Origin of the sequence: Corynebacterium sp. KPL2830 (genome assembly GCF_040225635.1) — a bacterium.
GTDB lineage: Bacteria > Actinomycetota > Actinomycetes > Mycobacteriales > Mycobacteriaceae > Corynebacterium.
Genome location: NZ_JBEHFR010000001.1, coordinates 1 through 57,671, shown reverse-complemented (window position 1 = coordinate 57,671; position 57,671 = coordinate 1). Strand labels below are relative to the sequence as shown.

General features: G+C 59.9%; 54 protein-coding genes (1 of these 54 running past the window's edge). 9 read left to right on the top strand and 45 right to left on the bottom strand.

What is annotated here, in order from left to right:
• The 3 genes in view from zwf to pgl are tightly spaced (at most 47 nt apart) and all read left to right on the top strand, a layout consistent with a single transcriptional unit that may run on beyond the window.
• On the top strand, nucleotides 1-218 hold the 3' end of the coding sequence (zwf, locus tag ABRP87_RS00270; RefSeq protein ID WP_349867004.1) for a glucose-6-phosphate dehydrogenase. 1,315 nt of this gene lie to the left of the window's left edge; only the last 218 of its 1,533 coding nucleotides appear in the window; its start codon lies off the left edge, out of view; the stop codon is at nucleotides 216-218.
• A gap of 14 nt (nucleotides 219-232) precedes the next feature.
• Nucleotides 233-1,168 (top strand): glucose-6-phosphate dehydrogenase assembly protein OpcA, encoded by a 936-nt coding sequence (locus ABRP87_RS00265; protein WP_349867003.1) that lies wholly within the window; start codon nucleotides 233-235, stop codon nucleotides 1,166-1,168.
• A 47-nt stretch (nucleotides 1,169-1,215) separates the two neighbouring features.
• Nucleotides 1,216-1,977 (top strand): 6-phosphogluconolactonase, encoded by a 762-nt coding sequence (gene pgl, locus ABRP87_RS00260; RefSeq protein WP_349867001.1) that lies wholly within the window; start codon nucleotides 1,216-1,218, stop codon nucleotides 1,975-1,977.
• Nucleotides 1,978-2,129: 152 nt separating this feature from the next.
• Here pgl and secG read toward each other — a convergent pair whose 3' ends face one another.
• The 4 genes from secG to gap form a co-directional block, all read right to left on the bottom strand.
• On the bottom strand, nucleotides 2,130-2,366 hold the full coding sequence (gene secG, locus ABRP87_RS00255; RefSeq protein WP_005279116.1) for a preprotein translocase subunit SecG: 237 nt from the start codon (nucleotides 2,364-2,366) through the stop codon (nucleotides 2,130-2,132).
• A 198-nt stretch (nucleotides 2,367-2,564) separates the two neighbouring features.
• Entirely contained in the window at nucleotides 2,565-3,347 is a 783-nt protein-coding gene (gene tpiA / locus ABRP87_RS00250) for a triose-phosphate isomerase (RefSeq protein WP_349866999.1), read from the bottom strand.
• 46 nt (nucleotides 3,348-3,393) lie between these two features.
• Nucleotides 3,394-4,611: a phosphoglycerate kinase gene (locus tag ABRP87_RS00245; protein ID WP_349866998.1), complete on the bottom strand. Its 1,218-nt coding sequence runs from the start codon at nucleotides 4,609-4,611 to the stop codon at nucleotides 3,394-3,396.
• A 128-nt stretch (nucleotides 4,612-4,739) separates the two neighbouring features.
• Nucleotides 4,740-5,747, bottom strand: a complete 1,008-nt coding sequence (gene gap / locus ABRP87_RS00240; RefSeq protein WP_349866996.1) for a type I glyceraldehyde-3-phosphate dehydrogenase — start codon at nucleotides 5,745-5,747, stop codon at nucleotides 4,740-4,742.
• A gap of 545 nt (nucleotides 5,748-6,292) precedes the next feature.
• On the opposite strand from gap, the gene ABRP87_RS00235 reads away from it, so the two are divergent.
• The gene (locus ABRP87_RS00235; RefSeq protein WP_349866994.1) at nucleotides 6,293-7,939 is read left to right on the top strand and encodes an L-lactate permease; all 1,647 of its coding nucleotides are present in this window, start codon (nucleotides 6,293-6,295) and stop codon (nucleotides 7,937-7,939) included.
• Between the two features lie 177 nt (nucleotides 7,940-8,116).
• Here ABRP87_RS00235 and whiA read toward each other — a convergent pair whose 3' ends face one another.
• From whiA to pyrR, 25 genes are all read right to left on the bottom strand, one after another.
• A complete protein-coding gene (gene whiA, locus ABRP87_RS00230) occupies nucleotides 8,117-9,094 on the bottom strand; it encodes a DNA-binding protein WhiA (RefSeq protein ID WP_502879267.1) in 978 nt (325 codons plus the stop codon).
• 155 nt (nucleotides 9,095-9,249) lie between these two features.
• The gene (locus ABRP87_RS00225; protein ID WP_349866989.1) at nucleotides 9,250-10,227 is read right to left on the bottom strand and encodes a gluconeogenesis factor YvcK family protein; all 978 of its coding nucleotides are present in this window, start codon (nucleotides 10,225-10,227) and stop codon (nucleotides 9,250-9,252) included.
• 23 nt (nucleotides 10,228-10,250) lie between these two features.
• A complete protein-coding gene (gene rapZ, locus ABRP87_RS00220; RefSeq protein WP_284611009.1) occupies nucleotides 10,251-11,132 on the bottom strand; it encodes an RNase adapter RapZ in 882 nt (293 codons plus the stop codon).
• 44 nt (nucleotides 11,133-11,176) lie between these two features.
• Nucleotides 11,177-13,246 carry an excinuclease ABC subunit UvrC gene (gene uvrC, locus ABRP87_RS00215; protein WP_349866986.1) on the bottom strand — a complete coding sequence of 690 codons (2,070 nt, stop codon included), beginning with the start codon at nucleotides 13,244-13,246 and terminating at the stop codon, nucleotides 11,177-11,179.
• A 3-nt stretch (nucleotides 13,247-13,249) separates the two neighbouring features.
• Nucleotides 13,250-13,798: a PH domain-containing protein gene (locus ABRP87_RS00210; protein WP_349866983.1), complete on the bottom strand. Its 549-nt coding sequence runs from the start codon at nucleotides 13,796-13,798 to the stop codon at nucleotides 13,250-13,252.
• 32 nt (nucleotides 13,799-13,830) lie between these two features.
• On the bottom strand, nucleotides 13,831-14,304 hold the full coding sequence (ribH, locus tag ABRP87_RS00205) for a 6,7-dimethyl-8-ribityllumazine synthase (RefSeq protein WP_284609441.1): 474 nt from the start codon (nucleotides 14,302-14,304) through the stop codon (nucleotides 13,831-13,833).
• Nucleotides 14,301-15,578, bottom strand: a complete 1,278-nt coding sequence (locus ABRP87_RS00200; RefSeq protein ID WP_349866981.1) for a bifunctional 3,4-dihydroxy-2-butanone-4-phosphate synthase/GTP cyclohydrolase II — start codon at nucleotides 15,576-15,578, stop codon at nucleotides 14,301-14,303. Before ABRP87_RS00200 ends, ribH begins: the two co-directional genes overlap by 4 nt.
• A gap of 11 nt (nucleotides 15,579-15,589) precedes the next feature.
• The gene (locus tag ABRP87_RS00195) at nucleotides 15,590-16,204 is read right to left on the bottom strand and encodes a riboflavin synthase (protein ID WP_349866979.1); all 615 of its coding nucleotides are present in this window, start codon (nucleotides 16,202-16,204) and stop codon (nucleotides 15,590-15,592) included.
• 38 nt (nucleotides 16,205-16,242) lie between these two features.
• The gene (gene ribD / locus ABRP87_RS00190) at nucleotides 16,243-17,265 is read right to left on the bottom strand and encodes a bifunctional diaminohydroxyphosphoribosylaminopyrimidine deaminase/5-amino-6-(5-phosphoribosylamino)uracil reductase RibD (RefSeq protein ID WP_502879266.1); all 1,023 of its coding nucleotides are present in this window, start codon (nucleotides 17,263-17,265) and stop codon (nucleotides 16,243-16,245) included.
• 11 nt (nucleotides 17,266-17,276) lie between these two features.
• A complete protein-coding gene (rpe, locus tag ABRP87_RS00185; protein ID WP_349866974.1) occupies nucleotides 17,277-17,945 on the bottom strand; it encodes a ribulose-phosphate 3-epimerase in 669 nt (222 codons plus the stop codon).
• A 10-nt stretch (nucleotides 17,946-17,955) separates the two neighbouring features.
• Nucleotides 17,956-19,545: an RsmB/NOP family class I SAM-dependent RNA methyltransferase gene (locus tag ABRP87_RS00180; protein ID WP_349866972.1), complete on the bottom strand. Its 1,590-nt coding sequence runs from the start codon at nucleotides 19,543-19,545 to the stop codon at nucleotides 17,956-17,958.
• A complete protein-coding gene (gene fmt / locus ABRP87_RS00175; RefSeq protein ID WP_349866971.1) occupies nucleotides 19,542-20,483 on the bottom strand; it encodes a methionyl-tRNA formyltransferase in 942 nt (313 codons plus the stop codon). The genes ABRP87_RS00180 and fmt overlap by 4 nt, the downstream gene beginning before the upstream one ends.
• A gap of 75 nt (nucleotides 20,484-20,558) precedes the next feature.
• On the bottom strand, nucleotides 20,559-21,074 hold the full coding sequence (def, locus tag ABRP87_RS00170) for a peptide deformylase (RefSeq protein ID WP_349866968.1): 516 nt from the start codon (nucleotides 21,072-21,074) through the stop codon (nucleotides 20,559-20,561).
• Between the two features lie 52 nt (nucleotides 21,075-21,126).
• Nucleotides 21,127-23,157: a primosomal protein N' gene (locus tag ABRP87_RS00165; protein WP_349866966.1), complete on the bottom strand. Its 2,031-nt coding sequence runs from the start codon at nucleotides 23,155-23,157 to the stop codon at nucleotides 21,127-21,129.
• A gap of 11 nt (nucleotides 23,158-23,168) precedes the next feature.
• Entirely contained in the window at nucleotides 23,169-24,401 is a 1,233-nt protein-coding gene (gene metK / locus ABRP87_RS00160) for a methionine adenosyltransferase (RefSeq protein ID WP_023022480.1), read from the bottom strand.
• Between the two features lie 97 nt (nucleotides 24,402-24,498).
• Nucleotides 24,499-25,752: a bifunctional phosphopantothenoylcysteine decarboxylase/phosphopantothenate--cysteine ligase CoaBC gene (gene coaBC, locus ABRP87_RS00155; protein WP_349866964.1), complete on the bottom strand. Its 1,254-nt coding sequence runs from the start codon at nucleotides 25,750-25,752 to the stop codon at nucleotides 24,499-24,501.
• 138 nt (nucleotides 25,753-25,890) lie between these two features.
• On the bottom strand, nucleotides 25,891-26,193 hold the full coding sequence (rpoZ, locus tag ABRP87_RS00150; RefSeq protein ID WP_005279075.1) for a DNA-directed RNA polymerase subunit omega: 303 nt from the start codon (nucleotides 26,191-26,193) through the stop codon (nucleotides 25,891-25,893).
• 40 nt (nucleotides 26,194-26,233) lie between these two features.
• Nucleotides 26,234-26,803 carry a guanylate kinase gene (gmk, locus tag ABRP87_RS00145; RefSeq protein ID WP_023022483.1) on the bottom strand — a complete coding sequence of 190 codons (570 nt, stop codon included), beginning with the start codon at nucleotides 26,801-26,803 and terminating at the stop codon, nucleotides 26,234-26,236.
• 8 nt (nucleotides 26,804-26,811) lie between these two features.
• Complete coding sequence (mihF, locus tag ABRP87_RS00140) at nucleotides 26,812-27,135, bottom strand: integration host factor, actinobacterial type (protein ID WP_023017443.1); 324 nt, start codon at nucleotides 27,133-27,135, stop codon at nucleotides 26,812-26,814.
• 259 nt (nucleotides 27,136-27,394) lie between these two features.
• Complete coding sequence (pyrF, locus tag ABRP87_RS00135) at nucleotides 27,395-28,234, bottom strand: orotidine-5'-phosphate decarboxylase (RefSeq protein WP_349862191.1); 840 nt, start codon at nucleotides 28,232-28,234, stop codon at nucleotides 27,395-27,397.
• Nucleotides 28,218-31,559: a carbamoyl-phosphate synthase large subunit gene (carB, locus tag ABRP87_RS00130; RefSeq protein ID WP_349866962.1), complete on the bottom strand. Its 3,342-nt coding sequence runs from the start codon at nucleotides 31,557-31,559 to the stop codon at nucleotides 28,218-28,220. Before carB ends, pyrF begins: the two co-directional genes overlap by 17 nt.
• Nucleotides 31,560-31,584: 25 nt before the next feature.
• A complete protein-coding gene (carA, locus tag ABRP87_RS00125; RefSeq protein WP_349866960.1) occupies nucleotides 31,585-32,745 on the bottom strand; it encodes a glutamine-hydrolyzing carbamoyl-phosphate synthase small subunit in 1,161 nt (386 codons plus the stop codon).
• 42 nt (nucleotides 32,746-32,787) lie between these two features.
• Nucleotides 32,788-34,125: a dihydroorotase gene (locus ABRP87_RS00120; protein WP_349866958.1), complete on the bottom strand. Its 1,338-nt coding sequence runs from the start codon at nucleotides 34,123-34,125 to the stop codon at nucleotides 32,788-32,790.
• A gap of 37 nt (nucleotides 34,126-34,162) precedes the next feature.
• Nucleotides 34,163-35,119, bottom strand: coding sequence for an aspartate carbamoyltransferase catalytic subunit (locus ABRP87_RS00115; protein WP_005283152.1), 957 nt, complete (start codon nucleotides 35,117-35,119; stop codon nucleotides 34,163-34,165).
• Nucleotides 35,116-35,724, bottom strand: a complete 609-nt coding sequence (pyrR, locus tag ABRP87_RS00110; RefSeq protein ID WP_023022496.1) for a bifunctional pyr operon transcriptional regulator/uracil phosphoribosyltransferase PyrR — start codon at nucleotides 35,722-35,724, stop codon at nucleotides 35,116-35,118. Before pyrR ends, ABRP87_RS00115 begins: the two co-directional genes overlap by 4 nt.
• A 145-nt stretch (nucleotides 35,725-35,869) precedes the next feature.
• On the opposite strand from pyrR, the gene ABRP87_RS00105 reads away from it, so the two are divergent.
• From ABRP87_RS00105 to ABRP87_RS00095, 3 genes are all read left to right on the top strand, one after another.
• Nucleotides 35,870-37,222 (top strand): TIGR01777 family oxidoreductase, encoded by a 1,353-nt coding sequence (locus tag ABRP87_RS00105; RefSeq protein WP_349866955.1) that lies wholly within the window; start codon nucleotides 35,870-35,872, stop codon nucleotides 37,220-37,222.
• Nucleotides 37,223-37,296: 74 nt separating this feature from the next.
• Complete coding sequence (locus ABRP87_RS00100; protein ID WP_005283185.1) at nucleotides 37,297-37,788, top strand: YbjN domain-containing protein; 492 nt, start codon at nucleotides 37,297-37,299, stop codon at nucleotides 37,786-37,788.
• Nucleotides 37,781-38,302, top strand: coding sequence for a YbjN domain-containing protein (locus tag ABRP87_RS00095; protein ID WP_005283188.1), 522 nt, complete (start codon nucleotides 37,781-37,783; stop codon nucleotides 38,300-38,302). Before ABRP87_RS00100 ends, ABRP87_RS00095 begins: the two co-directional genes overlap by 8 nt.
• Before the next feature lie 102 nt (nucleotides 38,303-38,404).
• On the opposite strand, the gene ABRP87_RS00090 is transcribed toward ABRP87_RS00095, so the two are convergent.
• From ABRP87_RS00090 to aspS, 16 genes are all read right to left on the bottom strand, one after another.
• Nucleotides 38,405-39,259, bottom strand: coding sequence for a PPK2 family polyphosphate kinase (locus ABRP87_RS00090; RefSeq protein ID WP_349866952.1), 855 nt, complete (start codon nucleotides 39,257-39,259; stop codon nucleotides 38,405-38,407).
• Between the two features lie 90 nt (nucleotides 39,260-39,349).
• Nucleotides 39,350-39,988: a transcription antitermination factor NusB gene (gene nusB, locus ABRP87_RS00085; protein WP_349866951.1), complete on the bottom strand. Its 639-nt coding sequence runs from the start codon at nucleotides 39,986-39,988 to the stop codon at nucleotides 39,350-39,352.
• Between the two features lie 9 nt (nucleotides 39,989-39,997).
• The gene (efp, locus tag ABRP87_RS00080) at nucleotides 39,998-40,561 is read right to left on the bottom strand and encodes an elongation factor P (RefSeq protein WP_023017433.1); all 564 of its coding nucleotides are present in this window, start codon (nucleotides 40,559-40,561) and stop codon (nucleotides 39,998-40,000) included.
• A gap of 141 nt (nucleotides 40,562-40,702) precedes the next feature.
• Nucleotides 40,703-41,809, bottom strand: coding sequence for a M24 family metallopeptidase (locus ABRP87_RS00075; RefSeq protein ID WP_349866949.1), 1,107 nt, complete (start codon nucleotides 41,807-41,809; stop codon nucleotides 40,703-40,705).
• A 135-nt stretch (nucleotides 41,810-41,944) separates the two neighbouring features.
• Nucleotides 41,945-42,373, bottom strand: a complete 429-nt coding sequence (gene aroQ, locus ABRP87_RS00070) for a type II 3-dehydroquinate dehydratase (protein WP_005283201.1) — start codon at nucleotides 42,371-42,373, stop codon at nucleotides 41,945-41,947.
• A gap of 2 nt (nucleotides 42,374-42,375) precedes the next feature.
• Nucleotides 42,376-43,446, bottom strand: a complete 1,071-nt coding sequence (gene aroB / locus ABRP87_RS00065; protein WP_349866947.1) for a 3-dehydroquinate synthase — start codon at nucleotides 43,444-43,446, stop codon at nucleotides 42,376-42,378.
• A 55-nt stretch (nucleotides 43,447-43,501) separates the two neighbouring features.
• Entirely contained in the window at nucleotides 43,502-44,041 is a 540-nt protein-coding gene (locus ABRP87_RS00060; RefSeq protein ID WP_349866945.1) for a shikimate kinase, read from the bottom strand.
• Nucleotides 44,042-45,253 carry a chorismate synthase gene (gene aroC / locus ABRP87_RS00055; RefSeq protein WP_349866943.1) on the bottom strand — a complete coding sequence of 404 codons (1,212 nt, stop codon included), beginning with the start codon at nucleotides 45,251-45,253 and terminating at the stop codon, nucleotides 44,042-44,044. It lies immediately after the preceding gene.
• 61 nt (nucleotides 45,254-45,314) lie between these two features.
• Entirely contained in the window at nucleotides 45,315-45,716 is a 402-nt protein-coding gene (locus ABRP87_RS00050) for a prepilin peptidase (RefSeq protein WP_349866941.1), read from the bottom strand.
• 71 nt (nucleotides 45,717-45,787) lie between these two features.
• Nucleotides 45,788-46,606: a shikimate dehydrogenase gene (locus ABRP87_RS00045; RefSeq protein WP_349866939.1), complete on the bottom strand. Its 819-nt coding sequence runs from the start codon at nucleotides 46,604-46,606 to the stop codon at nucleotides 45,788-45,790.
• Between the two features lie 35 nt (nucleotides 46,607-46,641).
• Nucleotides 46,642-47,835: an endolytic transglycosylase MltG gene (mltG, locus tag ABRP87_RS00040; protein WP_349867123.1), complete on the bottom strand. Its 1,194-nt coding sequence runs from the start codon at nucleotides 47,833-47,835 to the stop codon at nucleotides 46,642-46,644.
• 37 nt (nucleotides 47,836-47,872) lie between these two features.
• Nucleotides 47,873-48,424 (bottom strand): Holliday junction resolvase RuvX, encoded by a 552-nt coding sequence (gene ruvX, locus ABRP87_RS00035; protein WP_349866937.1) that lies wholly within the window; start codon nucleotides 48,422-48,424, stop codon nucleotides 47,873-47,875.
• Between the two features lie 9 nt (nucleotides 48,425-48,433).
• On the bottom strand, nucleotides 48,434-51,118 hold the full coding sequence (alaS, locus tag ABRP87_RS00030) for an alanine--tRNA ligase (protein WP_349866935.1): 2,685 nt from the start codon (nucleotides 51,116-51,118) through the stop codon (nucleotides 48,434-48,436).
• A gap of 127 nt (nucleotides 51,119-51,245) precedes the next feature.
• Nucleotides 51,246-52,631, bottom strand: a complete 1,386-nt coding sequence (locus ABRP87_RS00025) for a replication-associated recombination protein A (RefSeq protein ID WP_349866933.1) — start codon at nucleotides 52,629-52,631, stop codon at nucleotides 51,246-51,248.
• Between the two features lie 31 nt (nucleotides 52,632-52,662).
• Nucleotides 52,663-53,877: a phosphotransferase family protein gene (locus tag ABRP87_RS00020; RefSeq protein ID WP_349866932.1), complete on the bottom strand. Its 1,215-nt coding sequence runs from the start codon at nucleotides 53,875-53,877 to the stop codon at nucleotides 52,663-52,665.
• A 124-nt stretch (nucleotides 53,878-54,001) separates the two neighbouring features.
• Entirely contained in the window at nucleotides 54,002-55,828 is a 1,827-nt protein-coding gene (gene aspS, locus ABRP87_RS00015; RefSeq protein WP_349866930.1) for an aspartate--tRNA ligase, read from the bottom strand.
• Nucleotides 55,829-56,069: 241 nt separating this feature from the next.
• Between aspS and ypfJ the strand changes: the two genes are divergently transcribed.
• Nucleotides 56,070-56,951, top strand: coding sequence for a KPN_02809 family neutral zinc metallopeptidase (gene ypfJ, locus ABRP87_RS00010; RefSeq protein WP_349866929.1), 882 nt, complete (start codon nucleotides 56,070-56,072; stop codon nucleotides 56,949-56,951).
• Between the two features lie 374 nt (nucleotides 56,952-57,325).
• Nucleotides 57,326-57,671, top strand: a 346-nt coding sequence (locus ABRP87_RS00005) for an IS110 family transposase (protein ID WP_349866927.1), incomplete at its 3' end; no start/stop codon positions are given.

The window sequence follows — 57,671 nt, the reverse complement described above, 5'->3', positions numbered from 1 at the left end:
CCGAGGCATATGAGCGCCTTATCCTAGATGCCCTCCTCGATGAATCATCCCTGTTCCCCACCAATGAGGAAGTCGAACTTTCGTGGTCGATTTTGGATCCGATCCTCGATTATTGGTCCAAGCATGGTGAGCCCGAAGATTATAAGGCGGGCACATGGGGGCCCACCTCAGCCGATAAGATGCTGCGCCGCCGGGGCCATTCCTGGCGCCGCCCATAGAAGGGACGTAGTCAATGATTATTCCATTGCCTAATACCACCACCGGTGAAATTGCCAAAAAGCTTGTCGATGCCCAGGAGCACTACACCCGCACCACGGGCAGGGTGCTCACCCTGATCGTGGAGGCACAAGAAGGCGACGATCTCAAGCAGATCCTTGCCTCTGTGCGCGATGCCTCTCATGAGCACCCCTCCCGCGTGCTCGTCGTGGTTCCCGGCGATCCGAATTCTGATACCCAGCTCGATGCCCAACTCCGCGTCGGTGGCGAGGCCGGTGCGTCCGAGACTGTGGTCATGCAATTGCACGGTGCGCTGGCGGATCAAGCCGAGTCCGTGCTCACTCCGCTCTTGCTGCCGGATACCCCGCTGGTCGCGTGGTGGCCCAACGTGTGCCCACAGGTGCCCTCAAAAAGCCCCGTGGGCAAATTGGCCCAGCGTCGCATCACCAATGTGGCCCATAAAGGTACCGTGGGCGAGCAGGATCTGCGGGCGCTTTCTGATGGCTACTCCCCCGGCGATTCCGATATGTCCTGGGCCTCCATCACGCTGTGGCGCGGGGTCGTCGCATCGGCGCTCGATCACCATCCCCATGAGAAGGTGCTATCGGTAGAGGTCGCCGGCCCCGCCGGGCATCCGGCACCTAACTTCGCGGCGGGTTGGTTGCTTGACCGCCTCAGCGTCCCAGTACAGCGCACGGCTGAGGAAGCTAATAGTGACTATTTCCCGGTTACCCACTTGCGCTTTAACCGGGAGACGACCCACGTGGATGTGGATGTCGTCGATGAGCGCACTGTGCGAGTGCGCGTGCCTGGCACGCCAGACTCTCTGGTCAGCTTGAGCCCGCGCACGCAAACCGAAATCCTCTCTGAGGAATTGCGACACCTCGATGCCGATAAAACTTATGCCCAGGCGCTACGTGCTCTGGGAGAAGTAGACTACAGTAAGCTTTAACAGTGCACTTGCTCATACCGATTCTTTGCAAAGGATTCTGATACCGAATGGTAACGCTTCACCGCGTCAGCGATGTAGATGACCTTATTTCCCAAGCCGCACTCAAATTTATTGAGACCATCGCCGGTATTCAAGCCGGCAACGGTGGCCTCCATGGTGACGGCGTAGCAAGAATCGTACTAACGGGTGGGGGCGCAGGAATTGGGCTGCTGCACGAGCTCGCACGCTTGGACTTCGCCGCCCAGCAGCAAGGCGAGAACTACCCTGCTCTGCGCATCGATTGGTCCCGCGTGCACATTTTCTTTGGCGATGAGCGCAATGTTCCGGTCAGCGACCCAGATTCCAACGAAGGCCAAGCGCGTTCCGCGCTGCTCGATCACGTCGATATCCCAGATCAGAATATCCACGGATTCGACCTCGGTGCGGTCTCCATGGAGGCGGCCGCCAATGCCTACGAGCCAGAGTTGAAAGACTTCGCACCCTTAGGCTTCGATCTACACCTTTTGGGCATGGGTGCAGAAGGCCACATTAACTCCATGTTCCCCCACTCTCCTGCCATCCGTGAGCAGGAAGAACTCGCGGTACCGGTACACGACTCGCCGAAGCCGCCCAGCGAGCGCATAACCCTCACGCTGCCGGCGGTCAATAGGTCTGAGCGCGTCTGGCTCTTGGTCGCCGGGGAGGAAAAGGCCACTGCCGCAAAAAGCATCGTGGACGGCGTCGACGCTGAAGAGTGCCCGGCCGCTGGTGCGCAAGGGACGAAGGAGACGATCCTCTTCCTTGCAGACGATGCCGCGCAGGAGCTGTAAAGCCAGCAGCGCCATCTCCGCCGCTTAACGCAAACAGCGCCGGTACCTCGGTCCTTTCCTTTCTCTGCGAAAGGTTATGGGACTGACGTGCCGGCGCTGTTTTTGCGCGATTGGCCGCCGCTAGTGGTTAGCGGGGAGCTGCCGCGTGCTTCCTAGGAAGCGTAGGCCTGGATGAGGTTAAGCCCAACGATGCAGGCCAACCAGATAATCACCATGACGACGGTATAGCGGTCTAGGTTCTTTTCCACTACGGTCGAACCGGACAGGTTCGATTGCACGCCACCGCCGAAAAGGCTAGACAGGCCGCCGCCTTTGCCCTTGTGTAAAAGCACAAAGATGGACATCAAAATAGCTGAAATTAGCAAAATGATTTCCAGTGCTAAGACCATGAGGTTCTTCCTTTTCTCAACGTGCGCTCAGTGGCACCCTCGGTGTACTACCAAAAGTCACGCTAGCCACCGGCGCGAAGTACTTACCGGCTTTGCCTACGCAAAGCAATCACAAGCGCCTACTGTACACCATGCCGCGGGCGGGGCTCACCCCAACCCGCGGCACAACAGTTACCTTGTGATGGTTGTTAACGCATGTTAACTAACGGCATTAGCGGCATTGGCGGCTAGCTTGGCAAAGTCCTCTCCTACCAAGGAAGCACCACCGATGAGGCCACCGTCTACGTCGGGCTTGCTGACGATATCAGCAACGGAATCGACCTTCACGGAACCGCCGTACAGGATGCGGATGCCCTCGGCGACCTCGTCGCCTGCAAGCTCCTTGACCAGGCCGCGGATTGCAGCGCAGACTTCCTGCGCGTCATCAGCGGAGGCAACCTTGCCGGTGCCGATGGCCCACACGGGCTCGTATGCGATAACCGTCTTGGATAGCTGCTCGGCGCTAAGTCCCTGCAGGGAATCGCGGGTCTGGTTCACCACGTAGTCAACGTGGGTGCCGGCTTCGCGCACATCGAGCGGCTCGCCCACGCAGACGATTGGGCTGATGCCATTCTCCAGGGCCGCTGTGGCCTTCTCAGCGACCAGCTGGTCGGTTTCGCCGTGGTATTCGCGGCGCTCGGAGTGGCCGACGACTGCCCAGCTGCAGCCCAGCTTGCTCAGCATCTGACCGGATACCTCGCCGGTGTAGGCGCCGGATTCGTGCTTGGAGATATCCTGCGCACCGTAGGTGATCTTCAGCTTATCGCCCTCAACGAGCGTCTGAATGGTGCGAATATCGGTAAATGGAACCATGTAGGCTACATCGACCTTGTCGTAGTAATCCTCCGGCAGGGAGAAAGCAAACTTTTGAACGGAACCGATGGCCTCAATGTGATCGAGGTTCATCTTCCAGTTGCCAGCGATAAGAGGTGTACGTGCCATGATTAATCCTTTCTGTGTACGCCTAAATTTAGCTGTTTCAGGCGGTTTATGCCTCGAGCACGGAAACGCCCGGCAGCTCCTTGCCCTCGAGGTATTCGAGGGATGCGCCGCCGCCGGTGGAGATGTGGCTGAATCCATCCTCATCGAGGCCCAAGGTGCGCACGGAGGCCGCGGAGTCGCCGCCGCCGACGACGGAGAAGGACCCGTTAGAGGAGGTGGCATCGATAATCGCCTGCGCCACCCCAGCGGTACCCTTGGAGAAGGCTTCCATTTCGAATACGCCCATGGGGCCATTCCAGAATACGGTTTTGGAATCTGCCAGTACGTCGGCAAATTTCTCGACGGACTTAGGTCCGATGTCCAGCGACATCCAGCCCTCAGGGATGCCATCCAGCTCAGCGACCTTGGTCTCGGCGTCTGCGGCGAACTCGCTAGCGGCGGTGAGGTCTACAGGAAGGACGATCTTGTCGCCGAAGCGCTCCAACAGGCTCTTGCAGTTTTCGATCTGGTCCTCTTGCAGCAAAGACTCCTGAACGTTGTAGCCCTTAGCGGCCAGCAGGGTGTAGCACATGCCGCCGCCGATGATGATCTTGTCGGCCTTTCCGGCAAGGGCTTCGATAACGCCGAGTTTGTCGGATACCTTTGCGCCACCCAGAACGACGACGTAAGGGTGCGCTGGATCCTTGGCCACGGTGGACAAAACGTCCAATTCCTTTTCCACCAGCTTGCCGGCGTAGGCGGGCAGGCGCTTGGCGACGTCATATACAGACGTCTGTGCGCGGTGCACAACGCCGAAGCCATCGGAAACGAATGCGCCATTATCAGCAGCCAGGGCGACGAGCTCATCGGCAAATTCGCCGCGCTCTGCCTCATCCTTGGAGGTCTCGCGCGGGTCAAAGCGGACATTTTCTACCAGCATGACATCGCCGCTGTTTAGCCCGTTTGCGCGCTCGTGGGCGTCTTCACCGGTGACGTCGTTGGCCAAGGCAACATATTGATCCAGGGCCTCGGACAGCGCCTCTGCTACTGGGGCCAAGGAGTACTTGGAATTTACCTCACCCTTGGGGCGGCCAAGGTGGGCGGAAAGGATGACCTTCGCGCCGCCATCGACAAGTGCCTTAATAGTCGGAAGAGAAGCGGTAATGCGGCCCGGGTCGGTGATATTTCCGTCATCATCCAGCGGCACGTTGAAGTCAGAGCGCACCAAGATGTGGCGGTCCTCTACGCCTTCTTCAAGCAGGTTATCTAGGGTCTTAAAAGCCATGTGTTACTCCTTTTAAAGTGGGTTCTGCAATCGAGGTTCCTACATAAAATGATACCGGCCACAACGTCGTGCCGTCAGGGCGTTCGTTGTGGCCGGTATCGCATTAAAGGGTGCTCGGTTTCAGGATTTTAGAGCTTGTCTGCAACCAGGTTGGTCATGCGGACGAGCTGGGAGGTGTAGCCCCACTCGTTGTCGTACCAACCCAGCACCTTGACCAGGTTGCCGTTGGAGACCTTGGTCATGCCGGCGTCGAAGATGCAGCCGTGCGGGGAGGTCACGATGTCGGTGGAAACCAGCGGATCCTCGGTGTATGCGAGGGTGTCCTTCAGCTCACCTTCAGCTGCTTCCTTGAGCGCAGCGTTGATCTCCTCAACGGTGACGTCGCGGGAAGCGGTGAAAGTCAGGTCCGTTGCGGAACCGGTGATGACTGGAACGCGCATTGCGTAGCCGTCCAGCTTGCCCTCCAGCTCAGGCAGAACCAAGGAGACGGCCTTTGCTGCACCGGTGGAGGTAGGTACCAAGTTGACCGCTGCGGCGCGGGCGCGGCGCAGGTCCTTGTGAGGAGCGTCCTGCAGGCGCTGGTCACCGGTATAAGCGTGAACGGTGGTCATCAGGCCCTTTTCCACACCGAACTTGTCGTTCAAGACCTTGGCCATAGGTGCCAGGCAGTTGGTGGTGCAGGAAGCTGCGGAAATAACGTTGTGATTAGCAGGATCGTAAGTGTCGGAGTTAACACCGTAGACGAAGGTTGCGTCAACTTCCTTGCCAGGAGCGGAAATGATGACCTTCTTGGCGCCGGCCTCAATGTGAGCCTTTGCGTCGTTACCGTTGGTGAACAGGCCGGTGGACTCGATAACGAGATCCACATCCAGATCGCCCCACTTCAGGTTCTTCGGGTCCTTCTCGTTGAAGACCTGGATGCGGTTGCCGTTGACGGTGATGGAGTCATCGTCGTAGGTAATCTCGCCGTCGAAGCGACCCAGTACAGAGTCGTACTTCAACAGGTTAGAGAGGGTCTGGTTATCGGTCAGGTCATTGACGGCAACGATCTCAAGGTCGTTGTCGGTCCGGTTAACAGCGTGGAAGAAGTTACGACCAATGCGGCCAAAGCCGTTAATGCCTACGCGGGTAGTCACTGTAAATCTCCTCAAAGAGTCGAGTAATTATTTCTATGGGCCTACCGCGGGTCCTTCGAGTACTTTACTGCTCTGGGTGAGTAAGGTGCCCGAGGCTTTGCCCAACAACCGCAATACTACAGAGCCTTTATAGCGCGTGCAGTGGGCTGCAAGCCTGGCAACGCACCATCTGAAACTTTTCCGATCTAGGCGTACAATCTTCCCGAGTATTTTTGTTTTTCCCGAATATTCAAGCTGTTCAAGCCCGTTTAAGTTGGTTCTTGTGGACTTTACACCGTTAATGTGTGATATATCACAGTGCGTAGCATTTTCCCGCCTCCTCGCAATCCAGTCACCAAAGAAGCAGTTCTATAAATTAAATTGACCCAAATCACACCGCGGCTTTTATGACACGATATGCTTGCGCTAACTCACTGTGTTACAGGTAGCACTCGGGCATTCGCTGGGCGCTAATCTCTCGCCTGAAACGCGTGAGAAACAAATTTGCATTCCCCGCAGACCGAATGCGCCTGCGAAAGTACCCCCGTTAGAATCGAGGATACTCAATGTTTGAGATAAACACCTCTGTTGTGGGAGACAGTCTTGGGCTCACCGCGCTCGTGGCGATTCTCCCCCTCGTAGCCTTTTTCATTATGTTGATGGGCTTTAAAGCCCGCGCACATACTTCAGGAGCCGTCGCTCTTGCGACCTCCATCATCCTAGCCATAGTTGCCTTTGCGATGCCCGTGGATATGGCACTATCCTCCGCGGTCCGCGGTGGACTCTTCGGCCTCTTGCCCATTGTCTGGGTTATCATCACCGCGATTTGGTTTTACGAGATCACGGTCGCCTCGGGCCGTTTCGAGGATTTGCGTAAGACCTTCGACCTCTTAGGCGATGGCGATATCCGCATCCAGTCGATGCTCATCGCCTTCTGTTTCGGTGGCCTCCTTGAAGCCCTTGCCGGCTTCGGCGCACCCGTTGCCATCACCGCCACGATGATTATGGCGCTCGGCGTCAAGCCGCTGCGCGCAGCGACGGTGGTCCTCATTGCTAATACCGCCCCAGTGGCATTCGGCGCGGTCGGCATTCCGGTCACCACCGCCGGTGAGGTCGGTGGACGTACCGCTGAGCAAACCCAAGATATCGCAGGCCTTATTGCCCTGCAGGTCTTGGTCATCGCCGCGATCGTCCCGTTCCTTATCGCATTCATCCTGGACGGCATGCGCGGCGTGAAGGAAACAGCGCCCGCCGCCGCGGTCATCGGCATTTCCTTTGCCGCCGCACAGTGGCTGACCGCCACCTTCTTTGCTTACCAGCTCACCAACGTTATTGCCTGCATCGTCTCCCTGGGTGCCGCCTTCATCTTCCTCCGCGTGTGGAAACCACGGGGTGTTACCCAGTTGCGCGAGCGCATGGAGCTGCCCGCCGCAGAAACGTCGACCGACCTCAATGGCCGCCGCATCTGGATGGCCCTGCTGCCCTACGCCGTCGTTACCGCAGTATTTGCCATCGCGACCGCAGCACCGGCGATCTTCGGCTTCTGGAAGCTGAAGTTCGCGTGGCCGCTGCTGGATGGCACCGTCATCGGCACCAACGGCGAAGCCATGGACACCAGCTTTAGCTTCAATGTCTTTGGCAACCCCGGTACCCTGCTCTTGCTCTCCGGCATTATCGTGGCCATCGTTTACCACTTCTGCAACGAAAACGGCCGCTACAAGCTCAGCTTCGCCCAACCCGTACAGGCCTTCGGTGAAGTTGCCAACCGCATGAAGTTCTCCGGGCTGACCATCGTCTTGGTCCTCGCTTTGGCCTACACGATGAACTACTCGGGCCAGACCATCGCCATCGGTGAATTCGTCTCCTCCGCCGGTTCCATCTTCGCGCTCTTCGCTCCCGTGCTGGGCTGGATCGGTTCCGCGGTTACCGGCTCCGATACCTCCGCGAACGCGCTCTTTGGCAACCTCCAGGTCGCCGCCGCTGACCGCATTGGCGTCAACCCTGACCTCATGCTGGCCGCCAATACCGCCGGTGGTGTTGTGGGTAAAATGATTTCGCCACAGTCCCTGGCCATTGCGGCAACCGCCGTATCCATGGAGGGCAAGGAATCCGTCATCTTGAAGAACGTCGTGGGCTACTCCATCGCGTTCTTGGCCGTTGTCTGTGTCATCGTCTTCTTGATGACCAACGTCTTGGGCTTCTTGGTCCCATAAGACAGTGCCATAAAGCTTAGGCCGCCACCGGCTTTAAGCACTTAGCCCGCCGCCCAGCACCCCCATCATCCGCGGTGTTGGGCCGCGGCACAACACAAGGCGGGAAGGACAAGCACCTCAGTGCTTTCCTCCCCGCCTTTCGTGGTTCAAAGGGCCGGAGCCAATCGTGCCTAGCGGCTAAGAGTCGCCAAAAAGATCATCCGAGATGGATTCATTGGTATCGGGGATATCCAGTTCTTCGGCCCGCTTATCCGCCATGGACAACAGGCGCCGAATGCGTCCGGCCACCGCATCCTTGGTCATGGGCGGATCCGCCAGCCGGCCGAGCTCTTCCAAGGAGGCCTCGCGATGTTGCACGCGCAGGCGGCCGGCATCGGCCAGGTGCTCAGGAACGTCATCCCCCAGAATCTCCATCGCGCGATCCACGCGCGCCGCGGCGGTTACTGCGGCCCGTGCGGAACGGCGCAGGTTGGCATCATCAAAGTTATCCAACCGGCGCGATGTATCGTGCGCTTCGCGCTTTACCCGCTTCTTTTCCCAAGACAAGCGGGTTACCTGAGCGCCCATGCGGGTCAGCAGCGCGCCAATGGCATCGCCGTCGCGGACAACCACCCGATCCTCGCCGCGGGTCTCTTTTGTCTTCGCGGATATCCCTAGGCGCCGCGCGCAGCCCACGAGCGCCAATGCGGCCTCTTGGCAGGGGCAGGTTACTTCCAGTGCCGAAGAACGCCCTGGCTCCGTCAGGCTGCCGTGGGCAAGGAAGGCACCCCTCCACGCGGCCTCGCTATCTGCCACCGTGCCGGAAATGACCTGCGGGGGAAGCCCCACCACGGCGTGACCCGAACGGGTAATCAGGCCCAGGCGGCGAGTCAGCTCCTTCGCCCCTTTGGTGATGCGCACGATGACGCGGGACTTCTTCGCCGTCCCCGCAGGGCCAACAACATGGCTTTCCGCTTCGATGCCGTAAAGCTCGTCCAAAGCCACAAGGATGCGCTGCGCAATAACCTGGTTATCGAGCTCAAGCTCATAGGCCATGCTGTCCCCAGAGACGTCTACCTCTCCGGCAAAGCGCAGGATCGATGCGAGCTCCGCAGCGCGCGCGGACTGGCGCGTTACGCCTACCGCCGCTAGTTCTTCTTTGACCTGTTCGGTCAACGGTGTGGTCACCTAGTTCGCCCCATTTCTCTGTCACAGTCACGAATGACGCTTGTGCAATGCACGGTCCCACGCACACCAACTACTGCGTGGGAAACGGAATTTTCTTATTTTACCGTGCCCCGCGCATTGAGGACTGGCTGGCCTGATTTTAATTAGGCCCGCCGGTACTCGTTATAAAGATCCACGATGACAGACGAAAGTTTGTCTGGATCGTGTTTCATCAATCGCTGTCCATTGTCATCCTGAATGCTGACATCCGCAAATACTGCGCGCGCCCCCAAGGCTTGCGAAGCGCGCTGCACATAAACCCGTTCACTCTCATTCGGCAAGGCTGCCGCATCCACCACGATGCGATCGATGCGCAAATTCGGGGCGTGACGAGCCAGCACATGCACGTGGCGCTCCGCGGAAAAGCCTTGGGTTTCCCCCGGTTCGGCCGACAGGTTGAGCATTACAACGCGCAAGGCATTGGATTCAGAAATGGCCTGGACGATCTCTGGCACCAACGTATGCGGCAGCACTGAACTAAACCAGGATCCCGGACCGATGGTAATAAGATCGGCCTGTCTAATGGCCTCCAGCGCAGCCGGGCTCGCTTGTGGCGCTTCAGGAAGAATGCGCACCCGCCGCACATGGCCCGGCGTCGATGCCACCGCAACCTGGCCACGGACTTGGCGCATGACCCGGGGGTCATCGTCAAGCCCTGAGACATCGGCCTCAATTTCTAAGGGATGCGGGACCACGGGGATGACCCGCCCGTGCGAGTGCGTAAGCTCCGCCACCGCGTCCAAGGCGGCCTGGTAATCGCCCAAAACTCCGGTCAAACCGGCGATCATGAGGTTGCCCACGGCATGGCCTGCCATAGCACCATTGCCGCCGAAACGATGCTGGAGGGTCTTGCCCCACAGCTCGCCTATCCGGTTGTCATCGGCTAGCGCGGCCAAAGCCATACGCAGGTCACCGGGTGGAATGATATCCAGCTCCCGGCGCAGGCGCCCCGAAGATCCGCCATCATCGGCAACCGTCACGATGGCAGAAATATCCGCTGCATTGCTGCGCCGCGCGGATAAAAGGGTTTGATAAAGACCATGGCCGCCGCCAAGGCAGACCATATGAGAAGGGTGTTCCATACAGTTTTTAATGCTCCTCAGCCCTAATTGCGGGCGATATCCCGGTGCAAAATGCTGACGTCAAGGGTGTCATTGGCGCGCAGGCGCTTGGCGATGTCCTCAGCTACCGCAACCGAGCGGTGATGCCCGCCCGTACAGCCGACGCCCACGGTGATGAAGTTCTTTCCCTCGTGCCGGTATCCCTCCAGCATGGTGGAAAACATGGCGACAAAATTATCCACGAACTTCTGGGCGGCCGGTTGCGACAGGACATAATCGGCCACCGGCGCATCCGTACCGCGGCAGCCGCGCAGCTCCGGAATCCAGTAGGGATTGGGCAAAAAGCGCACGTCGACGACGATATCCGCATCGCGCGGGGAACCGTTTTTAAATCCGAAGGATTCCACCGTGACGTGCTGGTTCGTATTCTGAAACTCGCCAAACGCAGCTTCGATAGCCCGGCGCAAGTCATGAATCGACAGGTTCGTGGAATCGATGATGATATCGGAGCGATCCCGAATCTCCGCCACCGCTTGGCGTTCGCGTTGGATGCCCACCTTCAAGGTATCGTCGCCCTGCAAGGGGTGGGTGCGCCGCACAGAGTCGAAGCGACGAATGAGCACATCATCGCGGGCATCGAGGAAGAGCACGGTGGGCTTCATGCCCAGCGCCGTTAGCTCATCAATGGTTTCTATTAGGGAGCCTGGAAACATGCGGGAGCGCACGTCCGTTACCGCCGCGACCTTTTCTACGGGCGTTTCTTCCTGGTTGCACAATTTCCACAGGTCTACGATGGCGCGCGGCGGGATATTATGCGCCACATAGTAGCCCTTATCCTCAAAAACCTTGGCGGCGGAGCTCAACCCGCCGCCGGACATGCCGGTAATCAAGATGGGCGGAGTCTCGAAGTGCGTCATGCACACCAGTCTAGCGTTTTCACGCTCCGGACTTCTGCCAGAAGGCTGCTAATTTACTGTGCGTCGTGCAACTTATCGTAAACGGTCTGGGCCAGCTTCGGCCCGAAGCCGTTGACCTCGCAGATCTCATCCACCGTGGCAGCCTTGAGCTTTTTGACGGAGCCAAAATGCTTCACCAAATCCGTCCGGCGCTGCGGACCGAGTCCAGGAATTGCATCGAGCGCCGAATAGCGCATGCGCTTAGACCGTTGTTGCCGGTGGTAGGTAATGGCAAAGCGGTGCGCCTCATCGCGAATCTGCTGCAGCAAGAACAGGGCCTGAGAATTGCGCGGCAAAATCACCGGTTCATCATCACCTGGCACCCAAATTTCTTCCAAGCGCTTGGCCAGCCCCACGAGGGTGACATCGACAATGCCCAGTTCATCGAATACCTCTTGCGCCGCGGCCACCTGCGGTGCGCCACCGTCGACGATAAAAAGCTGAGGAGGATAGGCAAACCGGCGGCCTGCCTCGGTGGATTCTTCCGCCACCTTCTCTTCCGAGAAGGAGGATTCTTCCTTTTCCTCGTCCGGGTTCGCCAACTTATCTTGGTTGTGGCGCTTAAACCGGCGCCGCGTGATTTCTGCAATGGAGCCGACGTCATTGGAATGCCCGTCGCCGGCGGCTTCCTTGATGCGGTAGCGCCGGTAATCGGATTTCTTTGGGATACCGTCTTCAAAGACCACCAACGAGGCGACGACATCGGTGCCTTGGATATGCGAAATATCGGTGCACTCAATGCGCAGCGGCGCTTGGTCCATGCCCAAGGCATCCTGGATATCCTGCAGCGCCGCGGACCGCGCAGTGAGGTCGCCAACGCGCTTCAACTTATGCTGGCGCAGCTGCTCCTTGGCGTTCTTCTCCACGGTATCCATAAGGGAGCGTTTATCGCCGCGTTGGGGCACGCGGAGATCTACTCGTGCACCGCGCAGGTCTTCCAAGAGGGACACCACTTGTTCGGATTCCTCCGGCATGGCCTGGACCAGAATCTCGCGCGGGATGACGTGGACATGGCGCTGTTCCATATGCGATTCCTGGTCCACCCCGCGCCGCGGCACATCCGCAGCTAAAGCCGCATCCTCGCGAGCTTCTTGTTCTTCGCGCTCCACGGCATCGGAGTAAAACTGAATGAGGAAGTTTTGCACCAATGCGGGCAAGGCGGGGTCGGGTTGGCCCTCCTCAATGGGCTCAGAGGTTGCCTGATCGCCGGCGCGTTCAACAACCCAGCCGCGCTGGCCACGGATCCTGCCGCCGCGCACGTGAAAAACTTGGACGGCGGCTTCCAATTCATCGGAATTAAACGCAATCAGATCGGCATCGGTGCCATCGGCAAAGACAACCGCTTGTTGCTCCATAATCTTATCGATGGCCCCAAGGTCATCGCGCAACCTCGCCGCGCGCTCAAATTCCAGGTTTTCGGCGGCGGCCTCCATGTCCTTGACCAGCTTGCGCCTCACGCCCGCAGTATTGCCGTTCATGAACGAGACCAACTCATTGACGGTCTCGCGGTGTTCTTCCTTGCTTACCCGCCCGATACAGGGCGCATCGCACTTGCCGATGTATCCCAAAAGGCACGGACGTCCCAGCCGCTCATGCCGGTTATATACGCCCTTTGAACAGGTGCGCATGGGAAAGACGCGGGTGAGCAGATCGAGGCTTTCCCGCACAGCCCATGCATGGGAATAGGGCCCGAAGTAGCGTACCCCCTTGCGGCGGGGGCCGCGGTAGAAAAAGGCGCGCGGGACGACCTCTCCCACCGAGACGGCAAGCATGGGATACGTCTTGTCATCGCGGTACATGACGTTGAAGTGCGGGTCGAACCGCTTAATCCAGGTATATTCCAGCTGCAGGGCTTCAACTTCGCTGGCAACAACCGTCCACTCCACGGAGCTGGCGGTCAACACCATTTGCCGCGTGCGCGGGTGCAACTGCGTGATGTCTTGGAAATAATTGGACAGGCGCGCCCGCAGGTTTTTGGCCTTGCCTACGTAGATGACGCGCTTGTTTTCATCGCGGAACTTATAAACGCCCGGCTCCGTCGGAATGGTTCCTGGGGCGGGACGATAGGTCGTTGGATCTGCCAATGCTTAATCCTGCGGCATGTATTTGGCTTCCAGATCGCGGAAGTCACGGACTTTTGTGATCACGGAATCTTTATCGCCAGACTGCAGCGCCCACACGGGCACGGCCTCAAATTCAGGCAGCTCGAGGCGGGCCATGCGCTGGCCGACGGGGAAGGATAGCCCGTAGACCACCTGCCACGGGTAAAAGCGCGTGCCGATGATATTGCGGACCTCCACCCCATCCTCATTGGCCTGCAGCCGCGGCCGGTTCAGCGCAATCCAGGACAAGATGGAAATGACTACGCCCACGCCGGGGAAAGCGAATTTATCGATGGTGGTCACGTGCGCGCCGGTAAAGGAGATATCGAGCGTGACACCCATGAAAATATGGATGGCCATAACTAGGATGACCCAGCCGATGGCGATCTTGCGCAAAAACTGGGACTTGGCGGTATATTCCCACGGCTTCGACGTGGTACGTGCGAAGGGATCCGCGCTGGTATAGGCCAATACCTCTGCATCGCTGAGAGAGCGGCGCGGTTGGGATTCATTCGAGGCTGCGGCCTCATTCATGTGCTTTACTCCTCCGGAAGTCCTGCCTGCCTTTAATCTGCGTTTAGTCTACGCAATTGCAACGCAGTGTCTAAAGCCGCGATCATGGATTCTGCGCCCTTATTTTCCGCCGAGTCAGGAAAGCCTGCGCGATCGATAGCCTGCTGCTGGTCATTGACCGTCAATACCCCATTGCCAATCGGCGTCGATTCATCCAGGGAGATGCGCGTTAAGGCTTGGGTGACGGAATCGCAGACGTAATCAAAGTGCGGGGTGCCGCCGCGGATGACGCAGCCCAAGGCAACGACGGCATCGAACTTCCGCGCGGCTGCTTGGACAACCACGCCTAGTTCCAGGGAGCCGACGACGCGGAACTCCGCGACCTCTGCCCCATTAGCACGGGCAGTCTCCACCGCCTGCTGGTGCAACTGATCGCAGACCTCCTCGTTCCACGTCGCGGTCACCACCGCGACGCGCAGGCCGCGCGCATCTACCTGCGCAATTGCGGGCAATCCTTCTTTACTCATTTACCTAATTCTCCTTCGTGCTGCGCGTCCCACTGTGCCACCTGCGGAAGATTGTGGCCCATGCGGTCGCGTTTGGTGCGCAAATACCGAATATTATCGGCGTTTGCCGCGATAGTCAGCGGGGTGTGCCGGCTGACCTCAATGCCAAAGCCGGCAAGGCCTTCGCCCTTGTGTGGGTTATTGGTCAACAGCTGCGCTGATTCCACCCCAAGGTCCTTCAGGATCTGGCCGGCCACGGAATACTCGCGGGCATCTTCTGGCAGCCCCTGCTCCAGGTTGGCATCGACCGTATCCCAGCCCTCGTCCTGGAGCCGGTACGCCTGCAGTTTGTGCACCAACCCGATCCCGCGGCCCTCGTGACCGCGCAGATAAATCACTATCCCGCTGCCGGCTTCCTGCACCTTGCGCAGGGATTCCTGCAATTGGGGGCCGCAATCGCACCGGCGCGAGCCAAAGACGTCTCCGGTCAGGCACTCGGAATGCACGCGCACCACAACATCGCGGGCGCCGCGAAGCTGCGCGGGATCGCCGGCGATCAAGGCGATGTGCTCTTGGCCGTCAAGGTCATGGCGGTAACCGATCGCGGTGAATTCGCCATACTCTGTGGGCAGGCGGGTTTCCACCGCCCGCTGGGTTTGCACCTCATGGTGGCGGCGCCACTCGATGAGCTGCGCGATAGAAATCAGGGCGAGGCCATGCTTATCGGCAAAACGGCGCAGCTCCGGCCCGCGGGCCATATCCGTCGGGTCTTCTTCCGATACGACTTCACACAGCACGCCGGCGGGACGCAGGCCAGCGAGGCGCGCCAAATCAACGGCGGCTTCCGTGTGCCCATCGCGCGCCAGCACCCCACCAGGCCGTGCGCGCAGGGGAACCACGTGGCCTGGCCGAGTAAAGTCGCTGGACCGGGTCGAAGGATCCGCCAAACGGCGGATCGTTTCCGCGCGGGAGGCCGCAGAAATTCCGGTAGAGCCCGTCGCCGCATCCACGGTGACCGTATAGGCGGTCTGGCGCACGTCCTGATTCTGCGCCATCATCGGCGGCAAATCGAGCCGCTGGCAATCTTCCGGCAATAACGAGGCGCACACGTATCCGGAGGAATACCGCACCATAAACGCGACCAGTTCCGGGGTTGCCAGCTCCGCGGCAAAAATCAGATCCCCTTCATTTTCCCGTCCTTCATCATCCATGACGATGACCGGCTTGCCGGCGGCAATCTCCGCAATGGCGTGATCGATGGCATCAAAATGGATGCTCTCTTCAGTCGCGAACATAACCTAGCAGTCTAGTCCTTTGCTTGAGCAATCCCGGATTCGGGGTGAAGCATCTTTTCTACGTACTTCGCCAGCACATCCACCTCGAGGTTTACAATATCGCCAACTTGAGATTCGCCGTGCGTCGTCTCCCGCAATGTGGTCGGAATGAGGGACACCTCGAACCAATCTTCGCCTACGGCGCTGACCGTCAAGGACGTGCCGTTGACCGCGATGGAGCCCTTTTCCACGACGTACCGAGCAAGATCGCGGGGCAAGCTAAAGCGCAGCACGTCCCAATGCTCCGAGTGCTCGCGCGAGACCAAGCGCGCCGTGCCATCGACATGGCCCTGCATCATGTGCCCGCCTAGCCGCGTGGTGGGCAGCAATGCCGGTTCGACATTCACCCGCGCGCCTTCTACCAGCTGCCCAAGTCCCGTCCGATCCAACGATTCTTGCATCACATCGGCAAAGAAGATGTCCCCATCCAATTCCGCGATGGTAAGGCACACACCATTGATGGCAATGGAATCTCCTAAGCGCGCGTCACTCACCGTCTGTGGCGCGCGAATGCTCAGCCGGAGCGCATCCGCCTGCGGCTCTAGTGCGGCTACGGTTCCTAATTCTTGTACTAGCCCTGTAAACAATGAAACCCCTTGTACTCGTCTTTTAAGTATCTAATCTTTTAACGCTCATTCCGCGCCTCGTATTCGACGAGGACATCGGGCCCGAGGCTGGTGGTGCGCACGGTGGTAAAACGTGGGGCATCGGCAAGCGTGTGCGCCACCGCATTCGCCAGGACCCCGCGCCCCTGGCCGAGCAGGATGGGGGCAATATACGCCGCCAGCGCATCCACGGCACCGGCCTCGATAAAGCTCTGGGCCAGTCCCGCCCCGCCTTCCACCAAGACGTCGCGGGCGCCGCTGGCATACAGCTCGTCGAGCGCGCCCTCGATGGTGTCATATTGCTCAAATCCCAGCCGCTGCAGGTGCGAGGCCTTCTCACCCGCGGCTTGGAGATCGCGCTTGCCGATGACCACGCGGCGCGGCTGGTGCTCCCGCAGGCTCCCATCGCTACAGCGTGCGGTAAGCGAGGGGTTATCGGCAAGCGCGGTGCCGGTGCCGATAATGATGGCATCGCGCCGCGCCCTATCGGCATGGACCCACTCGCGGGCCTCGGGCCCGGTGATCCACTGGCTCGTGCCATCGGCCGCAGCGGTAAACCCGTCCAAGGTCTGCGCGAATTTCAGGGTCACGTGCGGGCGCTGCAGCTTCACTGCGCGCAACCAGGCACGCATTGCGTCTTCGACGCCATCCGGTGCGGTGAGCTGGCCCACCTCTACCCCGGCGGCGGCCAGGGCCTGCGCGCCGCCGCCCGCTTGGGGCGTGGGATCGGGATGCAGGTAGAATACGCGGGCAATTCCGGCATCGATAAGCGCCGTGGCGCAGGGACCCGTCCTGCCCGTATGCGCGCACGGCTCCAAGGTAACCACGGCCGTGCCGCCGCGGGCCTTCTCGCCGGCCGCGCGCAACGCCATGACTTCCGCGTGGGCACCGCCCACCGGCTGGGTCGCACCGCGCCCCACAACGTCACCGGTTGCGGATAAAATCACCGCGCCCACGGGTGGATTGGGGCTTGTGGTACCGCGCACCGCCGCGCCGGCCTGCATGGCCTGAACCAATGCTCCGGAAACGTTGGTTTCATCCATCGCGCCGGCCATTATGACCGTGTCGCAAGCGCGCGCAGTTCTTCCACCGCCTGCGCTGGATCATCGCTTTTGAATACGGCCGATCCCGCCACGAAGGAATCGCACCCGGCCTCCGCGGCCAAGCCAATGGTTTCCGGATCGATGCCGCCATCGATCTCGATGACGGTATCCAGGTTCTGCTGGTCAATGCTTTCGCGCAGGGCGCGGACCTTATCCAGCATGGCGGGCATGAATTTCTGGCCGCCAAAACCTGGTTCTACGGACATGACCAGCACCTCATCAAAATGGTGCAGCTTATCCAGCCACGGCTCAATGGGCGTATCCGGCTTGATGGAAAAGGCCGCACGCGCGCCTAGGTCCCGAATCTTTTCTGCCAATTCCACCGCGGCTGCTTCACCCTCAACCGCTTCCACGTGGAAAATGATGGTGGTGGCACCGGCCTTGATATAGGTCTCCACCCATTTCGCCGGCTCCTCAATCATCAGGTGCACGTCAAGCGGCTTATCCGTGGACCTTTTCACCGTGGCCGTAATATCCGGACCGAAGGAAAGGTTGGGCACAAAGTGCCCGTCCATGATGTCTACATGGATCCAATCGGCATTCGAGATGGCCTCTAGTTGTTCGCCCAGCCGCGCGAAGTCAGCAGCCAAAATTGACGGAGAAATAAGTGGTGCAGGCATACCGTTAATCCTAGCGCCCTTCCTCATCGCCGCGCCGCAATACCGCCATGAACATGGCATCGGTGCCGTGGCGGTGCGGCCACATTTGGACGGATTTTTCTTTTCCTACATTGCCCATATCCGGGATAAAATCCCGCGCATCCAGTTCCTGCGCGCCCAGCTTTTCTACCGCTTGGTCGACGATGTCACGGGTTTCGCGCAGGTCCGGCGAACACGTGGAATACACCACGACCCCGCCCGGTCGCACGAGCTTTAAAGCAGAGGACAAGAGCTCGAATTGGAGTGTCGAAAGCTCGGCAATATCGGCCTCCGATTTCCGCCACCGCGCCTCTGGTCGGCGCCGCAATGCGCCCAGACCCGAACACGGCGCGTCCACCAAGATGCGATCGAATCCCGAGCCGACCTGCGGGTTGCGGCCATCGGCCACATGAACGGTCACCGGCAGCCCTTGCACGGTCTTTTCAATCAATTTCGCGCGGTGCGGTGATACTTCCACGGCATCGACATGCGCGGACTCGATGCGCGCCAAGGCCCCCATCAAGGCCGCCTTGCCCCCCGGGCCCGCACACAGGTCGAGCCAGCGCCCCTGGTCGGTACCGCTGACGGGCACCTCGCACACGGCGCGGGCGATAAGCTGCGAGCCTTCATCCTGCACCGCGGCCATGCCCTGCTGGACCGGTTCCAATTGGCCTGGGTCCCCGGAGTCCATATATACCGCGTAGGGCGAGTAGGTACCTTCTTCGTTTCCGGTAATCAGCGCCAATTCCTCGGCGGAAATTTCGCCCGGCCGCGCCACCAGGTGCACGCTCGGGCGCTCGGAATCCGCTTCTAAGGCAGCGGGCAATTCTTCGGGGCCCACAACGCGGGCAAAGGACTCCGCAATCCACGTGGGGTGCGCATGCCTAAAGGCTAGGCCCGCAATCTCGCCTTCTGGGGCAAGGCGCTTGAGCCACTCATTCGGTGGCGTGCGGGTAATGGTGCGCAAGATGCCATTGGCAAACCCTTTGGCTTTTTCTTCCCCGCCCGCCTCGACGAGCCGGACGGAGGTATCTACCGCCGCGTGGGGTTCCACGCGCGTATAGAGCACCTGGTAGGTGCCTAGGCGCAGGGCATCGATGACTACCGGCGAGATTGCCTCCAACTCGCGCGAGGAGCACTGCGCGATCACCGCATCGAGTACGCCTAAGGTGCGCAGCGTGCCATAGGTAATCTCCGTGGCGAATGCCGCATCGCGACCAGTAAGTTTCTGCTTGCGCAGGGCCTTGGGCAGGACGAGGTTGGCAAACGCATCCTCTTCGCTTACCCGGCGCACCACATCGAAGGCAACGGCGCGGGCTGGATCCACGCCCTGGTCGATGGCGGCGTGCACCAGTGACTTCCCCGCGCCTGCGTTCTGCGCACCCGCATTCCGGCTACCCCGGCCACCCCGGTTATCCCGATTATCTCGGTTGCCCTGGCGTTGCGGACCACGCTTGCTTTGATCACGCTTGTCTTGGCCACGCTGCGCACTACCGCGTTGGGGCGCGCCATTCTTGCCGTGCTGTGTAGCCTCCGGCGCCTTGCCACCGGACTTACTGCGGGAGCGGAATCCACCAGTCACTGGAACCTCACCTCTGCGTTCTTTCCTAATCCACGCGCCCAATCGGCCGCATTCATCATCTTTTTGCCCGGCGGCTGAATCCTATCCAGCTGCACCGGTTGCGTCGCGGTCCCGATGTACACCGCGTCCTTGCTAATCAGCGCTTCGCCAGGCACTAGGTGCTTGCCGATGCCCTCGGTGAGACTCACCGGGCCGAGCTTGAGGCGGGCATCGTCAAGCAGCGTCCACGCGCCCGGGCCTGGGGTGTGGGCGCGGATATGCCGGTCGATGGCGAAGGCAGGCTGCGCCCAGTCAATGCGGGCGGCGTCGGTAGAAATCTTCGGCGCATAAGTGGCCTCGCCGCTTTGGGCCTGCGGCTCCAGCGTGCCGGCCTCCAGCCCATCCATGGTGGCTACCAGGAGATCCGCCCCGGAATACGCCAGCCGCGTGAGCAAATCGTCCGCGGTATCCGTCCCGGTGATGCCTTCTGTAACCGTGCCGAAGACCGGGCCCGTATCCAGGCCTTCTTCAATCCGGAAGGTGGACGCACCGGTAATATCATCGCCCGCCGCGATAGCCGCCTGCACCGGCGCCGCGCCGCGCCAGGCGGGAAGAAGGGAAAAGTGCAGGTTGACCCAGCCATGGCGCGCGACGTCCAAGAGATCCTTGCTAATGAGATTGCCATAGGCCACCACCGGAATGGCCTCGGGCTGCAGCTGCGCCAAACGCTCACGCAAGTTATCGCCATCTTCCGTGCCGGCGCGCAGCGTAGATGGGGTCAACACCTCGATGCCGTGCTCTTGCGCCAGCGCCTTGACCGGGCTCGGGTGAAGGCTGCGGCCCCTGCCCTTCTTCGCATCGGGCCGGGTAATGACCGCTACCACTTCGTGGCTGGAGGCAAGCAATTTCTCCAATGCCACCACCGCCGGCTCTGGGGTGCCAGCAAAAATAATCCGCATACTGGATGAGTCTCCTCGAGGTCTCGGGTGAAAATTCTAGGGTACAACGACCCCGCCTGCGTTGCCGAAGCTCGCCTAGCCCGCGCTATTAAACCACTCGGATTCGCGAATGGTGCGCATGGCGGCCTTGCGGTCGGCATCGCCAAGCCGGCGCAGGAATAACACCCCATCAAGGTGATCGGTTTCATGCTGAATGCACCGCGCCAAAAGGCCGGAGGCCACCATTCCCACCGGCCGGCCTTCTACATCGCGCCCAGAGACAAATACCCGATTGTGCCGCGGCGTATCGGCGCGAATCCCAGGAATGGATAGGCAGCCTTCCGGGCCAGTCTGCATGTCCTCTCCCAAAGGCGTCCACACAGGGTTAATCAGAGCCCCGCGCAACCCGGTCTGAGTATGCGAACAGTCATAGACAAAGAAGCGCTTGAGTATGCCCACTTGATTCGCCGCCAGCCCTACCCCACCAGCGGCATCCATGGTCTCCAGCATGTTTTGTGCCAAAGTGCGAAGACCAGAGTCAAAGGTAGTAACCTCTTCTGCTCGCGTACTCAGTACGGGATCCCCGTAGAGCCTGATGTCTAATTCTGCCACTGCTTCTTCCCTTCCTCATGTACTGCCTATTCGCCTAAGTTTATGCGCACTTCTAACCCACGTGAATGGGATCGACCATGATGCGTAGTGGCAATTCATCCTTCCGGGCGCTGCGCGCGGCATTAGCCTTGCGCAATGCGCGCCCAAGCTGCGACCGCGGCCCCAGCGGGGCTCGCACCACTAGACGTTGCGGTGGGCCAAAGCGGTCCGCATCGTATTCCCCGGGGAGGCTGTCCCCTGGCGGGAGCGGAACCGGGCCTAGAACCTCGGCGTGCTCTGGCAGATCCACCAACTGCTCGAAGGAATCCAAAGCGGCGTCCGCCCCGTCAATGGCGGCGAAGTGCACGGCCGGCGGAAAGCGCACCTCGCGCCGGGCACGCAATTCTTCTGCCGCGGCCGCGACCATGTCCCAACTTATGAAGTGGCGAACCACGGGAAGTTCCGGATCCGCAGCGATGATGACGCGCCCGCCCTTAAAATGCGGCCTGACCATGGTGGCCGCCTGCGCCCATTTGGCCAGGCAGTCCTCGGTGGCGCGCAAGTCTTGCCGGTTTAACAAAGTGCCCGCATCCAATAAGAGGGCCGCGCCATAGGCGCCGCCTTTCACCCGCGGCTCAGCGCCCGGGGTGGCAATCACTAATGCCGGGGCATTTTCAATTGAGCCCACAACCTTATTTCCGCCGGAGACCACAACGGATGTATTGGGAAAGGCGCGCCCCAATTCCTCCGCGGTGCGTTCAGAGCCTAAAACGATGGCGCGCAGCCGCGGCGAGCCGCACTCGGTACAGCGGTGATTGGTGGCAATGCGCCCACACCAGCGGCAGGTAGGCATGACCGCCTCCTCGCTTGAGCGCTCGGAGCTCGGAGGCAACCCCAATGGCCCGTTACAGTGGCGGCACCGCGCAGGAGAATGGCACTTTCCACAAGCCAAAATAGGCGCGTAGCCCTTGCGCGGGACCTGCACAAGCACCGGTTCACCGCGGTCGAGGGCCTGCTGTGCTGCCTGAAAGGCCGGCGCTTGCACAGAGGTCGTACCGCCCTCCAAATCCCGGGAAATGGACAGCCCGTAGGCACCAATGGCCAAAATATCGGGCCGGCGTGCCTCTATGGTTGAGGCGCTCGGTATGAGGTCGTGTGCCCACCCTGAATCCACCAATAATTGGGTTTCTGCCGTGCGCGAATGGTTGGCCGCAATGAAGCTGCAATTTTCGAAGGCAGAGCGGGTAGTAAGCACCTCCCGGGCGTGGACGTAGGGCTTGATATTGTCCACCAAGTTATCGTTACCGTCATCAAAAATAACGGCTAGCTGGAGGTTGTCCACGGGAGTAAAAGCCGCCGAGCGCGTACCAATGACTATTCGCGCCTGGCCCACCAAGGCCGAAAGGTAGCGGCGATAGCGCGCTTGCGGGCCCATACTATTGGTCAGCACCGTGATTTGTTTCGGCCCCACGGCAGCGCGCAGGGCGTTTTCCAGGGCATCAACCACCTTTTGGTCTGGGACGACGATAAGTACGCCTCCCCCGCCCAAGGCAACCTTGGCCGCCAAGGCCGCCAGCGCGTCTTCCCATTCATCGCCGGGAGCGATTTGCCACGCGGCGCGGGCTAATTTCCCGCCCAAGATGGAATCAACGAACGTTTCCCCATGCTGATAGGCAGACCACCCGGATAAATCGGGCTCGCTGGCTGCACCGAGGTCTTCCCACGGGGTATCCAAATCCGCTTCCTCCGCCTTTGCATGGCGCGGCGGAATGGCAGAGCGAATGATATCGGAGCAAATCCCGCCATAGCGATCCGCCAGGGCTTCTACCAGCCGGGACAGCTGCGGTGGGTAGACCTGAAATGGCGAGATGACTCGCTCAATAAAGCGCAGCTGGCCACCGAAGTCGGAATCATGCTTGCGCTCGACGATGATCGCATCCACCAGGCGCCCATTGAACCGGATGCGTACCTTCACCCCGGCTTGGGCGCTTTCAGATTCGGCCTCATCTACCAGGTAATCAAATCCCCGATCAAGGTGAGCAACCCCTAAAAGAGGCAACACCCGCGCGACCGGTTTCCGGACGGCGGGTGTTTTCTTAGGCATAAGCCCATATTCTACAGACCAGCGGCAGCGCGCAATTCCTCCACGCGGTCCAACTGCTCCCAAGGCAGGTCAACGTCGGTGCGACCGAAGTGACCGTAGGCGGCGGTCTGGGCGTAGATAGGACGCAGCAGATCCAATTCGCGGATGATGGCGGCTGGGCGAAGGTCAAAGACCTTATTGACGGCAGCTTGGATGTGCTCATCGGTCAAGTTCTGCTTCGCGGTGCCGAACGTCTCGACGTATAGGCCGACCGGCTTGGCGCGACCGATGGCGTAGGCCACCTGCACCTCTGCGCGGTCTGCCAGGCCTGCGGCGACGATATTCTTAGCCACCCAACGCATGGCGTAGGCCGCAGAGCGGTCCACCTTGCTGGGGTCCTTGCCGGAGAAAGCACCGCCGCCGTGGCGGGCCATGCCACCGTAGGTATCCACGATGATCTTGCGCCCGGTAAGGCCTGCATCGCCCATCGGGCCACCCAAAATGAAGGAGCCGGAAGGGTTGACCAAGAGGTTGGTGTCCTCGGTGTAGTACTTATCAAGGCCGGCGTCCTTGATAACCCATTCCAACACCTCGCTGCGCAGGTGGGTTTCTAGCCACTTGCTATCTACCTCAGGATCGTGCTGGGTAGAAATGACGACCGTATCCAGGTGAGACGGCTCATTGTCCTCGGTATATGCGAAGGTCACCTGGGTCTTGCCATCCGGGCGCAGGTGGTCCACAATGCCCTCTTTGCGCACCTGAGTCAGGCGGCGGGACAGGCGGTGTGCCAAGGCGATGGGCAATGGCATGTACTCCGCAGTTTCATTCGACGCGTAACCAAACATCAGGCCCTGGTCGCCGGCGCCGGCGGTGTCATTTTCTTCGTCATAATCAGCACCCTGATCGCGTGCCTCGGTGGAGGTATCCACGCCCGCACCGATTTCCTGCGACTGCTCGCCGATGGCGATATTAACGCCACAGGTATTGCCGTCGAAGCCCACATCGGAAGAGGTAAAGCCGATGGACTTCAGGGTCTCGCGCACTAGAGCCGGGATTTCCACGTAGGCATTGGTGCGAACTTCGCCCACGACGTGTACTTGGCCGGTGGTAACCAGCGTTTCCACGGCGACGCGGGACTCCGGATCCTTATCTAAAAGCGCATCCAGGATGGCATCCGAAATGGCGTCACAGATCTTATCTGGGTGCCCCTCAGTAACGGACTCGCTTGTAAAAAGACGAGCTTCCACTGCAGCGTTATCAGTCACAAAAACTTCCTTTGATTATTACGTATTCGATACCGAGGCATTCTGCCCCTACCCATCATATGGCCACCCTAGACTAAGCGGTCTATAAACGCAATATTTAATTTCCCGGTTCAATCATTCCATTCACGACGCTGAGAATCTGCGCCGCGACGACCTGCTTAGATCCATGCTCTACGCGCTGCGGTTCCTCATTCCGCCGCAGGATCCACCCCTCGCTATTTTCCTGGCCAAAGGTCACACCGCGGCCAACCTCATTGGCCATCAGGACGTCGCACCCCTTGCGCGCAAACTTTTCTTGGGCATACTCCAGTGCCGAGGAATCAGCATCTCCCGTCTCGGCCGCGAAACCAACGATGACGCAATTCTCCGGCACCTCACCCTCCTCGCGGGCTGCCACGAGAGACTTCAAAATATCTGGGTTTTCCACCATCTCCAGTGCGGCAAGCGCATCATCCGCTTTGCCCTTTTTCATCTTGGACTCGGCCACGTTCGCAGGCCGGTAGTCCGCGACCGCCGCGGCCATGATGACGATATCGGCATCGCGGGATTCCTCGCGCATCGCGGTTTCTAGGTCTTGCGCGGACACGATATTCCGGATTGTAGCGCCGCTCGGTACCGGCAACTCCGCCGTATTGCCGGCCACAATCGTGACATCCGCACCCTTGTGCGCGGCCACCTCTGCCAGCGCAAACCCCTGCCGCCCGGAGGAACGGTTTCCTATATAGCGAACCGGATCCAATTCCTCTTGCGTGCCACCGGCGGAGATAACAACCTTTAGCCCCGACCAGCTGTGGTCGATATGAAAGCCAGCGAGTTCGGTGCGTACGATGGCTGCGATCTGTTCTGGGTCTGGCAGCCTTCCTGCGCCCGTGTCCTTACCGGTAAGACGCCCGTGTGCCGGCTCCATGACGGTAATTCCGCGCCGGCGCAGGGTCTTTACGTTGTATTGTGTCGCTGGGTTATTCCACATCTCGGTGTGCATGGCAGGCGCCACAATGATGGGACACGTTGCCACCAGCACTGTCGCGGTCAAGAGATCATCGGCGCGTCCCGCAGCCAAACGCGCAATGAGGTCAGCCGTGGCAGGGGCGATGACCACGGCATCGGCCTGCTGCCCCACAGCTACGTGTTGCACGTCCTCTACGGCCTCGAAAACACTGGTTGAGACGGGGTTTCCGGATAATGCCTCAAATGTTGCGGCGCCGACGAAATTCAAGGCGCTTTCTGTAGGAACGACGCGGACGTTATCGCCGTGTTCTTTAAAATTGCGCACTAGGTGGCAGGCTTTATACGCGGCGATGCCACCGGCAACGCCCAGCACGATATTGCGAGGAGAATTTGAAACAGTCACATCGCACAATCGTACCGTGCAGGCATGACAAGAGCCCCGCCCGGCCACCACGTTAGTTCCACAAAAGTGAAACCATTGGGGATTAGCCGGACGGGGCTGAAATGAGGCACAAGGTGCGCACGCGAAAGCGCGCGCTACTTACTTGCCTTCCTCGTGGTCCAACAGGCCTGCGTCGATTTCGCGCAGCGCGATGGACAGTGGCTTCTCGCCGGGTTCTGGGTTAACCAGCGGGCCCACGAACTCAAAGACGCCTTCATCTTGCTCTTGGTAGTAGCTATTGATCTGGCGCGCACGCTTGGCAGCGAAAATTACCAAGGCGTACTTGGAAGAAACCTTGTCCAACAGCTCATCGATTGGCGGGTCAGTAATACCAATCGGATCATCAAATACCGGTTCCGACTTTGCGGATTCAGTGTTAGAAGGGGTGGTCACGTTAGTCACATGCACCTTTACATTGGTTGAAGATGGTCAAAGGAAGAATCTATCCTCGCAGGATATCACTAATGGCGGCGACTGCCTCATCTAGGTTTTCATTGACCACAACGTGATCAAACTCATCCTGTGCAGCTAGTTCCTCATACGCAGTGTGCAACCTACGATCGATGACGTCTTGTGGTTCGGTACCGCGACCGGTCAGGCGCTCTACCAACACCTCCCAGGAAGGAGGGGCCAGGAATACCAAGTCCGCTTCCGGAAGGGCCTTCCGGACGCTACGCGCACCGGCCAGGTCAACCTCGACGAGAACCGGGCGCCCTGCTTCCAAAGCCTCTTCTACGGGACGGGCAGGTGTTCCAGAACGCTGCAATCCGCCGTGAATATCTGCCCATTCGAGCATCTCACCGGCATCAATGCGTTCTTGAAAAGCCTCAGGGGTGACGAAGAAATAATCCACGCCGTCTTTTTCCCCGGGGCGGGGCTGGCGCGTAGTCATAGACACGCTGAAATACAGCCCCTCGACGTCATGTCGTAGACGCGACACTACGGTGGATTTACCCACTGCGGAGGGACCCGCCAACACGACGAGGCGACCGCGAGCAGTTGCGTCAGCCATGGACGTGATTATTCGTCGTCGTAACCGAAGCGCTCAAGAAGAGCACGACGCTGGCGCTCACCCAGACCGCGCAGGCGGCGGGTCTGTGCAATCTCCAGATCTTCCATGATTTCCTTGGCCTTGACCTTGCCAACCTTAGGCAGAGCCTCGAGAAGTGCAGAAACCTTGGTCTTGCCGATGATCTCATCGGTCTCGGCCTTTTCCAGCACGTCCTTTAGGTCGGTCTCGCCGCGCTTAAGCGCAGCCTTGAGCTCAGCGCGAGCCTTGCGGGCCTCAGCGGCCTTTGCGAGAGCTTCCTTACGCTGCTCATCAGTCAACTTTGGAAGGGCCACGAGTTTCCTCCGATTCATTAGATTGGTTCTATTACTTCTGGCACTGGGTACCAGACTCCGGTTGCCAAACGCGATGTAAATACCGCGGAAAGTTACCCTGAACCTTCGAGCACACCGACTTCTGATTATCCTAGCACCGCTAGTGACACGATGACGATCAACAGCCCAAATGGGCCACTCGTTTTAGCACGTCAACGCACATGCTTAGACCAAAATACCAGGTAAACGGCGCGGCCGTTAATCGACCCCGCCGCGTGTTCTAATCCCGGAATTGGTCTGCGGTATCGATCACCGCTTTACGCAGGTCATCGACCTGAGGACCGCGCTGCAGGACGGCGCGCGAGACATTCGCAAAGCCCAGCTGCGGGCACTCAGACACAATGGCGTGCACCTGCTCGGGGCCCGCCCCCTGGGCACCGACGCCGGGAAGCAGCACCGGGCCATTAAGCGAGTCCAATCCGGGCGGATTATCCACGGTCGCGCCCACCACAACGCCGACGCTTCCAGCAACACCGGCCTCTTTCGCCGAGGCATTGAAGGCGGCGCACTCGTCCACGACCGCCTGGGCAATCGAGTCCGCAGTGCCCGCAGGCACTGCCTGAATGGCGCGTGCCTCCGGATTAGAGGTAGCCGCGAGGACGAATACACCGCGGTTGTTTTCTTGCGCCGTGGCAATGGCCACGCCCAATGCCCCAACACCGAGGTACGGCGAAAGTGTCACCGAGTCAGCGCGCAGGGGCGAGGTCTCCCCTAGCCAGGCATCGCCATAGCCTTCCATGGTGGAGCCGATATCGCCACGCTTGGCATCCGCCACCGTCAGGCATCCTGCCTCGCGCAAACCGGCCAGCGTTTCTTCCAAGACCGCAAAGCCTGCGGCACCGAAGCGCTCAAAGAAGGCCACTTGCGGTTTTACCAAGGCTGCGGAATCCGCGAAGGCCTCGACGCAACGCATGCTGAAGGTGCGCAGGCCTTCTGGTGAATTATCCAGCCCCCATTGCTCTAAGAGGTACGGGTGCGGATCGATGCCTACACACAGGCGACCTCGTTCGCGGCCGGCGTCCTCTAGGCGCTGGCCAAAGGTTTTAGTTGCGTGGTCCATGCTCAAGCTCCTGAAGTGCGCGGACCTGCAAATCACCCTGGCGCAGCGCCTCGATGCCCTGCACCGCCGCCGTCACGCCTTGAACCACCGTGACCAGCGGCAGTCCCATGTGCACCGCTGCAGCGCGGATATCGTAGCCGTCGTGGCGGGAACCGGCGGAACCTGCTGGCGTATTGAGGATCCAATCCACCTCGCCGTTAAGGATCTTGTCCACGATGGACTCTTCGCCGTCCTTGGCTTCAGAGACCTTGACGGCGACCTCACACTCGATGCCGTTGCGGCGCAGCATCTGCGCGGTACCCGCAGTAGCGATGATGTTGTAGCCCATCGTGGCCAAGCGCTGGATGGGGAAAATCAGCGTTCGCTTATCCCGGTTGGCTACGGAGACGAAGACCGTGCCTTCAATCGGCGGACGAGCAAACGCGGAGATCTCCGCCTTGGCAAAGGCCGCACCGAAGTTGGTGGCCAAGCCCATGACCTCACCGGTGGACTTCATCTCGGGCGATAGCAAGGAATCGAGCAGGCTGCCATCTGGGCGGCGGAAACGGTTAAAGGGCAAGACCGCTTCCTTGACCGCAATCGGGTGATCAAGCGGCAAGGAACCGCCATCGTAGGAGGATGGAATAAGTCCTTCTTCTCGCAGTTCCGCGATGGTGGATCCCATCATGATGCGAGCGGCGGCCTTGGCTAGCGGCACGCCGGTCGCCTTAGAGACGAACGGAACGGTACGCGAAGCGCGCGGGTTAGCCTCGATGACATAAAGGATGTCGTCCTTCAAGGCGAACTGGACGTTCATCAGGCCCTTGACGCCGATGCCCTCGGCCAAACGGCGCGTGGACTCGCGCACATTCTCGATGTCCTCTGGGCCCAGCGTCATCGGCGGCAGGGCGCAGGAGGAGTCACCGGAGTGAACGCCGGCCTCCTCGATGTGCTCCATCACACCGCCGAGGTAGACCTCGTTGCCGTCGCACAGGGCATCGACGTCGATCTCGATGGCCGAGTCCAAGAAGCGGTCCACCAGGACCGGGTGGTCTGGGGAAAGCTCTGTGGCGCGCTCGATATAGTTCTCCAGCGACTGCTCATCGTAAACAATTTCCATGCCGCTGCCGCCCAACACGTAGGAAGGACGAACCAGAACTGGGTAACCGATGGACGCTGCTACCTTCCGGGCCTCCTCGAAGGAGGTGGCGGTGCCGAATTGCGGTGCGGCAAGCCCACCGGCTTCCAGCACCTTGCCGAATTCGCCGCGGTCCTCGGCGGAGTCAATGGCGGCGGGGCTGGTGCCCACCACCGGCACGCCGGCGGCATCGAGGCGCTCTGCCAAGCCCAACGGGGTCTGGCCGCCCAGCTGCACCAGCACGCCGGCGACCTCGCCGGAGGCTGCCTCTGCGTGGTAGACCTCCATGACATCTTCGAAGGTCAGCGGCTCGAAGTACAGGCGATCAGCGGTGTCATAGTCGGTCGATACCGTCTCAGGGTTGCAGTTGACCATCACGGTCTCATAGCCCTTGCGGGAAAGCTCAAGGGCGGCGTGCACGCAGGAGTAATCGAATTCGATGCCCTGACCAATGCGGTTCGGGCCAGAGCCCAAGATGATGACCTTGCCCTTCGAGCCTTCCGGCGCCGGGTGCACCTCGGTTTCGGCATCGGGGTCCAGCTCATAAGAGCTATAGTGATACGGCGTTTGCGCCTCGAACTCACCGGCGCACGTATCGACGGTCTTGAAGACGGGGCGAATGCCCATGCGCCAGCGCAGGCTGCGCACGCCGTCTTCGCCGTTGAACTCGGGGCGCAGGGCGGCAATTTGGGCATCGGAAAGCCCAAAGACCTTGGCCTCGCGCAGGAGTTGCTCGGTGAGCACGGGGGCATCGACAAGCTCCTGGCGGAATTCCACCAGACCCTCGAGCTCCGCGATGAACCATGGATCCACGCCGGAGGCCTCGTGGACTTCATCCACCGAGGCGCCGAGGCGCAGAGCCAGCTCGATATCGTACATGCGGCCCTCGGTGGGGCGCTCGAGGTCCTTGAGCACCGCCTGCACGTCGGTGGCGCGCTCGCCCGCGAAATACTCATCTGGCCTGGTCCAGAAACCGTTGGGCTTGTTTTCCAGCGAACGCATGACCTTATTCAGGCCGGAGATGTAGTTACGGCCAATGCCCATGGCCTCGCCCACTGATTTCATCGTGGTGGTCAAGGTGTCATCGGAGCCGGGGAACTTCTCAAAGGCAAAGCGGGGCGCCTTGACGATGACATAGTCCAAGGTCGGTTCGAAGGCCGCTTGGGTTTCGCCGGTGATGTCATTTTGTACCTCGTCCAAGGTGTAGCCGATGGCCAACTTCGCGGCCAGCTTGGCAATGGGGAAACCCGTGGCCTTGGATGCCAGCGCCGAAGAGCGAGATACGCGCGGGTTCATCTCGATGACGATGATGCGGCCATCATCGGGGTTCAAGGCGAACTGGATATTGCAGCCGCCGGTATCGACGCCAACCTCACGGATGATGTCGATGCCCAAATCGCGCATCTTCTGGAACTCGCGGTCCGTCAGCGTCAGCGCCGGTGCCACGGTTACGGAGTCACCGGTGTGCACACCCAAAGCATCAACGTTTTCGATGGAGGCCACGACGACCACATTGTCGTCACCATCGCGCATGAGCTCGAGCTCGTATTCTTTCCAGCCGAGGATGGATTCCTCGATGAGCACGTTGGCCTCAGGCGAGGCCGCAAGCCCGCCGCCAGCGATGCGCTCCAGATCCTCGTTATTGAAGGCTAGGCCGGAGCCTAGGCCACCCATGGTAAACGACGGGCGCACCACGACGGGCATGCCAAGCTTGTCGACGGTCTCGTGGACCTCGTCCATGTTGTGGCACACCGCCGAGCGAGCGGATTCTCCACCTACAGAGGCCACGATGTCCTTGAACTTCTGGCGGTCCTCGCCGCGCTCGATGGCATCAATATCGGCGCCGATGAGCTCGATATCGTACTTATCCAAAATACCCTGGCGGTCTAGCTGCACCGCGGCGTTGAGCGCGGTTTGCCCGCCCAAGGTGGCCAGGACGGCGTCGATGGGGTGGCCTTCCTCTGCCTCCTTCACCAGGATCTTTTCGATGTACTCCGGCTCGATGGGCTCGACGTAGGTGTGGTCGGCGAATTCCGGATCCGTCATGATGGTGGCCGGGTTCGAGTTCACCAGGGTCACGCGCAGGCCCTCGTCCTTGAGGACGCGGCAGGCCTGGGTTCCGGAGTAGTCGAACTCGCAGGCCTGGCCGATGACGATGGGCCCGGAGCCGATGACCAGGACGTGATTAATGTCAGTGCGCTTTGGCATAATATTTCTTCCTTTTCCTGGGTGACTACTTTTTCGCGGTGTGGTTAGCCATGAGCTCTAAGAATTGATCAAAGAGCGGGTTGGCATCGTGCGGGCCGGCGGCGGATTCCGGGTGGTACTGCACCGAAAAGGCCATGCCATTGCGCAAGGCGACGCCCTCGACCGTGTCATCGTTCAAGCAGATGTGCGTGATGTGGGCCGGACCGAAGTCCGAGGCGAATTCGGCGTCCTTACCAGTCAGGTCGTAGTTATCTGGGGCTTGCAGTGCGAAGCCGTGGTTTTGGGAGGTGATATCGATCTTTCCGGTGAGCAGGTTGCGTACCGGGACGTTGATGCCGCGGTGGCCGAATTTCATCTTGTAAGTATCTAGGCCCAGCGCGCGCCCGAGCAGCTGGTTGCCAAAGCAGATGCCAAAGAACGGGATGTCCGCCGCGAGCACCTTTTTGATGGTGGCAACGGTGTCATCGGCGGTAGCCGGGTCACCCGGGCCGTTGGAGACGAAGACGCCATCCGGGTTATAGGACTGGACTTCTGCAAAGGTGGTGGTAGACGGTACCACGATGGTCTCAATGCCGCGCTGGGAAAGGTAACGCGGCGTTGCGGATTTCACGCCCATGTCAAAGGCGACGATGGTGTGCTTCTTTTCTCCTTGGGCCTCAACAACATAAGGCTTATCGGTGGATACCTCGGCGGCAAGATCCGCGCCTTCCATGGAGGATTGGCTCTTTACCTCCTCGAGGAGTTCCTCGACGGGCCGGGTGGCGGCCTCGCCGGAGAAGAGGCCCGCGGAAATGGAACCGTAATTGCGCAGGTGGCGCACTAAGGTGCGGGTATCGATGCCGCGAATGCCGATGACGCCTTGCGCCTGCATTTCTTCGCTCAAGCTGCGCTCGGCGCGCCAGCTGGATACGCGGCGGGACAGATCGCGGATAACCAGGCCTGCGACCCAGATATTATTGCCGTGGGACTCGTTGTCCTCATCGTTCCAGCCGGTATTGCCAATGTGCGGGGCTGCGGAAACGACGATCTGGCGGTGGTAGGACGGATCCGTCATCGTTTCCTGGTAACCGGTCATCGCGGTGGTAAATACGGCCTCACCGAGGGTGGTGCCGGTAGCGCCGAAGCCGTAGCCACGGAAGGTACGCCCATCCGCAAGGACGAGGATTGCTGGAGTTTTATCAGTCACGTCGTGGCCTTTCTGTGCCTTGATTGGGTGCTGTGTGCAAGGTTAGTCATGGGTTGCGGCGTTCAGATCGAACGTTACCGAGCCGCGCAAGATGGTGTGGGTAACTCGCGCACCAAATTCCTCGCCCGCGTACGGGTTGTTCTGGGACTTGGATGCGAGCTGCGCGGAATCGGATACCCAATGGTGTTGTGGGTCAACGATGGTTAAGTTGGCTGGCTCCCCTACTTCCAAAGGGCGACCGTGGCCCGGCAAGCGGGTGATCTCGGCCGGGCGCTCGGACATGACGCGGGCGATAAAGCGCCAGTCCGCCAGTCCAGTTTCCACAAAGAGCTTGGCGATGACCGCCAGCGAGGACTCCAACCCCAGCATGCCGGGGCGCGCATTTTCGAATTCCACGCACTTGTCTTCGGAGCCGTGCGGCGCGTGGTCGGTGGCGACGCAGTCAATGCTGCCATCGAGAAGCGCCTGGCGCAGCGCCTGCGTATCGCGCTGTTCGCGCAGCGGCGGGTTCACGCGGAAGAGGCCGTCATAGGTGCGCAGCTTGTCATCGGTCATAAGAAGGTGGTGCGGGGTGACCTCTGCGGTAAGCGGAATATCGTGTTCCTTCGCCCACTGCAGGAGCTCCACTGTGCCCTGCGTGGAGGCGTGGCAGATGTGCACGCGGTTACCGTAATCGCGGGCGAGCAGGGCGTCGCGGGCGACGATGGATTCTTCTGCCACGCGCGGCCAGCCGCGCAGGCCCAACCGTGCGGCGTTTTCGCCCTCGTGGGCAGACGATCCGCCTGTCATGCGGTCATCCTCGGCGTGCTGGGCCAGTAGCACGTCCATGCCCTTGGCGTATTCCAGCGCGCGGCGCATGAGCTGTGGGTTTTGCACGCACTTGCCGTCATCAGAGAACATGCGCACCTTGGCGTCGCTGCGCGCCATCATGCCGAGCTCCGTCAAGGATTTGCCTTCTAGGCCCTTGGTGATGGAGCCGACCGGGTGGACATCGCATAGCCCCAGCGCCTGAGACTTTGCCCACACAGATTCGGCGATGATGGGCTGATCCGTGACCGGCGTGGTATTAGCCATGGTAAACACCGCGGTAAACCCGCCCTTGGCCGCGGCCTTGGAACCGGACTCGATGGTCTCGGTGTCCTCGCGGCCTGGCTCGCGCAGATGAACGTGCATATCAACCAGGCCTGGCAGCAGCACGTTGCCGCCGCCGTCGATGGTCTCGGCGCCGTCTGCCTGCACCTCGGGGCCGATGGCGTCAATAACGCCGCCGCGAACGAGGACGTTGGTAGGCTCGCCTTCCCCGTACGGGCGAATATTCTTAATCAGTAGTGGGTTCTCGGCCGGTGCGGACAGCCGGCCGGTAGCTGGGTAAGTAGTCATTTTCTCTCCCTTTTACGTGGCTTTTGCTCTGCCCGATTTAAATCCCGGCGTTATCGCCATTGGTCAACAGCGTAAAAAGCACTGCCATGCGCATGTGGACACCGTTATTGACCTGTTGCAATACCGTGGTTTTATCCATATCGGCCACGGCGTAGTTAATCTCCATGCCGCGCAACATGGGACCTGGGTGCATGACGATGGCGTCCTTGTGCAGCGCCGCGGCGCGCTGCTGCGAGAGCCCAAAGAGCTGCGCGTACTCGCGGTGGGACGGGAAGAAGCCGCCGTCCATGCGCTCTTGCTGCACGCGCAGCATCATCACGACATCGGCATCCGCAAGCTCTGCATCAAAGTCATAGGACACGCGCACCGGCCACTTGTCCACGCCCCACGGCATCAAGGTCGCAGGTCCCACGAGGGTGACCTCCGCGCCCAAGGTGTGCAGGAGATCCACGTTGGAGCGCACCACTCGCGAGTGCAGGCAATCGCCGACAATCTTTACCTTCAGGCCCTCAAAGCCATTATCGCCGTGCAGGCCCAGGCGCTGGCGCATCGTGACGGCATCGAGCAAGGCCTGCGTCGGGTGCTGGTGCGCACCGTCGCCGGCGTTGATCACTGCAGGGCCGTTGCCATCCGGGTCCACCCACTGGGCCAGCTGTTGCGGCGCACCGGAAGAGGGGTGGCGCATGATGATGGCATCCGCGCCGATGGCCGCTAGGGTCAGGCCCGTATCTTTGAGGGACTCGCCCTTTTTCACGGACGAGGTCGATGCCGAGAGGTTGATAACGTCAGCGGACATCCACTTGCCGGCAGTTTCAAAGGACGAGCGCGTGCGCGTGGAGTTTTCATAAAAGAGCGTATAAATCGTGCGCCCGCGCAGCGTAGGCAGTTTTTTGACCTCGCGGCCATCGAGCGCCTCGCGGAAGCGATCGGCCTCATCCAGCAGGCCAATGATCTCTGCGCGGGATAGTTCCGCGCTATCGATGAGGTGTTTCATGAGTGCGTTCCCCTTATCTGCGCGGCATCGCCCGGGGACGTAGAGCGAGTGAGGACTACGGCATCACGTCCATCGATGTCTTGGATATATACGGAGACATCTTCTTCCCGCGCCGTGGGCAGGTTCTTGCCCACATAATCGGCGCGGATGGGGACTTCGCGGTGCCCGCGGTCGACCAATACGGCCAACTGGATAATCGAAGGCCGGCCAACATCGCCCACCGCATCGAGCGCGGCGCGGATGGTGCGGCCGGAGTAAAGGACATCATCGACCAAGATGACCGTGGCATTATCGATGCCGCCGTCTGGGATGGAGGTCGGTTGCAGGGCGCGGTGCGGGAAATTGCGCAAATCGTCCCTGTACAACGTGATGTCGAGCGAGCCCCATGGAACGGGGACCCCGGAAAACTCGTGTATCTTCTGCGCGAGGCGCTCCGCTAGGGGCACTCCGCCTGAGGGAATGCCCAACAAAATGACCCGCGGGGCCTCCGCGGAATCGAGCGCCGTCTTTTCAATAATCTGGTGCGCGATGCGTGCAACGGTACGCGAGACATCATCGGCGCTTAAAAGCTCCAATTCGTTCGCGTTCACGTCAGTTCCACTCATCGTGACCTCCTTCCCCGCCTCACGGTGCGGTCCTTAAAGGATGCCTGTCAATGAACTTGTAGACGTCTATGCTGATAGACACGTATTACTCTAGCACCTTACCCACCCCGTGGGTGAGGCTTAGCCGAAAGAGGTGCACCACGCAGTGAGTTTCTCCGCGCAGCACGTAGTCCCAGCCTCCCGCGAACACGTCTGGCAATGGCATACCCGGCCAGGAGCCTTGGCACGCCTGAACCCACCGTTCGCATTCATGAAGCCGGTGCAGCAGGCCACTGATCTGGGCACTGGCACCTCCCTGCTCGCCCTGCCCGGTGGTTTGCAGTGGACGGCACAGCACGATCTTGCGCGCTACCAGGCCGGGTACAGCTTCAGCGATGTGTGCGTCAACGCCCCCATCCGCAAATTTGCCAAGTGGCGCCATACGCACCGTTTTGCCGATCATCCAGACGGCACGCTGATTACGGACGAGGTAGATACTCGCATTCCCGCCACCGCCCTCAACTCGGTATTCGCCTACCGGCAGCACCAGCTCACCCAGGATATTGCCTTTGAAAACCGCCTGCGCGAAGGCCAGCTCGGCCACAAGCCCTTGACCATCGCTATGACCGGCTCTCACGGCAGCGTGGGCAGCGCGCTGACCGCGCAGCTACAAACCCTGGGCCACACCGTGATCCCTCTCGTGCGCGGCACGGCGGAGGCAGGCCAGCGCGAGTGGCGCCCGCACCACCCGCGGCCCGATCTCCTCGAGGGCGTCGACGTGCTCGTACACCTGGCGGGCGAGCCCATCTTTGGGCGCTTTAATGACAGCCACAAGTCCGATATCCGCGACTCCCGCGTGGGCCCCACCGAAAACCTCGCCCGCCTAGTCGCCGGCACCGATTCCGTGCAGGCGATGGTGTGCGCCTCTGCCATCGGCTTCTACGGTTCCGAGCGCGGCGCTGAGCTGCTAACTGAGGACGCCGAGCGCGGCGAAGGCTTTCTTGCCGATGTCGCAGTGGACTGGGAGAAAGCCTGCGCGCCCGCCCGTGAGTCCGGAAAACGCGTGGTCAATATCCGCACCGGCATCGTGATGTCCGGCAATTCCGGACTGCTACCGCTCTTACGCGCGCTGTTTTCCACAGGATTGGGCGGCGCCTTTGGTGACGGCAACTTTTGGTACAGCTGGGTCGCCTTAGACGATCTCACCGATGCCTATATCCGCGCCATCGTGGATGAGAAGCTTGCGGGGCCGGTCAATGGGGCATCGGCAAACCCGGTGCTCAATAAAGACTTCGTTTCCGCCTTGGGGTCCGAATTGCACCGCCCCACGTTCCTGCCGATCCCCCAATTCGGCCCCGCTCTGCTCCTGGGCAAGCAAGGCGCACAAGAACTCGCCTTGGCCGACCAGCGCGTGAAACCACAGGTGCTTGAGGATCTAGGCCATACCTTCCGCTACCCCACCATCGAGGGCGCTTTGGCGCACGAACTTGGCGGCGAAAGCCTGTGGGAGTCACAGTAGGAGCGCTATGAGTTAGGTAAACTAGGCAGGGTTGACCATTATCCCCGATTAGTACATGGATTGAGACTACTTACGTGTCTGAAGAACCAACCCTGTATCCCGATACGCCCATTGAGGATGTCACCCTCGAGCGCATCGGTGAGATTTTTGACTCCGAAAAGCTCGAGTACCGCGTAGAAGAACAGACCGTCGGCGAAGGCGAGACGGTAAAGATCCTGCGCACCGGCTTTTCCAATATCGCCATTGCACTGCAGGTGCGTGACGATGTCCTCGTGGCAGACTCCGTCTGGCGCGGCAACGCCCCAGCCTCTGAAGGCCCGCAATTGCTCATGGTCCTCAATAAGTGGAACCAGCAGCACTTCGCGCCCACCCTGCGCTTTTTTGAATCGTCCGAAAATAATCTGGCCGTCTCCGGCGTGCGCGAAATCAACATTTCCCATGGCCTGTCCCGCAACCAGATCGGTGCCTTCGTGATGTCCACCTTGGACTCCATGCTGCAGTCCATGGCTTTTGTTGAAGAGCACTACCCACAGCTTGTCACCTGGGAGGAGCATAACCATGACTAATGCATCCACCGCATCTACCGAAAATAACTTGCCCGAGGTCGATCTGGACCGCGTCGTTGCTGCCATGGGCACCTTCGATATTGAGCTGACCAAGGTGGAGGGCGAAATTGACGCTGCCACCGCCAACCTCAATGGCCTGCCCACTATGTTTGCGGTCCTGGATTCCGTTGTCATCGTGCGCTGCGATGTGCCAACCGATGCCTCGTTCTCCAAGGCCGATGCCGGGCTCTTCCTCGCCGCCAACCAGATCAACTCTGTCGCATTCGGCGCCCGAGCAGTCATTTCTGAGCACGATGACATGCTCGTCGTCCGCACCGAGCGCGATATTCCCGCCGCGGCCGGAATGACCGATGAGCAGCTCACCACCGCTTTAAAGAAGGCCGTCGATGCCGTCATCAACGGCCAGGACGCCATGGTTTCTGCCGCCGAAGAAATGGCCAAGCTCGGTTCTGAAACCGCAGCGAAAGCCGGCAATAACGGCGAGGACAACTCCACGCCATCTGGAAACGCCTAGCCCGCCTTTCTCCCTAGGCCCTCTCCCCGCACTTATTTCGCCCGCCTCGCACACTCGCGTGCTATGGCGCGGCGACGGTGCGGGTTTTTGGGCGGCTAGTGCCTAGTCAGCATCTAGAATGCGCTGCTTTTCTGCCTCCGGATCGAATTCCGGCGCGGGCCATGACAAGTTGAGGTGCCGCAGAGCATCGACGATGAGGTATTTCAAGGCCATGCGCGCGTACTTCTTATTATCCGTGGGGATGACAAACCACGGTGCCCAGAGCTCATCCGTCCGGCGGATGGCATCCTCATAGGCCGCCATGTATTTATCCCAATAGCCGCGCTCTTCAAGATCTGAAGGATCGTACTTCCAGAACTTATCCTCGCGCTCGGTGCGCTCGATGAGGTTTTCCTTTTGGAACTCCGGCGAGATGTGCAAAAAGACCTTCAAGATCTTTACCCGCTTTCCGGCGAGCTCTTGCTCATACTCACGAATCGCCTCAAAGCGGCGGTCGATCTCTTCCTCATCCACCCACTCGTGCACGCGTTGAATCAGCACGTCTTCGTAGTGAGAGCGGTCAAAGGCCACGACCTGGCCAGGAACCGGATCGTGTTTGCGGATGCGCCACAGGAAATCGTGTTGCATTTCCTCTTCCGTGGGCTTGCCAAAACCGACGGTCTTCGTGCCCTGCGGATCAAAGACGGAAAAGACGTGGCGAATGGCCCCGCCTTTGCCGGAGGTATCCATTCCTTGCAGGACCACTAATAACGAGGGCGCATCATCGGCATGCGCCCTACCATTGGCAAAAAGGCGCTCCTGCAAATCATAGAGCTCATCGTCATAGCGTTTGAAGCGGTCTTCTAAGTCAGACTTTGAACCATCGAATCCTGGAGTCGCCGTGGGATCGACATCGGCAAGCTGGAAGGTCTTTCCGGCGCGGAGGTCGAGCGCATCTTTGATCTTAAATTTACCCATGGCAATTATTGTACAAACGCCACGGTATGGGCCGTGCGAACCGGCTGTCTCCCGCGGCACAGCGCAGCGGGAGACGGAGAACAGTTTGATTTAAGAGTTTTCCTCTTCCGCGTCTGCTTCCGGTTCCGCAGCCGGGGCTGACTCTTCGGACTCCTCTGTCTCCCCTGGCGCCTCTGTGTGCGTCGAGTCCGCAGAGTCCTCTTGGGAATCCTCGGCTTCCGCGTCGTCGCTTTCTTCCTCATCGCCGTCGTTATTCATCGGGCTTAGCTCGGAACGAGATTGTGCGACGTCATCCAAGACCGCGTGGATATACGGTGCGGCTTGATCGTGGGAATACTGCGAGGCCAGCTCCACGCCCTCCACGACGGCCGTCGCGGTGGGAACATCCGGATTAAACAATAGCTCCCAGACTGAAAGGCGCAGGATCGCGCGATCGACGGCGGGGATGCGGTGCAGCTCCCAATTCTGGGAAAGATACCGCGAGATCGTGTCATCGATCGCGTCCAGCTCTTCTGCTACGCCTTGGACGATGACCTTGGTGTAGTCCGCGATGGGGGCTACCGCGTGGCGATCTTCGCGCGCCAAAGCAACGCGATCCTCAACGATGACGACGGGATCGACGTCCCGGTTCTCCGCTTCATAGAGGATATCCGCTGCGCGCCGGCGTGCCCGGTAGCGCGCGGTATGCCGTTTATGATTGATATCCCGCTTAGCAGTGTTATCAGACAAGATAAGGCCCTAGTTGTTGACGCGGGACAGGTACTCGCCGGTGCGGGTATCGATCTTTAGTACATTGCCGATTTCAATGAACAGCGGGACCTGGATCTCGGCGCCGGTCTCCAGCGTGGCGGGCTTAGTGCCGCCAGAGGAACGGTCACCCTGCAGGCCTGGTTCGGTGTGCTCTACCTTGAGGTCTACGGAGATAGGAAGCTCCGCAAACAATGCCTCATCCTCGTAGAAGGAGACCTGCACGCGCATGTTTTCCAGCAGGAAACGTGCGGCATCGCCAAACTTATCCGGAGAAAGCTCGAACTGCTCGAAGGTCTTTTCATCCATGACGACGTAGCTGGTGCCGTCGTTGTACAGGTAGGTCATGTCGCGGCGGTCCACCGTGGCGGTTTCTACCTTGACGCCCGAGTTCCAAGTCTTGTCCACGGTCTTTCCGGAGACGACGTCCTTGAGCTTGGTGCGCACGAACGCTGGGCCCTTGCCCGGCTTCACATGCTGAAACTCGGTGATCTGCATCAGCTTGTTGTCAATCTTGAGAACGAGTCCGTTCTTGAAATCAGTAGTATCAGCCATTGCGGTTAAACTCCCGAATATTGTGGTTGAAAGGTTGAAAGCAAAGTATAAGCCTACCGGATACCCTTCACCCGCTGGGCCATCGGCACCCCCTAAAAATCTCCTCCCCTAGGTGGGAGGAGTCGCAGGTGCCAAGCCTACCTATACGGGCAGCTCCGTAAAATCCTTGGAGGCGGCGGTAATGATCTTCGGGGCTCCATCGGTGATAATCAGCGTATCTTCGATGCGCACACCGCCCTTGCCCGGCACATACACGCCCGGTTCGATGGTCAGCGTCATCCCTGGGGCCAGCTCGCCCTTACCGGTCGTGGCGGCAAAGGGTGCTTCGTGCACGTCCAAGCCCACGCCGTGTCCGGTGGAGTGAACGAAGTAGTCGCCGTATCCGGCGTCGGCGATGATAGTGCGGCAGGCGGCATCGACATCGGAAAGCGACGTGCCCGCAACCGCAGCCTCGACACCAGCCTGCTGGGCGCGCAGCACGACATCGTAGATCTCCTTGGCAAAGTCATTTGCTGTGCCCACGACATAGGTGCGGGTGCAGTCGGAGTTAAATCCGCGCAGGTGAGCGCCGAAATCGATGGTGACCAAGTCCCCGTCCTCGATCACGCGGTCGTCCGCGCTGTGGTGCGGCATGGCGGAGTTCGGGCCAGAGGCCACGATGGTATCAAAGCTCACTCGCTCGGACCCCAGGATGCGCATGCGGAATTCCAGGTCAGCGGCAATTTCGCGCTCCGTGCGGCCCGCCCGCAGCTCACCAGCGGAAATGAGGTCTTCCAAAGCCTGGTTAGCAAGCGCCGCGATCTCCTCCAGCTTTTCCAGCTCGACAGGATCCTTCGTGATGCGGATATCCTCAATGATTCCAGAAATCGGCACCAAGGTGACCCCATCCGGTGCGGAATCCTTCAAATCCTCCAGTTCCGATACAGACATGTAGTCGGCTTCGAAGCCGACGCGGACCGGGGTCTCATCCTTGTCGAATTGCTGCAGGAGCACCTTGCCCACAGCGCGGCCCTCCACCGCCTCAAGATCCGGGACTTCCTGGGCAATCTGGGTGGTATAGCGGCCATCGGTAGCCATGAGCGCGGAGAGATCCTTGCGCAGCAGCAGCCCACCGTTGGAGCCGGAGAATCCGGACAAGTAGCGGACGTGGATCAAGTGGGTCACCAATACCGCATCAATGCGCTGACCAGCTAATTCGGCCGCTAGCTTCCGGCGGCGGTCGCTGAAACGGGTATCTGCAAGTGCCATAAAATCATCCTTTGCGGGAACGTAGTGAAGCTTAAAAAATTTATTCTTCCACTATAACTATTTCCGCGGCGCAGGTGGCTAGGTTCAGTACCTACTTACTGCCTGCACCCGATAGGGCGCGCTTCGGGCGGGCAATTATTGGCACAAATAATCCACCGCGGCGCAATATCCAAAGACCCCCAAGCCAGCGATGACGCCGCGGGCAATGGGGCTTAAATAAGAATGTTGGCGGAATTCTTCGCGGGCATGCACGTTGGAGATATGCACCTCCACGAAGCCTGCGCCATCGGCAATCTCTGCCAAGGCGTCGCGCAGGGCGACAGAGGTATGCGTCAGCCCACCTGGGTTAATGATGACGGCACTTCCGGCATCGGCGGCCTCGTGGACCTTCTCAATAAGCTCGCCTTCAAAATTCGACTGGAAAAATTTGACTTCGGCCCCGTGCTTCGCCGCACGCTCGGACACGAGCTTTTCAACATCACTCAGCGTCGTGGAACCATAGACGTCTGGTTGGCGCTTGCCCAACCTATTTAAGTTTGGCCCATTAAGAACAACGATTTTCATATCTACTCCGTAATGGCGGCATATGCCGCTTCTAGTTCCTCGCGCGTAGGGCCCTCTATCCGCGTCGTCGCGCCGATTCCGGTTAGCGCCACGAAGCGGATCTTCCCGTCGCGGTTTTTCTTATCGTGGGTCATCGCCTCATATAATTCCGCGAATTTGCCTGGTTGATACGTCGTAGGCAGGCCGATATTGGTCAGGATGCTGCGGTGCAATTCCACGAGGTCCGCATCTATCAGGCCCCGCTGATGGGAAAGGTGGGCGATGAACATCATGCCTACGGCGACCGCATTGCCGTGGCGCCACGCGTAGTTTTCCTGCCTTTCTATGGCGTGGCCAAAGGTATGCCCATAATTGAGGGTCTCGCGCAGCCCGGCTTCCTTGAGGTCTTCTCCCACCACCGCTGCTTTCACCGCGATGGAACGCTCAATCAGTTCCGGCAGGACACCGCGTGGGTCAAGGCAAGCACCTGGATTTTCCACGTAGCGTTCCACGATGACCGGATCATGAATGAACCCGGTCTTAATGATCTCCGCGGAACCAGCCACGATTTCCGCCTGCGGCAGGGTGTGTAGGCGTTCCAGATCGACGAATACGGAGTCCGGCTCGTGGAAGGCGCCGACGAGGTTCTTCCCGGCCTTCGTATTGATTCCGGTTTTCCCGCCCACCGCGGCATCAACCATGGCGAGAAGGGTCGTAGGAACCTGAATGACCTTGATGCCGCGCATCCATCCGGCGGCGACAAAGCCTGCCATATCCGTAGTTGCCCCGCCGCCTATGCCGATGACGACATCGCTGCGGCTAAAACCCGCCTCACCAAGGCGGTCCCACACGTTTCCCACCACGCTCAATTGCTTCGCCGCCTCAGCATCCGGCACCTCGCACAAGACGGGGGCGACGCCCTGTGCTTCTACTGATTTCGCGAGTTCTTCTGCGGCGGTGCGCAGGGCAGGTTGAAAGATCACCGCCGCTTTATCGGCACCCGTGTCCGCGCAGCGCCGCGCGATATCTTCGCTAAGACCCGCTCCAATGCGGACCTCATACGGGCTCGGTCCGTTAACGGCGATGGTGGGCATTGGGTTGTCCTTTCTACGCAGCGATAACCTGCAGGGATGCGGGTGGGGTTCCCGGCTAGAGGGTTTCTAAAAAGCCCAGGATATCGCCCACGACCTGCTGCGGGGAGCGAGTATCCGTGCGCACGCGAAAATCGGCCACCTCCAGGTAGAAGGGCCGGCGCGTTTCCACGATAGAACGATAATGTTCAACCGGATTCTCTGCTGCTAGCACTGGGCGATTGCGGTCGCCGGCCGTGCGGCGCGCGCCTTCTTCTGCGGAAATATCGAGGAAGACGACGGTGTGGCGCTCCAGAAGCTCGCGCGTGGAGGCCGTCATCACCGCGCCGCCGCCCAGGCTTACTACCCCACCCTTCTGCAAGGCTTCAGCGACGTGTTCGGCCTCGAGCTCGCGAAACGCCGGTTCGCCTTTCTCACTAAAGACCTCGCCGCAGGGTTTTCCCTCGGCCATTTCGATCAGGTAATCCGAGTCCACCAGATCGCAATTCAGCGCATGCGAAAGCCGGCGGCCAATCGTGGACTTTCCCGCCCCGGGCGGGCCAATCAATACGACGCAAGGATGCGGTTGTCCCGTTACATCGGTGGGCGTTGTCATCATTTACTCCTGGTTAAAGGCGAGTCGCTGCGAAACGTATTCTTCATACGCAGCAATGGCGCGGGAGGTCTCGCTCAAGCTATCCCCGCCAAATTTATCTAAAACTGCGCGCGCTAGCACGAGTGACACCATGGCTTCAGCCACCACTCCTGCTGCAGGCACGGCACAAACATCTGAACGCTGGTGAATTGCGGTTGCATCCGCACCGGTTTCCATATCGATCGTCTGCAAGGCGCGCGGCACCGTGGAAATCGGTTTCATAGCGGCGCGGACCCGCAATTGCTGCCCGTTAGTCATGCCGCCTTCCAAGCCGCCGGCCCGGTTGCTCAGGCGAGTTACGCCATCCTCGGTGCGGACCATCTCATCGTGGGCTTCGGAGCCGCGTCGACGCGCTTCTTCGAAGCCATCGCCAATTTCTACGCCCTTGATGGCCTGAATACCCATCAATGCTCCGGCGAGCTGCGCGTCCAAGCGGTCATCGCCCGAGATGTGTGAGCCGAGGCCAATGGGGAGGCCATCGACGATTACCTCGACGATACCGCCTAAGGTATCGCCCTGCTTCTTTGCGGATTCGATCTCTGAAATCATCGAAGATTCGGCATCCTTGCCAAAGGCGCGCACCGGAGAGTTATCGATGTCCTCGATATCCGCAAAACTCGGGGAAGGACCGGCATAGGGCTGCGATGCGCCGATAGAAATCACGTGGGAAAAGACCTCAACGCCCAACGTTTCCCGCAGGAAGTTCCGCGCTACGGTCGCGGCGGCAACCCGCGCAGCGGTCTCGCGCGCAGAAGAACGCTCCAAGATGGGTCGGGCCTCGCTGTGATTATATTTCACCATGCCCGCAAAATCAGCGTGGCCTGGGCGCGGGCGCTGCAAGGGCGCGCCACGGCCCGAATTCATCGCCTTTGCTACGTCCTCGTCATCCATATCGATGGGATCTGCGGACATGACGGTGGTCCATTTCGGCCACTCTGTATTGCCAATCATGATGGCAATGGGGCTACCAATCGTCAGCCCGTGGCGGACGCCGCCGAGCAGCGTGACCTCATCGGCCTCGAACTTCATGCGCGCACCGCGGCCATATCCTAGGCGGCGCCGCGCCAGCTGATGAGAAATATCAGCACGGGTAATGGGTACTCCGGCCGGCATGTGCTCCACCATGGAGATAAGTGCCTGGCCGTGGGATTCACCAGCGGTAGTCCAACGAAGCATGCGGGTATTATCGCACGGCACCTATGCACACGGAGCAACTAGGCACCCCAATATATTCGCCTCACCCCTCAAAGAGGGGATACGCGGCCATGACCAGCCCGGCGGATACCACCATCGAGGGCCCGTGGGGCACACCGCCCTTGGCCCGCGCGATGCCGCTTGCGAGCAGCGTGAGTACAGCGGAACCGCCGCAGGCGATGATAACCGCCAGTGGGCCTGCCGTGGCACCAACGAGCATGCCCAGCGGCAGGGCCAATTTAATATCTCCCCCGCCGATGCCGGCGCCAAAAAGCGCCACTAGGAGGTATAGCAATGGCCAGGCTAACCCACCCCAAGTGGCAAAGGTGACCGATAACACCCCAACGGGGATGGTCAGCGCATCGGGCAAGCGCCGTTCGCGGATATCCCACCAGGACAACGCGGACGCCCACAGGCCATAAATTAATCCCCCGAAAATCCCCATGGCATAAGGCTAAGCGCCGCCCTGCCACTCTTCATGGCAAGACGGCGCACATAGGCGTATTCCCAGCGTGGTTAAAGGTTGCGCAGGCAAAGCTCTTCCTGCAGTGCCGCAACCATCTCTTCGCGCGGTGCGGTAAGCCCGGTGAATTGCTCGAATTGGCTAAATGCTTGATGCGCCAGCATGACATGCCCGCCCACGGTGAAGTAGCCATTCGCGGCGGCGCAGGCGGCGAGCGTCGTAGGCCACGGGTGATAGATCACATCGAGCACTGGGGCATGGGCAAGCTGGAAGCGATATTCCTCTAACGCAGCCGAAGGCACCGTGGAAATAATCAAATCCGCGGAGCGGGAAAGGTCCTCGAGGTCATCGTCAAAGGTTGCATACTGCAAATTGAGCCCGAGCCGGTCCGCCAGCGGCTGGAGCTCCGCTTGGCGGTTGGAGCGGTTCAAGATGGTGACTTGATCGATCCCGCGTTCCGCTAAGGCCCACAGCGCCGGACGGGAGGTACCACCCGCGCCGATAATAAGCGCCTGAGAGACGGGTCGAAGCCCAATGAGTTCTTGCAGGGCACCGCGCACGCCCTCAGTATCGGTATTATCCGCGCGCCACCCATGTTCGGTGCGAACCAAGGTATTGGCGGAACCGATAAGCTGCGCCCTATCGCTTTGTTCTTCCGCTGCCTCGAGCGCGGCGAACTTACCGGGCATGGTCACGGAAAAGCCGCGGTACTCGGGGCCGCATTCTTCCAAGAATGGAACAAGGGTATCGGCCGTCACCTCAAAGCGGGTATAGGACCACTCCTTGAGCCCCACTGCTGCATACCCCGCGTTGTGCAGGATAGGCGATAAGGAGTGTGCGATGGGGCTACCGAGTACTGCGGCACGCGGCATGGAGAGCGTCTACCTTTCTGGCTGCGGCCTAGTGCCTACTCAGCCGGTTGGTCCGAGGCGGCATCGCCGTTGCCGGCACCTGCCCCTTCGCCCTCGCGCTGTGAGTCGAGGACGCCGGAGCGGATGGCATCATCCACGCGGTCCAGGTGCTCATCGTAGGTATCGGAGAACACGGTGGTGCCGTCCTTATCCACGGTGACGAAGAACTTCCAGTTACCATCGGCAGGTTCTTCCATGGCGCGGATTGCCTCATCAGAAGGCGAGGAAATCGGCGTATCCGGCAGGCCTTCCTTAGCGTAGGTATTCCACGGAGTCTTCTCACCACGCGCCTCATCGGTGGTGGCCAGCTCGACATCCTCTAGGCCGTAGTTCACGGTGGAGTCGAACTCGAGGCGCATGGGCTCGTCCAGGCGGTTCAGGATAACGCGGGCGACCTTGTCGAATTCGCCGGCGGGTGCCTCACGCTCGACCAAGGAAGCAGAGGTCAAAAGCTCGTACGGCGAAAGCCCAATGGCCTTGGCGCGGTTTTCGATATCGGTTTCCTCATAGCGCTTGGCCGAACGGGTAATGAGGTCCTTCAGGATGTCCTTGGCGCTCATATTCGGGTCGAGCACGTACTGACCAGGGGCAATGAGGCCCTCAATACGCTTCGGATCATTTCCACGTTTCTTGATAGCGTCCAGTGCCCAATCCGGTGCGCCGAGCTCCTTAGGATCGGTTTCTGCCGCTGCCTTTTCCAGCTCTTCCTTTTCCAAGCAATTGCCGTCATCGCAGCTGACCTGGGAGATCAAAGAGTAGATGCCGAAGCGCACGTCACCACCGACGACCTTGACATCCTCCAAGGTCGCACCACCTTGGACCTCAAGCATGTCCACACGGTTGTTTTCATCAAGCAATGCGTCTACCGCATTCGCCGCACTCATTTCTTCCTGCAGCCGGTAGAAGCCAGGCTGAATCTGGCTGGCACTGTGGTTCATCGAAGCCGCAGAGTCGAATGCCTCTTGGGTCTTGACTACATTCTTTTCCACGAGCGTGGGCCCCAGCTCGGACATGGAGGATCCTTCGGGGACCTCCACCAATTGCGTGGTGCCGTTACCGGCCCCTTCGTAGTCGGCCGAAGAAGTGCCGATGCGTACTCCGATGTAGATCAGAGCTCCTAGAATGACGATGACGGATGCGACCACCACGGCGATGCCGCGCTGGCGCCGCTTGACGTACTTATCATCCATCGATCGCCCGGGGCGTTGTTGGTTACGGCTCACGTGTTTAGTCTCCTGAGTTTGAAGGCTGGGCTACTGCATCATCCGAGCGGAGCGCGTTAGCACGCCCATCCAGCCAGGACTGTAGTATTTCCACCGCTGCAGCTTGGTCAATGATTTTTCTGCCCTTCTTTTCGGACACGCCGGACGCGCGCAGCGCGGTGGTTGCCGCTACCGTCGTCAAACGTTCATCAGCCAAGCGTACTGATGGTGGAACTTTATCTATATTTTCATCTTGATTCAAGCGGCGTCGAATCCGAAACGCAATTTCTTTCGCGTGTTTTACACTTTTTGACCCATTTCCGTGTAAATCACGCGGCAAACCAACAATGACTTCTACAGCGGAATATGCCTCAATAAGCTCGAGAATTCGATCAATGTCTTCTTGATCGCGGTCTTTGAAGCCGGTCTTCCTGGGAACGGTTTCCACAGGGGTAGCGAGGGTGGCCTCGCGGTTGGATACCGCGACGCCAATTCGCACTGTTCCTACGTCGAGTGCTAACCGGCGGCCCTCGCCTGGGTCATCCACTCCGGGGGAATCTGGTTCAACCTTAGCCACAATGAATCCTTATCGCGACTGCAACAGATCCTTGACGGCCTCAAAGCCCCGCTGCGCACCTTCCGACGCGGTACCAGAGCCCTGCGCCATGTCTGGCTTGCCGCCGCCGCGGCCGTTGACGTATTCGCCGAGGCGCTTGACGATGTCCCCAGCTTTCACGCCCTCGTCCACAGCCTTGGCTGTAGCTGCGGCAATGAACGGGAACTTACCCTTATCCACCGCGCCAAGCACGATGACCGCGGCCGTATCCTTCATCCGGTTGCGGATATCGGTGGCCACGGTGCGCAGGTCGCCGCCAGAAGTGCCATCGGGAAGCTGAAGCGTAATGGTCTTGATGCCATTGACCTCGGTAGCCGAGTCGATGATTTCAGAGGCGCGCGCGGTCAGTTGCGCCTTGCGCAGACCCTCAATTTCCTTTTCGGCGGCCTTGAGACGCTCCGAAAGCTGCGAAATGCGCTCCGGGAGTTCCTCAGACTGCACCTTTAGCTCGCGGGAAACGCCCTCTACCAGCGCGGTTTCCTTGGAGTAGTACCGGAAGGCATCCATGCCGGAGTAGGCCTCGATACGGCGGGCGCCGGAGCCCACCGAGGACTCGCCAAGCACGGACACGGGTCCAATCTCTGCCGAGGAACCCACGTGGGTGCCGCCGCAGAGCTCGATGGAAAATGGTCCGCCGATTTCGACCACGCGCACCTGGTTACCGTAGTTTTCACCGAACAGGGCCATGGCGCCCATCGCCTTGGCCTCTTCCAGCGAGGTCTCAATGGTGTTGACGGCCATATTGGAATCGATCGCCTGGTTGGTGATAAGCGCGATTTCTTCCATTTGCTCCTGGCTCAACTGCTCGGTGTAGTTGAAGTCGAAGCGCAGGTAGCCCGGGCGGTTAAGGGAGCCCGCCTGCACGGCGGTGGGTCCCAGCACCTGGCGCAGGGCCGCGTGGATGAGGTGGGTGGCCGAGTGGGCCTGGGTCGCACCGTGGCGCCACTTCTCATCTACGGAAGCCTCAACGGACATGCCAAGGTCGAGCCCACCGGCGGTAACGGAAGCCTTGTGTACCCACAGCTTCTTACCAATCTTTTGGACGTCATTGACCTCCAAGAGGGATTCGCCCGCGGAAATGCGGCCGCGGTCAGCCATCTGTCCACCGGACTCGGCGTAGAGCGGCGAGTGGTCCAAAATGACCTCAACCTCATCGCCCTCGTGTACCTCGTTGACCTTCTGACCATCTTTGACCAGGCCGATGACGTTCGCGCCCGAGAACAGTTCCTCATAGCCGGTGAATACGGTGGGGTTATTATCCACCCAATCGCGGTACAAGGAGAGGTCGGTGTGACCGTGCTTCTTGGCCTGGTTATCGGCCTTGGCGCGGCGGCGCTGCTCGCCCATGGCGGCATTAAAGCCGTCCATGTCCACGTCGAGGCCGGCCTCTTGCGCCATTTCCAGGGTGAGGTCGATAGGGAAACCGTAGGTATCGTGCAGCTCGAAGGCCTTGTCACCGGAGAGCACCTTTTGGGTCTTGGCGCGGTGGGTGGAGCGCAGGTCGTCTACGGCTTCATCGAAAAGCTTGGTGCCAGACTCCAGCGTCTTCAAAAACGCCTTTTCCTCGTTGATGGCCACGCGCAGGATTCGCTCGCGGTTATCCGCAATCTCGGGATAAGACGGGGTCATGGTGTCCATGACCGTATTCATGAAGCGCTCCATGGTGGCACCCTCGGCGCCGAGCAGCTTAGCGGAGCGAATGATGCGGCGCAACAAGCGGCGCAGGATATAGCCCCTGCCCTCGTTTCCTGGGGTAACACCATCCAAAATGAGCATCATGCCGGTGCGGGAGTGGTCAGCCACCACGCGGAAGCGGATATTATCCTGCTGCGTTGCCTTCTCGCCGTAGGTGGCGCCGGTAAGCTCCTCGGCGACGTCAATGACCGGACGCAACAGGTCGGTCTCGTACACGTTGTCTACGCCCTGCAAGAGGCAGGCGACGCGCTCGATGCCCAAGCCGGTATCGATGTTTTTCTTCGGCAGCTCGCCGACGATCTCAAAATCGCCCTTTCCGGTTCCCTCGCCGCGCTCATTTTGCATGAACACGAGGTTCCAGATCTCCATGTAGCGGTTATCGTCCGCAATCGGGCCGCCGTCCTTGCCGTATTCGGGGCCGCGATCGTAATAGATTTCCGAGCAGGGGCCACACGGACCCGGCACGCCCATGGACCAGTAATTATCTTCCATGCCAAGGCGCTGGATGCGCTCTTCCGGCACGCCGATCTTATCGCGCCAGATTTCCGCTGCCTCATCGTCATCGAGGTACACGGTGACCCACAGGCGCTCCGGATCCAGGCCAAACCCGCCGTCTTCTACTTCTTTGGTCAGCAGGTTCCATGCATTGGAAATGGCGCCTTCCTTGAAATACTGACCAAAGGAGAAGTTGCCCGCCATTTGGAAGAAGGTGTTGTGGCGGGTGGTAATGCCCACCTCCTCGATATCCAAGGTGCGCACGCACTTTTGGATAGAGGTGGCAAGGCCTTGCGAAAATGGTGGAGTCTGCTGGCCCAAGAAATAGGGCTTGAAGGGCACCATGCCCGCGTTAACGAAAAGCAGGTTAGGGTCATCCAGGATCAAAGAGGCGCTGGGGACAACCTCGTGACCAGAATTGACGAAGTGCTGGGTAAACCGTTCCCGGATCTCATGAGTCTTCACGAGCAATAATCCTAACTGTCTAAGCTTTTATCTTCCATCAAGAAGCTTTCTAACCCACCCAACTTTACCTACAGGTAGGCAGGCTATGCCCATCGGTGGGGCCAAAAGCGGCCATGCCGCCTAGAACTTAGCGGCGCTTGCCGCGAAGTATCCTGCGCAAACGGCCAATATAGTCAAAGATTCGTTTTTCAGCGCCGTGCTCCGTGGGCTCATAATATACGGTGCCTTCGAGCTCATCGGGCAGGTATTGTTGCTCCACTACCCCGCGCGGGTCATCGTGGGGATAGGAATACCCCGTCGCATTTCCCAGCCGCTTGGCGCCCTCATAGTGCCCATCGCGCAGGTGCGGCGGCACGTGGCCGACCTTGCCAGCGGCGACGTCGGCCTGTGCCTTAGTAATGGCAGCGATGACGGACGGCGATTTCGGCGCCGTCGCCAAGTGAATCGTTGCCTGCGCCAGTGGGATGCGCGCTTCCGGCAAGCCAATGAGTTGCGCCGCCTCTGCGGCAGCGACGGCGACTTGCAAGGCGGTGGGATCAGCCATGCCAATATCTTCTGAGGCGTGAACCATCAGGCGGCGGGCAATAAACCGGGGATCCTCGCCGGCTTCCACCATGCGCGCTAGGTAGTGCAGCGCGGCATCAACATCGGAGCCGCGGATGGATTTGATGAACGCAGAAGTCACGTCGTAGTGCTGATCGCCGTCGCGGTCATAGCGCACCACCGCCCGATTCACGTTATCCGTAATCGTGGTTGCGGTGATTTCGCCGCCATCGTCTACTGCTTCCGCGGCCGCCTCGAGGTAGGTCAGGCTGCGCCGGGCATCGCCCCCAGAGAGCACGACGAGCTGATTGAGCGCCTCATCGGTAATGGTCAGCTCGCGCTCGCCTAGCCCCCGATCGCTGTCTAACGCGCGGCGGGCTACGCCCTTAAGATCCTCCTCGCTCAGCGAGTGCAGCTGCAAAAGCAGCGAGCGGGAAAGAAGCGGCGAGACGACCGAAAAGGATGGGTTTTCGGTCGTCGCCGCAACGAGCAGAACCGTCCGGTTTTCCACCGCTGCCAGCAAGGCGTCTTGCTGGGTTTTGGAGAAGCGGTGAACCTCATCAATAAAAAGCACCGTCCTGCGGCCGTGGATGAGTTCCTGCCGGGCGTGGGTAATGACTTCACGCACCTGCTTTACCCCTGAATCAAGGGCGGAGAGGCCAACGAAGTTTTGGCCCATCTGGCTGGCGATGAGCGAGGCAATCGTCGTCTTGCCGGTCCCGGGCGGACCATACAAAATGACCGAGGCCTCGCCAGACCCTTCAACCAAGCGGCGCAGCGGCTTGCCGGGGGCAAGGAGGTGATCCTGCCCCACGACTTCTTCTAGGGTCTGTGGGCGCATGCGGGCGGCCAAGGGCGAACCGGAGTGCGTGGCAAAGAGATTGGCCGTGGGAAAAGACGATGCCGAGCCATCGCCTCCCATGCTGCCACCAGCATTGGGAGAGGCGCCGAAGAGAGAATCCTGGCTCATGTGGTTTTAGCTCCCCAGAAAGGTGTAGTGATTATTCGTCGTGGACGCGGCGGGCAACAAGGTTGCCAAACTCCGCGATGGACGTGCACGGTGCGGTCCCGCATTGGGCGGCGTAGCGCGCGAGCGCGTCGAAGGTTTCATAGAGGTCTTGGCGCACCAATAGCTCGTCCTCGTTAAATGGCCCGCTATTTGGCGGGCGCAGAATCGAGCGCTGCGGGTCGTGGACGATCTCCGCGTCGCCGCTAGCAAGGGCAACCAATCCCTCGATTCCGCCAGCGTGCATCGTGGTCACGCTCGACAACGCCCAACCAATGAGGGAAGCAACGATAAGGCCGTGCAGTTCGTCTTCATCGGCAAAGCGCGGCCATACCTCAGATACTTCGCGCGACCATGCGGCGAGGAATGTATCTGCTTCCTTATCCGTAATTGGCTTAGAAAACAGGAACTGCGGGAAGCCCGCGATAACGCACGCGACGTCAAAGCCCACGTTCCTAAAACCGGCCCATTCATAGTCCAAGAAGTGCAGGCGCTTGGAAACGATGATGTTATCCGGCGATAAATCGAAGGGAGTAAAGGCCCTATCCTTGCCGGAGGCGAGGGATTCAGCGGCTTGATCGGCCAAGCTGCGAAAACTCTCCGGGGCTTTGAGCCCCGCCTCATCAAGCAGGTTCAGCCCGATGCCGATGGAGCGATACAGGGACTGATCGCGCACGGATTGGTGATCGGCGTATTCCGGGTTATGCCGCAAGGTGCGGTTCAGCAGGGTCTCGAAATCCTGCTCATGATCTGCGGTGCCTACGTGGATATGCCCTAATGCCGTGCCCAAGGAGCGCAGGATCCGAATGCGATCCTCATCGCCGGATTCTAAGAGCACATCCGCAAGGGTCTCGGCTTCACCCAAATCCGTCAGGACGATGATGCGCCGGTCTAAATCGTGCGCAAGCAGCACCGGCCCCGGGCGCACGTCTTCTGCTAAGGCGGTGGTGAATTGATAGGCCACGACCTCCCGCAGCATCGCTGCGTCATCCACGCCGTAGCCGGTGACCGGATTGTATTTGATGACCACAGAGCGATGCGGCAAAAAGGCGCTAGGGGCAACCTTCGCACGCAGGACTAAGGCATTGCCGGATCCGCCTAGATCCTCAATGTCTGACATTTCCGGCGTACCACCAAAGCGGCGCGACAACATTTCCGATGCGGCACCAATGACCTCATCGGCCGAAAGCACTGTCTGTGTATCAACCATAGTTCTATCCAGTATGCCCGCCAACACAAAGCGGGGCTACACCCTTGCCGCACAAGGTTCTACTGCGGCGAGGGCGCGCGCCCCGCTTACCCTAAAAGTGGTGTCGTGATAGCGAGCCTAAGAGCTAGTTCTCCTGCTCAGATTTCGCGGCCTTAGCCTCTTCGCCGTTCTTTTTCTTCTCCGGCTTGAAGTCCACGCCGGTCTCCTTGCGCTGTGCGGCGGGGATGGGCGCGGGGGCATCGGTAAGCGGATCCACGCCGCCACCAGACTTCGGGAAGGCAATGACGTCGCGGATGGAGTCAAAGCCGCCCAAGAGGGATACGATGCGGTCCCAGCCAAAGGCGATGCCGCCGTGTGGAGGTGCGCCGTAGGAGAAGGCGTCGAGCAAGAAGCCGAACTTTTCTTGTGCTTCCTCATCGCCGATGCCCATGACCTCAAAGACGCGTTTTTGCACATCTTCTTGGTGGATACGGATGGAACCGCCGCCGATCTCATTGCCGTTGCAGACGATGTCGTATGCATACGCCGTGGCCTCGCCCGGATTCTCGTCGAAGGAATCGATCCACTCCGGCTTCGGCGAGGTAAAGGCGTGGTGCACCGCGGTCCACTTGGAGTGGCCCAAGGCCACATCGCCGGAAGCGGTGGCATCAGCAGAAGGCTCAAAGAGCGGGGCGTCAACGACCCAGGTAAAAGCCCAGTCGCCCTCCTTGATGAGGTCGAGCTTCTTGGCAATTTCACCGCGGGCCGCACCCAGCAGCGCGCGGGAAGACTTGGTATCGCCGGCGGCGAAGAAGATGGCGTCACCGGGCTTTGCGCCAACGTGCTCGGCGATGCCCTCGCGCTCAGCGTCGGTAATGTTCTTGGCCACTGGCCCACCCAGCGTGCCGTCCTCTGCGACGGTGATGTAGGCAAGGCCCTTGGCGCCGCGCTGCTTGGCCCAGTCCTGCCATGCATCAAACTGGCGGCGCGGCTGCGAAGCACCGCCGTCCATGACTACGGCACCGACGTATTCGTTCTGGAAAACGCGGAAGGTGGTGTCCTTGAAGAACTCCGTGCACTCGACGATCTTGATATCGAAGCGCAGATCCGGCTTATCGGAGCCGTAGTACTTCATGGCATCGGCATAGGTCATGCGCGGGATTGGGGTCTGAATGTCGTAGCCGATGAGCTTCCACAGCTCCTTGACAATCTCTTCACCAAGCGCAATGACATCATCTTGATCCACAAAGGACATCTCCACGTCTAGCTGGGTAAATTCCGGCTGGCGGTCGGCGCGGAAGTCCTCATCGCGGTAGCACCGCGCGATCTGGTAGTAGCGCTCCATGCCAGCTACCATCAGCAGCTGCTTGAATAGCTGCGGCGACTGCGGCAGCGCGTACCAGGAGCCCGGCTTCAGGCGGGCAGGCACCAAAAAGTCGCGCGCACCCTCTGGGGTAGAGCGGGTCAAGGTAGGGGTTTCGATTTCGGCGAAATCGTGCTTATCCAGCACGTTACGGGCCGCGCGGTTGGCAGCAGAGCGCAGGCGCAGGGCCTTTGCCTGGCGCTCGCGGCGCAGATCCAAGTAGCGGTACTTCAGGCGGGTCTCCTCGCCTACCTCACCAGAGGCGGAGGGATCATCTACCTGGAAGGGCAGCGCTGCGGATTTGTTAAGCACCTCCAGGTCGGTGACGTTGACCTCGATCTCTCCGGAAGGCAGGTTCGGGTTTTCGGAGCCCTCAGGGCGCGGCTCCACCACGCCGGTTACCTTGACGCAGTATTCCGAACGCAGGTCGTGGGCGCGCTCTGCCACATCGGATTCGCGGAAGACCACCTGGGCAATACCAGAACGATCGCGCAGGTCGATGAAGATGACGCCGCCGTGATCACGGCGACGAGACACCCAACCGGTTAGGGTTACGGTCTCTTCTACCAGTTCTTTGCGGAGCTCACCGGCCAAATGGGTACGCAGCACTATAATTCAATCCCTTCTGAAATGGAGTTACTTGCGGGTCCAGCCACGCGTAAACAGCGCGCGCCCAACCAAGCGCAAGACTAGGAACTTGGCCAATTCTACATCCCACCGCCACTTCCGCTCCTATTAAGCCCATTTAAGCCTCAGAACACGGTCACGAACCCAGCACCGCCGCCTGTACCGGGCATAAATATGCCTGGTACGCACTGACGACGCTATAAAGGTGTGGCACTATTTAGTCATGACGTTTAAATCTGGTGCCGATTTTGATGGCCAGCGCGCAACCTCCGGCGGTGGCGGTGGCCTCGCGATAGGCGGCGGCGTCGGCTCCGTTGTGCTTGTAGGGCTCTACCTCTTATTGGGAGGAAACCCCTCCGATATTGGCGCCCTGTTGGGCAATGAACAGTCACAATCCGGCTCTCATTCTGGCGCCGATGATTCTGCCTTCGATCACTGCCAAACGGCAGAGGACGGCAATAAATACGATGACTGCCGGGTTATGTTTACCGCTATGAGTGTAGACAATGTGTGGACCGCCGAGCTGCCCGAGCAAGCCGGCATCGAATACACCCACCCTGGCCGGGTTATTTTTAATGGTTCCACCAATTCCGGCTGCGGCACTGCGTCTTCGGCCACGGGGCCGTTTTATTGCCCCGCCGACCAGTCGGCGTATTTTGACACCACGTTTTTCGATTCACTGAGCAACTACGGCGCGCACAATGCCCCGTTCGCGCAGATGTACATCGTCGCCCACGAGTTTGGCCACCACATTCAGCAGCTCGAGGGCACGCTGCAGCTTTCTGATTATAACGACCCCGGCGCGGATTCAAACGCGGTAAAGATCGAGCTCCAGGCAGATTGCTATGCGGGAATTTGGGCCTCTCACGCGGATAAGGGCGAGGATGCGCTGCTGGAGCCGATTTCCCAGCAGCAAGTTGCGGATGCGGTCACCGCGGCGCAGGCTGTGGGTGACGATAATATTCAGCGCCGTTCCACCGGGCAGGTCCAACCCGATGCGTGGACGCACGGCTCCTCCGAGCAACGCCAACAGGCGTTCCTTGCTGGTTATAATTCCGGCCGCATGGCTGAGTGCGACACCTTGGGGCGCGGGGTCTACAGCTAATACCCTTCCTTCTCTTCACTCCACTGGGAACAATCCCATTACGTTGTTAGCAGTTCCGCTTGAGGTTACCCAGGATTCGTAACTCTGCCCCCATGCCGGGGCAGGTTATGTTTGTCTGCGTTCCTTTTGCTTTTCTTTTTCAGGAGCAGTGGAACTAGTCGCTGGCTTCGGTATGGCTTATTTTCGTCCCTGTCTGACAATGATCCGGGGGGTGATGCCGCCGAAGGCAGTGACATACTCCAAACTGCTAATAGGAACCTGACCCACATCAAGTGTGTGAGGTCTCAAAGTAATGTGGATGCCAGCGTGAAGTATGTCCGACCACCAGCGATGAAACTAGTCTCATACTCGTTCAACTCGCTAGGAGGTCTGACATGGTCTACGACTATGTCATTGGAATGGATGTTGGAAAATACTTCCACCACGCTTGCGTCTTAGATAGCCACGGCGCCCAGGTTCTATCCAAACGAATCAATCAAAACGAGCAGGCTTTACGCGCGCTCTTTTCGAATTTCTACTCTGGTAACAACAAGGTCCTTGTCGTTGTTGACCAGCCTAATAACATTGGTCGGCTTACTGTTGCGGTAGCCCAAGACCTTGGAATTGATGTGCGCTATCTTCCCGGCTTGGCAATGCGTCAGCTCTCACGCATCCATGCCGGAAACGCCAAAACGGACATCCGAGATGCCTACATCATTGCCCATGCTGGCAAGAACCTTC

What these genes read in the sequence shown, in the direction of transcription:
- mltG (WP_349867123.1), bottom strand. Translation starts at nt 47,835, where the DNA reads ATGGATGATAAGTACGTCAAGCGGCGCCAGCGCGGCATCGCCGTGGTG.
- carB (WP_349866962.1), bottom strand. Translation starts at nt 31,559, where the DNA reads ATGCCAAAGCGCACTGACATTAATCACGTCCTGGTCATCGGCTCCGGG.
- ABRP87_RS00115 (WP_005283152.1), bottom strand. Translation starts at nt 35,119, where the DNA reads ATGAAACACCTCATCGATAGCGCGGAACTATCCCGCGCAGAGATCATT.
- ABRP87_RS00235 (WP_349866994.1), top strand. Translation starts at nt 6,293, where the DNA reads ATGTTTGAGATAAACACCTCTGTTGTGGGAGACAGTCTTGGGCTCACC.
- ABRP87_RS00210 (WP_349866983.1), bottom strand. Translation starts at nt 13,798, where the DNA reads ATGAATGAGGCCGCAGCCTCGAATGAATCCCAACCGCGCCGCTCTCTC.
- aroC (WP_349866943.1), bottom strand. Translation starts at nt 45,253, where the DNA reads ATGCTTCGTTGGACTACCGCTGGTGAATCCCACGGCCAGGCACTTATC.
- secG (WP_005279116.1), bottom strand. Translation starts at nt 2,366, where the DNA reads ATGGTCTTAGCACTGGAAATCATTTTGCTAATTTCAGCTATTTTGATG.
- ABRP87_RS00090 (WP_349866952.1), bottom strand. Translation starts at nt 39,259, where the DNA reads ATGGGTAAATTTAAGATCAAAGATGCGCTCGACCTCCGCGCCGGAAAG.
- ABRP87_RS00025 (WP_349866933.1), bottom strand. Translation starts at nt 52,631, where the DNA reads ATGAGCCAGGATTCTCTCTTCGGCGCCTCTCCCAATGCTGGTGGCAGC.
- rpe (WP_349866974.1), bottom strand. Translation starts at nt 17,945, where the DNA reads ATGCCTGCACCACTTATTTCTCCGTCAATTTTGGCTGCTGACTTCGCG.
- ABRP87_RS00075 (WP_349866949.1), bottom strand. Translation starts at nt 41,809, where the DNA reads ATGGCACTTGCAGATACCCGTTTCAGCGACCGCCGCCGGAAGCTAGCG.
- ribH (WP_284609441.1), bottom strand. Translation starts at nt 14,304, where the DNA reads ATGAGTAAAGAAGGATTGCCCGCAATTGCGCAGGTAGATGCGCGCGGC.
- ABRP87_RS00225 (WP_349866989.1), bottom strand. Translation starts at nt 10,227, where the DNA reads ATGGAACACCCTTCTCATATGGTCTGCCTTGGCGGCGGCCATGGTCTT.
- ABRP87_RS00245 (WP_349866998.1), bottom strand. Translation starts at nt 4,611, where the DNA reads ATGGCTTTTAAGACCCTAGATAACCTGCTTGAAGAAGGCGTAGAGGAC.
- gmk (WP_023022483.1), bottom strand. Translation starts at nt 26,803, where the DNA reads ATGGCTGACGCAACTGCTCGCGGTCGCCTCGTCGTGTTGGCGGGTCCC.
- ABRP87_RS00060 (WP_349866945.1), bottom strand. Translation starts at nt 44,041, where the DNA reads ATGATGACAACGCCCACCGATGTAACGGGACAACCGCATCCTTGCGTC.
- pyrR (WP_023022496.1), bottom strand. Translation starts at nt 35,724, where the DNA reads ATGAGTGGAACTGACGTGAACGCGAACGAATTGGAGCTTTTAAGCGCC.
- ABRP87_RS00045 (WP_349866939.1), bottom strand. Translation starts at nt 46,606, where the DNA reads ATGCCGCGTGCCGCAGTACTCGGTAGCCCCATCGCACACTCCTTATCG.
- ABRP87_RS00120 (WP_349866958.1), bottom strand. Translation starts at nt 34,125, where the DNA reads ATGACTACTTACCCAGCTACCGGCCGGCTGTCCGCACCGGCCGAGAAC.
- aroB (WP_349866947.1), bottom strand. Translation starts at nt 43,446, where the DNA reads ATGCCCACCATCGCCGTTAACGGACCGAGCCCGTATGAGGTCCGCATT.
- ypfJ (WP_349866929.1), top strand. Translation starts at nt 56,070, where the DNA reads ATGACGTTTAAATCTGGTGCCGATTTTGATGGCCAGCGCGCAACCTCC.
- ABRP87_RS00200 (WP_349866981.1), bottom strand. Translation starts at nt 15,578, where the DNA reads ATGTTCGCGACTGAAGAGAGCATCCATTTTGATGCCATCGATCACGCC.
- aroQ (WP_005283201.1), bottom strand. Translation starts at nt 42,373, where the DNA reads ATGAAAATCGTTGTTCTTAATGGGCCAAACTTAAATAGGTTGGGCAAG.
- ABRP87_RS00165 (WP_349866966.1), bottom strand. Translation starts at nt 23,157, where the DNA reads ATGCCTAAGAAAACACCCGCCGTCCGGAAACCGGTCGCGCGGGTGTTG.
- ABRP87_RS00265 (WP_349867003.1), top strand. Translation starts at nt 233, where the DNA reads ATGATTATTCCATTGCCTAATACCACCACCGGTGAAATTGCCAAAAAG.
- fmt (WP_349866971.1), bottom strand. Translation starts at nt 20,483, where the DNA reads ATGCGGATTATTTTTGCTGGCACCCCAGAGCCGGCGGTGGTGGCATTG.
- ABRP87_RS00095 (WP_005283188.1), top strand. Translation starts at nt 37,781, where the DNA reads ATGACTAATGCATCCACCGCATCTACCGAAAATAACTTGCCCGAGGTC.
- efp (WP_023017433.1), bottom strand. Translation starts at nt 40,561, where the DNA reads ATGGCTGATACTACTGATTTCAAGAACGGACTCGTTCTCAAGATTGAC.
- ribD (WP_502879266.1), bottom strand. Translation starts at nt 17,265, where the DNA reads ATGGATGAAACCAACGTTTCCGGAGCATTGGTTCAGGCCATGCAGGCC.
- ABRP87_RS00020 (WP_349866932.1), bottom strand. Translation starts at nt 53,877, where the DNA reads ATGGTTGATACACAGACAGTGCTTTCGGCCGATGAGGTCATTGGTGCC.
- pyrF (WP_349862191.1), bottom strand. Translation starts at nt 28,234, where the DNA reads ATGGACCACGCAACTAAAACCTTTGGCCAGCGCCTAGAGGACGCCGGC.
- ABRP87_RS00050 (WP_349866941.1), bottom strand. Translation starts at nt 45,716, where the DNA reads ATGGGGATTTTCGGGGGATTAATTTATGGCCTGTGGGCGTCCGCGTTG.
- pgl (WP_349867001.1), top strand. Translation starts at nt 1,216, where the DNA reads ATGGTAACGCTTCACCGCGTCAGCGATGTAGATGACCTTATTTCCCAA.
- tpiA (WP_349866999.1), bottom strand. Translation starts at nt 3,347, where the DNA reads ATGGCACGTACACCTCTTATCGCTGGCAACTGGAAGATGAACCTCGAT.